Source organism: bacterium, assembly GCA_013360195.1.
Classification (GTDB): Bacteria; Electryoneota; RPQS01; order RPQS01; family RPQS01; genus JABWCQ01.
This window is the reverse complement of the sequence record JABWCQ010000009.1, coordinates 1-57,671: the sequence shown is the minus strand read 5'-3', so window position 1 is coordinate 57,671 and position 57,671 is coordinate 1. Positions and strand designations below refer to the sequence as shown.

Sequence of the window (57,671 nt, the reverse complement as noted above, 5' to 3'; positions counted from 1 at the left end):
GAAGAAACTCTAATTCGTTTTTTATTTAATGTTCTATGAAAGCCATCACCTTCTCTCAATACGGCTCCCCCGACGTTCTGAAATATGAAGACGTCCCCACGCCGACGCCGAAGGACGACGAAGTCTTAATCAAGGTTCACGCGTCTTCGGTGAATGCCGCCGATTGGCATCTCTTGCGCGCCGACCCGTTCTTGGTGCGGTTCATGATGGGCTTCACAAAACCTAAAATCAATATTCTCGGCGGCGACGTCGCAGGCACTGTTGAAGCGATCGGCAGGAACGTGCGGGAGTTCAAAGTCGGCGATGAAGTCTTCGGCGACGTGTTCGATGAAAACTTGGGCGGATTTGCCGAGTACAAGTGCGCGCGCGAAAAATATCTTGTCGCCAAGCCGAAGAATCTCAGCTTTGAAGAGGCCGCCGCTGTTCCCTTGGCGTCCGTGACTGCCTATTATGGTTTGCGCGATGTTGCCAAAGTTCAGCCGGGACAAAAAGTCTTGGTCAACGGCGCCGCCGGCGGAGTCGGAACGTTCGCCGTGCAAATCGCCAAAGCGTTGGGAGCTGAAGTCACCGCCGTCTGCAGCACGCGCAACCTCGAACAGTCGCGCTCGCTCGGTGCAGATTACGTCATTGACTACACCAAAGAGAATTTCACCAAGAGCGGCAAACAATACGACGCCATCTTCTGCGTCAACGGCTACTATCCCATCAGCGACTTCAAACGGTCGCTTGCACCAAACGGAATTTATGCCATGGCCGGCGGTGGCAACAGACTGCTTCTCGATGCGATGTTTCTGGCGCCGCTCCATTCCATGTTCAGCGGCAGGAAGATGACGATGGTGGCCTCGAAACCTGATAAGGGCAGACTCAGTGCCGTCAAAGAGCTCATCGAATCTGGCAAAGTCCGCCCGGTCGTTGAAAAGACGTATCCGCTCTCCGAAGTCCCCGACGCCATTCGCTATCTCGAAACCGGACACGCAAGAGGCAAAGTTGTAATCAAAGTCGCATAGTATTTCCATTTTCCATTTTGCTCCTCACCATCGTCCTATCCAGCGCGCTGCTCCTTGTGATTGCCTACAAAACCTACGGCAATCTGCTCGCGCGTCTGTTGAGGTTGGATGGAAACAAGAAAACACCGGCAGTCGAGTTGAATGACGGCGTGGACTACGATCCGATTGACTGGCGCTTCCTGATGAGCCAGCACTTCTCGGCCATCGCCGCCGCAGGTCCAATCGTTGGTCCGATTGTCGCGGGCATGATGTTCGGCTGGCTGCCCACATTATTATGGATTTTGCTCGGCGCGATTTTTATCGGCGGCATTCATGATTTCGGTTCGCTCGTCGCCTCGATTCGGCACAAAGCCCGCTCCATCGCCGAGGTTGTCCGCGAGCACATGACGCGCCGCAGCTATCTGCTCTTTCTTTCGTTCGTTTGGATTGCGCTCATCTATATCATTGTCGCGTTCACCGACATCGTGGCCGCGAGTTTTGTTGGCAACATCACCCTCGAAAACGGTCAGACCGTGCGGGGTGCGGGCATCGCCACGTCAAGCGTGCTCTATCTCGCGCTGCCGATTGCCATGGCGTTCATCTTGCGTTGGACGAAACTCTCGCTGCTTGCGACGACGCTCATCTTTCTGCCGATGGTCGGCGCGGCCATCTGGTTCGGCCAATATCTTCCCCTTGACATCGCCGGCTGGTTCGGAATCTCCGACCTAGCTGCGCAAAAAGTCTGGGTCGTCGCTCTCCTTATATATTGTTTCATCGCCGCGATTGTGCCGATGTGGATTTTGCTTCAGCCGCGGGGACACTTGGGCGGGTTCTTTCTCTTCGCGGCGTTGATTGCCGGAGCCGCCGGCGTGCTCTTCAGCGGAAGCGATATTGAATATCCAGCCTTCATCGGCTGGAGTATTCCGCAGGGCGCAGGTGTCGCCACGTTGTTTCCGGTTCTGTTCATAACGGTCGCGTGCGGCGCGTGTTCGGGGTTTCACTCGATTATTGCCTCGGGCACCAGCTCGAAACAGTTGCAGAACGAACTGGATGCGAAGAAGGTCGGCTACGGCTCGATGCTGCTCGAAGCGATGGTGGCCGTGGTCTCCCTTGCGTGTGTAATGATTCTCTCGAAAGAAGCCGTCAGCGGACTCGGCGGCAAGCCCAATTTTATCTATGCGCTCGGACTCGGCCGTTTCATGGAAGTCTTCGGCATTCCGGCGAGCTTCGGAGTCCTGTTCGGATTGATGGCCTTCACGACCTTCGTCTATGACACGCTCGATGTGTGCACGCGGCTCGGTCGTTACATTCTGCAGGAGCTGTTCGGCTGGCAAAACACCTTCGGGAGATATGCAGCGACCGCGTTAACGGCCTTCATTCCGCTCTTCTTCGTCATGCAGACCGCCGTGGATGCGAACGGCAATGTGATTCCGAGTTGGCGCGTCTTCTGGCCGTTGTTTGGAGCCAGCAATCAATTGCTCGCCGCGATTGGTTTGTTGGGGATAACGGTTTGGCTCCATCGCACCTACAAAGCAAAATGGGTTTGGCCCATTGCGGGAATCCCCACCCTCATCATGTACATCATGAGCGGCTGGGCCCTGTTACAATATGTTTCTCGAGGATTTGTCAGCGCAGCGGGCTTCGCGCTGCCGAGCAATTTCGTGCCGTGGGTCGCGCTCTTGTTAATTGTGCTCGCAGTAATGCTGCTATGGGAAGCGGTCAAGGTGCTAACCAATCGGGAAGATTCAGGTGTAGGGGCGGAAGGCGTTCCGCCCGCGATAGCAGGATGAGTGCGGCGTCGCAAGGGCACAGCATGCTGTGCCCGCGATTAATAATCCATTTCTACAGGGAGAAGCAAATTGGATCACGAACATCATCAGCATCATCACGGCCACGCGCACGCTGCGGAGGCAAAAGAACAGACGAGCGAAAATGTCTGGCCATTCGCAATTAGCGCTACGCTTCATTGTCTGCTTGGCTGCGGTCTCGGTGAAGTATTGGGCATGATTATCTCAACCGCGCTGCATTTGGGAAATATCCCATCCTTTGTGCTTGCGGTGATTATGGGATTCATCGGCGGCTTTGCCTTGGGCATTGTGCCGTGGATGAAGCAAGGGATGAGCTTGGGGGAAGCGGCGAAGAAAGTCTTGATTGTCGAGGGTTTGAGTATTCTGGTGATGGAAGCCGCGATGGTATTGACGGAATTCTACACACCGGGCGTGATGGAAGCGCACTTGACCGATGGCATCTTCTGGATCGGCATGCTGCTCGCGCTTGTCGCGGGTTTCATTGCTGCGCTGCCGATCAACTACTGGTTTGCGAAGCGCGGCGTTCGGCACGTGCATTGATCCGATACTTTATTGCGTTCGCGCCAGCGTCGCAGGGTCCAGCGTCCACGCCGGTGTTTCACGTGGAGCAATTCGATTTCGCCGAGCGGGGATTAAGCGAAGCGATTCCCCGCCGGAATCATTTCTGATTTCTGACTTCATACTTCTGACTTTCCGCTCATGTCCCTCAACCAAGACATCCTCGACTACTACACCGATCGCCTCTCGTTACTTGGCAAAATCAATGTAAAGAGGATGTTCGGCGGCGCGGGCTTCTATTTGAATGGCCGCATGTTCGCACTCACAGATGGAGAGACGGTCTATCTGAAGGGGGATGAACAGAACCGCGCCCGCTTTGAGTCGCGGAAGATGGAACAATTCGCACCGTTCGACGACAAACCCGAGATGCGTATGCATTATTACTCCTTGTCTTCTGAGGATTTGGAAGATGACGACGCGCTTCGCGAATTAGGCATGCTCGCCGTCGAAGCAGCCAACCGCGCCGCCGCAAAAAAGAAAAGCTCTCCGACAAAGAGAGCAAATACAAGAAAATGAGTTTTTGATTTCCCCCCATTCCTATGGGGGGACTAAGGGGGGTCAAGCACCCAAGCGAAATACAATCGCCCAAACGTGTTGTCATCCTGAACGAAGGCTCGGCGAAGTAAAGGATCTCGTCAAACAAATAGGGAATTGCGAACTCATTTCATATGAGCAAATACCGGATGTATATAGATGAGGTCGGTGACCCAGGACTGCATTCGCTTGATGATGAGCGCCATCGATATCTTAGCTTGACCGGTGTGATCATTGACCTTGATCACGTGAGCGAGTTTGTTCATCCACAGCTCGAATCTCTGAAACAACAATTCTTTGGGAATCACCACCATCCCGATTCTCCAATTGTTTTGCATCGAAAAGAGCTTGTGAACGGAGTTCGACCTTTTGAGTCATTACGCAATGACGAATTGCGCGAAAAGTTTAATGCGACATTGTTAGACTTCTTGTTGACAGCGGATTATCAAGTCGCAACAGTAGTTATAGATAAGGTAGAACACGTTGAAAGATACCGGACGTGGCGTTTTGATCCATATCACTACTGTCTTGCTGTGTTAGCAGAGAGATATGTCTTATGGCTTGATCGCCGCGGCCAACAAGGAGATGTGATGGCTGAGTCGCGAGGTGGGAAAGAGGATATGCGGTTGAAGAAGTCTTTCAACTTGCTGTTCAATACAGGGACAGACTACGTGGGAGCTGACAAGATTCAGCGTACTTTGAGTAGCTCACAACTGAAGGTGAAGAAAAAGGACAATAATATCGCTGGACTTCAACTCGCAGATCTCCTTGCTCACCCTTCATTCAAGAACACATTGACCAAAAGTAGTAAAAGCAATACCACTGTAAGTAATGCCTTCGGAGCCAAGATAGCAGATATTCTTGAATCCAAGAAATATCTTCGAAACGCTTCTGGCAAAACATTAGGTTGGGGCGCGAAAATACTTCCATAAAAAAAGCCCCTTTCGGGGCTCCAAAGGCTCTCGCCTTCCACCTCCAGATGAACTGGATTGGTTGAATATACGAACAGGTCAAGAGAAAAGCAAATTGCTGATAAAGATTGCCGAGATCGTCAACACCCTGTTAAATCACTCTCTGCACTCAACTTAGCAAAACACTGCAAAGCAAAGAAAATCCGCCAAACAAGTGGCAAATTCAACTCAAACAACTCATTGTACTCGACTTAGCAAGAGAAACGGATGGCTATTACACATATTTATGATGTCGTCGTGATCGGCGGCGGACATGCCGGGATTGAGGCCGCTCTGGCCACTTCCCGGATGGGCTTTCGCACTTGTCTCGTGACGCAGAATCTCCAGACGATTGGCCAAATGTCCTGCAATCCGGCCATCGGCGGACTTGCTAAAGGCCAATTAGTCAAGGAGATAGATGCGCTCGGTGGCGAAATGGGCAGGCTCGCCGATCTGGCAACGGTGCAGTTTCGGATGCTCAATCGCTCGAAGGGCCCGGCCGTTTGGTCGCCGCGTGCGCAGTGCGATAGAGTTCTCTATGCTCGCGAAGCCCGCAAAACGCTTGAATCACAGCGAAATCTTGATCTCAAACAAAATACAATCATAGACTTCGAGACAACAGGCGGGCGACTTTCGGCCTGCATCGCCCACAGTGGACAGCGTATAGAATGCCGCGCCGCCGTGCTTTGCGCCGGGACCTTTCTGAATGGGTTACTGCACATGGGGGATTGGCAGCTCCCGGGCGGGCGGATAGGCGAAGCCCCTTCGCTCGGACTCTCGGAAATGCTGATGAAACAGGGCTTTGAGGTAGGCCGGCTGAAGACAGGCACCCCCCCGCGCCTCGACGGCCGCACGATTGACTACGCCCGTTGCGAGCACCAGCCCGGCGACGGTCGCATCGTCCCGTTCTCCGTGCGCTCGCCCAAAGCCGTCTTTAATCAACTTGCCTGCCACTTAACTTACACAAATACAAAAACTCACGACATCCTGCGCGATGGTCTGCATCGCTCCCCGCTATTCTCTGGCCGAATTACAGGCCGTGGCCCACGCTACTGCCCTTCCATTGAAGACAAGATCGTGCGCTTCTCTGATAAGGATCGCCATCAGATCTTCCTAGAGCCAGAGGGCTGGGACACCTTTGAAGTCTACATGAATGGCTTCAGTTCGAGTTTGCCGGAAGATATTCAATTTGAAGCACTTAGAACCGTGCCCGGGCTGGAGCAGACCGAGATGATGCGCCCCGGTTACGCGGTCGAATATGACTTCTTCCCCGCTCATCAACTCCATTACTCCTTGGAAACCAAGGTGATAGACGGACTTTTCTTCGCCGGGCAAATCAACGGCACGACCGGCTATGAAGAAGCGGCCGCACAGGGACTGATAGCTGGAATAAACGCTGCTCAGAAACTAAACGGCGGTAATTGTTTGACGCTTGGTCGCGATCAGGCCTACATCGGTGTCCTAATAGATGACCTCATCACCAAGACACCGGATGAGCCGTACCGCATGTTCACTTCCCGCGCCGAGCACCGCCTGATCTTGCGCCAGGACAATGCCGACCTGCGTTTGACTGAAATCGGCCGCGAACTTGGGTTGGTAAACGACGAGCAGTATGACTCATATTTAGCAAAAAAACAAAAGCTTAATCAGATAACGTCCCTCCTGCACGATACCCGGCTTGAGGAGCTGGCAGAATCCGGGCTGCTCTCGGATCCTAAGCTCAAAGGCAGTCGCTTCGCCGCCATCCTGAAGCGTCCGGAAGCCGACCTGTCTGCGATGCTGAAAGACAGCCCTCAGCTATCGGGGAAAGTAGATGAACTCGACGAGGATCTGCTAGCTGCCGTGGAAATGGATGTAAAATATGAAGGTTACATCCAAAGAGAGCGGCTCCGGGCTGATCAGGTGCGACGATGGGAAGAGGTCCGGCTGCCTGAGAATATGGACCTCTGGGCCGTACATTCCATGTCTCACGAAGCTCGCGAGAAGATAAGCTACTTCAAACCCAAGACCTTAGGGCAAGCGGGACGCATCTCCGGGGTGCGCCCGTCGGATACATCTGCATTGCTCATACACATGAAAAAGCTGGGGCATGTGTAAGCTCTTGTTTTGGAGTGTTTCACGTGAAACATCCACATTTGGCGGTGGATAACTTTGTGAAAATGCTCAGGATAGGTCGCAATAGTCCAGATTAAATCGTATATTTTCATACTCCAAGAAACAGGGAGTCTGAACTCCAGCCGCTGCCGGAAATGTGAACAAGCTGTGAATAGCGGTTTCCTTTGACCACCGAACAGGAACAGCAACTCGAACATTATCTGAAGCGCATCGCCGAAGCCGGCATCCCTCTAGTATCGCATGCCGACCGGTCCCGTCTTCGGGAAAGACACTTAGCTCCGTCCTTGGCGGGGCTTGAGCTGCTCCCGGAAAGCGGAGCTGTACTCGACATTGGGAGCGGCGGTGGGTTTCCAGCTATTCCGCTGGCACTACTAACTCCTCATTTGACATATACTTTAGTGGAGTCAAATTCAAGAAAAGCAGCATTTTTGAGCCGTGTTTCACGTGAAACAGAGCTCTCTCAACGGGTTACGGTGATTTGTTCGCGGGTCGAAGAACTTGTCCACTCTCCCGGCGGAGAATTCGACTGTGTGACGGCCCGGGCAGTAACGGAGCTGCCGCAATTGGTGAAATGGTCCCGGCCGCTTCTGAAGCACAGTGGATTTATGTTGTTCTGGAAGCAGCGCGAATGGAGACAGGAAGCCTGGCCGGAGGAATTGGGCTGTAAATTACTCTCGGAACTCAACTTAGCTGACGGCGGTCGGCTGATTAAACTTCAACTTGAATCGTGAAAGAAACCGTATTCAAAGAGCTGGCCGGACTCTCGACCGAAGCACGCAACCCGGACACGATGAATCTCGACTCCATGACAACGCGTGAGATTCTGGAAGCGATGAATCGCGAAGATCGCAAGGTGCCAGAGATTGTGGCGGCGGCCATTCCGCAGATCGAGATTTTGGTGGAGCGTGTGGTGCAGGCGTTTCAAGCTGGCGGCCGTCTCCTCTATATAGGTGCGGGGACATCGGGGAGGTTAGGGGTGCTCGATGCATCGGAGTGCCCCCCGACCTTTGGAACGGATCCGACATTGGTGCAGGGGTTCATTGCCGGGGGGTATGAGTCACTCAGGAAGGCTGCCGAGGGGGCAGAGGATAATCCGGATGGCGCGATTCAAGATTTCGAGCTCTGTTGTCTGGGGCATGAGGACGTGGTGGTGGGGATTACGGCTTCGAGAAGGACGCCCTATGTGTTGGGTGGTTTATCATACGCCAAGAAACACGGCTGCTACACCGCGCTCCTCATATGTAACCATTTTGATGCCGAGAGTATGGGATACAAGGAGGCAGAGACCCCCCCTACCCCCCCCGCTGAAGCGAGGGGGAATCAGAGACCGGATGTCATTATCGAGCTGCCTGTCGGGCCGGAAGTCTTGACGGGCTCGACGCGGCTGAAGGCGGGGACGGCGACGAAGCTCGCGCTGAACATGATTACGACGGCGGCGTGGGTGCGGATGGGGAAGTGTTACGGGAATCTGATGGTGGATTTGCGGATGGGGAGTCAGAAGCTGCAGGCGCGCGCGCGGCGGATTCTGATGGAAATCACCGGTTGTGATTACGAGTGGGCCGACGAACTTTTGACCGAAGCTCACGGTGAACTCAAGACCGCGTTGGTGATGCACTTCCGTGGCGTGACTGCGGAGCATGCGCGAGAGTTGTTGGAGGAGAATGGGGGGAAGTTGGGAAAATTGGAAATAGAAAATAGCAAATAGAAAAGCAGAACATGCCGACACTTGATTGGATTGGAAAGAAGGCTGTTGAGAAGCATCACGAAGAGGTGCCGTTTCATCTCTTGAAGTGCGACAACTCGTTGTCAGTCGGAGATCCGGGGAGCGGGAATCTGATTGTGCAGGGGGACAATCTTGTTGCACTCAAAGCACTGCTGCCGTACTATGCGGGGAAAGTTGATTGTATCTACATTGATCCCCCATACAATACAGGCGCGGAGGGTTGGATATACAATGACAATGTGAATAGTCCTGAAATCAAGGAATGGCTCGGGAAAGTGGTGGGGGCGGAGGCAGAGGACCTATCAAGACATGACAAGTGGCTCTGCATGATGCTGCCAAGAATAAGCACTTTATACAAGATGTTGAGCGAGGACGGGCAAATCTTCGTATCTATTGATGATCACGAATTGGATAACTTGATTCAGATTCTGGACATCGTTTTTGGTCGTTCAAGGCAGGTCGGCATACTTTCGTGGTACAAGAAAAGAAAAGGAAGTTTTCTGTCAAAAGAACTCGTAAGTGTTACAGAGTACGTTGTAGTGTATCGAAAAGGCAAGAAAGCGGCGCTATATGGAGGAGCACCAAACGAAGAAGAATCACAGCCAATACTTAAAAGAGGAAATCGAACAAAAGTCATAAAGTTCCCCGCCAAAACAGTTCAAACCAAACTTGAAAACGGAGCCCATAAAGTTGGCGTTAAAGGAACGGGTACTACGGCAATGAAGCTGCTGGACGAGATCCTAGTCCAAGACGGCGTAATAGTTGATGAATTTAGACTTGAAGGACCATTTGTTTGGGGGCAAGAAATGTTAGACGAAGAACTCTCTCGAGGCGGCGTGTGCGTCATTAACACAGAGAATTTTCAACCTCGAGTTTTTAGAAAATTTGCCGAAGGGCATCATAAAGGCCTTAGTTCGTTTATTGATGGACGTACTATGTCTGCAACAAATGATGACGCTTTTGAAGAGCTGCGGGAGATTTTTCATACTGATCGGCTTTTTGCCTACTCGAAACCAAAGAATCTAGTAAAACACCTCATCAGAGCTGCAACAAACTACTCAAAGGACAGCATCGTTCTTGATTCTTTTGCGGGCTCAGGCACAACGGCGCATGCAGTGATGCAATTGAACAAAGAGGACGGTGGAAACCGGAAGTTCATACTTGTGGAGATGGATCAGAATATCTGCGAGAACATTACGGCGGAACGAGTCAAGCGTGTGGCGCTTGGATACAAGAATCAGAAGGGTCAGCAGGTGGAGGGGTTGGGCGGTGGTTTTCGGTATTGCACATTGGGCGAGACGTTATTTGACGCGGATGGTGAGATTCGGAAAGAGGTGAAGTTCAGTGATTTGGCGCGGCACATCTATTTGACTGAAACGGGTGAGCCGCTTCCGAAGCAGAACAACGGGCGGTCGCCGCTGTTGGGGGTTCATCACGGGACGGCGTACTACCTATTATATAACGGGATTCTGGGAGACAAGACTGCGCAAGGGGGAAACGTTTTGACCCGCGCCGTGTTGGCGGAATTGCCGGAGCATGAGGGGCCGAAGGTGATTTACGGGACGGGGTGCAGGTTGGGCAAAAAGAGGTTAGACGAAATGCAGACGCAGTTTCGACAAATTCCGGGCAAGGTGGTGGTTAGATGAGGTTTGAACTCCGCAATTATCAGCAAGAAGTGTTGGACGTCATCCGCGACTACATGCGGGAATGCTCCAAGCTTGACGACGCCAAGGCGGCCTATGAAGTTGTACGGACGCGCCGAAATATCCGAACATCGTCCTACCTCGACCTTGAGGAATACGAAGATTTGCGGCACATTCCCTATTTTTGTGTGCGCATCCCGACTGGTGGCGGAAAGACGATAGTGGGTTGCCACGCCGCCGGGGTCATTGCGCATGAGTACCTGCATACCGCTCGTCCGCTCGTCTTGTGGCTGACACCGAACAAGACGATACGGGATCAGACGATATTGGCGCTCCAGAACAGGAATCATCCGTATTATGCGGCGCTAAGCGAGCAGTTTGAGACATTTTATGTCCTTAGCGGTAAAGAGGGCATGACGGTTTCGCGGGGGACGATCGAAGCGGGGGCAACGATCGTTGTGACGACGATTCAATCCTCGCGCGTCGCGGACGACGAATTGCGCAAAGTCTATGAAGACAACGGTTCACTATTGGAGCATTTTCCAGAGAGCGAGTTTGGGAGTTTTACGCCGATACACATAAGGGAAGACGGGAGCTTTCCAAAGAGTTTCGCCAATCTTCTGCGCAAGAAACGGCCCATTGTCATCGTGGACGAGGCACACAATGTCAGGACTGAGCTTTCGTTTGAGACGCTAAACAAGTTTGCGCCGTCTTGCATTCTTGAGCTGACGGCCACGCCGCATCAAGGCGACGCGCAAGGGCGGGGGCGGAGCAATGTGCTCTATTCTGTGAACGCGCATGCGCTGCGGGCGGAAGAGATGATCAAGATGCCGATCATCGTGCGGACATTGCAGGATTGGCGGATAGCCCTCAGTCACGCCTTGGACGAAAGACAAAGGCTTGAGAAGTTGTGCGCGGCGCATGCAGAAGCAAGCGGTGAGTTTATACGTCCGATTTTGTTGATTCAAGCGGAGTCGGCAAGCCAAACTGAGAGTAGGCTTACGCCAAGCGTCCTTCAGCAATGGCTAATCGAAAACGAGAAGTTTGAATCAAAAGAGGAATGCCCAATCGCAACGGGTAAAGACGATGAGCTAGCGAACCGGGACATACTGAGCCGCCAGTCCTCGATCAAATGCGTGATTACGCAACAGAAGTTGAGGGAGGGATGGGATTGTCCGTGGGCGTACGTCATGTGCACCGTGGCTCCGGCCCGTACGGCGACGGCGGTAGAGCAGATATTAGGGCGAATCATGCGGATGCCAGGGGCGAAGCGGAAGCCGATAGAAGATTTGAACCATGCTTATGCGTATTCGGTGGGAGGGAGTTTTGAAGAGGTCGCGCAGCGAATCGTGGATGGGCTTGTTCAGATAGGGTATGATAAATGGCAAGCCAAGGACTTTATCAAAGACGGAGGCTCCCAAGAAGACTTGCCTTTATTTGACGAACGCAAGGAGACAGAGCGGAAGACAACATACGCGCCCTTGCGAATTCCCCAACTTTGCGAAGAGACAACAAGCGGTTTGTTCGAACTGATTGACGAGACGCAGATGTTGGACACAGATTGGAGTCTTGAAGATTTTGATTTCAAGTTAAGCGAGTCAGAGTACCGCCACAAGCGTCCGACGATGGACGAGGGCAAGATAGATTTCAGCGGGACAGGCAAGCTGAAATACCAGCGAGTCAGCGGAATTCAATTGCAGCTAGACCGGCTTGGCGAAACACGCATGAGCGAGGCAGACTTATTGACTTGGCTTGTCAAACAAACCCGAAATGATCGATTCCCGCCGAGCGAGTTGCGCAGATGGGTTCTTCGGGTGATGAATCATCTCAAAGGCGAGAGAGGTCTCACGGAACAGGAATTGATTTTGGACAGGCACCAGTTGCGCGAGGCGCTGATTGAGAAATTGAACAAGGAACTAAAGAGCCTGAAACTCCGGAACCTGCAAGGCCTGCTCAGTTTAGGAGAAGGTTCGCGGGTGGTAACTTCAGACGAGATACCATGCGTATTTGATCCAGACGAGCCGTATCGCAGTTGGGACAAGTACGATGGCCCCATGCATTTCAACAAACACTTCTACTCTTGGGTTGGAAACCTAAATTGGGAAGAAGCGCAGTGCGCGTCAATATTGGATAGGCTTCCGGAAGTGGAAGTATGGTTGCGGAACCCCGTCAAGGAGGGATTCAGGCTGCCGACGTCCACGGACTACTTCTATCCAGATTTTGTCGCGCGGCTCATCGATGGGAGATACCTCGTAGTCGAGTACAAGGGAGAAGTTGACTGGACGAACGATGATTCAAAAGAAAAGCGACTAATGGGAGAAGCGTGGGCGAATCACTCAAACGGGAAATGTGTTTTTGTGATGCCTGGTGGCCCCACGAGCCTTGAAAACACAATTGTGCACGCCATCAAGCAAGGACTGACAAGCACGGATAGCAGCGGACAAACGCGCATCAATTAATCAACATGTTGTGCCCGCTTCTGGAACGACACCTGATTCCGGAATACAACGACCCAAAGCGGGGTCGCTGGCAGCGATTATACGATCATTCAAAATCGCCGTAACAAAAATTACGCGCGAACAGGGGTTAATGACAAATGAAGAGAAATTGTGGCAGCGCAGTTTCTTCGATCGTATCATTCGCAATGATCACGAATTGGGATTGGCCCGAAAGTACATCGTTGAGAATCCGATAAACTGGGGAAAAGACAAAGAGAATCCGGATCGGACTGATTAGTCAGAACACAGAGATTCACGATCCTGCCTGGCGCGGGCGGATTGCCATCCGCCCCTACACGAACCAACCTAAAACACAATAAGGCCCACCCCCATGCCAACTAAACACAAACTCCCGCTCCCGGTATCCAAAGGTAAATTGGGATACACGACATCGCACATAATCAAGCAGCCGCTTAAGAAAGTATGGGAAGCGGTGACGGAAGAAAAGCACGTCAAGAAGTATTTCATAGACAAGCAAATCGGCAAGTGGGGCCCGGACCTCGAGGTGGTGAAGTGGTGCTGGAAAGAGTACGGTGACGAAACCATGGACATGTATCCGACATTATATAAGGAATACGAGCGGATTGAGTTCATTGGTGAGGCCTACGGTCCGAAATATATGACGCGGCTGGCCTTCGAGTTCGTCAAGAAGGGGCCGAAGGAAACCATCTTCCGCATCCATGATTACGGTTACAAACAGAAGGACCTGAAAGCGGCGTTCACGATGTGTGAAGGCTGGACGGAATTTCATACCTATCTGAAGGCGTATCTGAAATTCGGGGTGGATGTGATGAGGGAGCGGAAAAATAGCAAATAGCAAATTGAAAATAGCAAAGTCAGAATCTTCGCTTTTCTATTTTCTATTTTGAATTTTCAATTTTGAAAGGTACCCCATGATTCCGATACCTGTAAATGCCGCGCATTGGCACATTGTGCTGGCACATTTTCCAGCCATCCTGTTTATGGTGGCGGCCCTTTTGATGTTTCTGGCAACGCTATGGAAGGACGGCCGTTGGCAGCGAGTCGCGCTGGGGTTTATTGTCGCGGCGGCCTTCTCGACCGTGGTGGTGTTTCAGTTCGGCGAGGAGGCGGAAGATATTGTCGAGCAGCTGCCGGACACGGAGCAGTACATTCATCCGCATGAAGAGATTGCCGAGACCGCGCGGAATATTATTCTTCCGTTTGGAATCTTGATTCTCGCGCTGTGGTGGTTCACACGAAAGCACACGCTGCTGCCGGTGTGGGCATCATGGGGGGCGGTGGCAGTGTCGGCCATCATTGTGCTGGTGCTCATGAATGTAGGCGAAGCGGGCGGAAAAATTAATCATCCGGAAGTGCGCGGCGGCGCGGTGATACAGAGCTATGATGACAAGGGCGGCGACCGGGATAAAGACGAAGATTAGTTAAAGAAGGTGATTCCGGCCGGGTTGCGGCGGCCCTTAACCCGGCTCGGCGTAAAACAACAACAGGGAGAAGAAATATGGCCAAGAAGGCGGTCAAGAAAGACATCAACTACACGCTGGCAAATGGGAAGATTTCCTTTACGGTGTCGCAAACCTATCGCGCGCCGCTGAAGAAGGTCTGGGAAGCGGCGACACATGCGCGACATCTGCAGGCGCACTTTGTGGACCGGGTGCGCGGCAGCTTCAACGAGAAATTCGAGCCGTGCTTCTGGTATTGGAAGGGACATGGGGAAATGCCGCTTTATCCGGTGGCGTATGCGAAGGAGAAGTTTGTGGAGTTTCACTGGCCGCTGTGGGGGTCAAAGGGAAAACTCTCGCATGTGCGGTTTGAGTTTACGGAGAAGAACAGAATTGTGACGGTGAAAATCACCGAGACAGGTTGGAACCAGAGCGGGCTGGCGTATGCCTTTGACAACTGTCAGGGCTGGACGGAATTTCTGATGACGCTGAAGGCGTTTGTGTTGTGGAAGAAGAAGCTCAGAACCAAGAAGTAACCAGAGTGAACGCTGGACCCGGTGCCGCTGATGCAATAGCATCATCTATCGGTGGGTTCGATAACAAACAGAGCGGAAACAGCAACTAAGGACGGCAACTCATGCACCGCTTCATATTCATACTTATATTGACTCCGGTCTTGTCCGCTCACGCATATTCGTTCATGACCATAGGTGGCGGGCCGAATCTGTTTTACACGAAATACTCCATGACCGTTCACGACGGAGTATTCACGGACAACGACATTGCGATGATCGGGAATCGTTGGCAGATAACTTTCGGCGGCACTGGTAAGAAATCAGAATGGTACGGCCAATTTCGCATGTTTGATTCCCGCCGTGTTCACATGTTGCACGTCACAAAGAACGAGGCGGGCTATCAAACCGTCTCGATGATGCGGTGGCAATGGGACCGCGCGCTCGTGTGCGGCTATCGCCGTTTCATATCGCAGTCGCAGACTGTTACAATTTTGCTCGGCGGCGGAGTTCTGCTCGGCGCGGGTAATGGCCACCAGCGAGAACGGCAGACTTCGACCATCGTCCACGAAGACCACAGCCGCGAGACCACGACTGACTACAATGATGAATATGAGTTAGGTGGACTCAAAGCAAGTGTGTTCGCTGAATTTGGTCCGCGCATCAGTTTGTCAAAGTACCTGTTTCTTGAGGCTTTGTTCGAGTCGGGTTCATGCGGATTCAGCGGCCTCCCGTTTCTCGCAACGTCTTCGCGATCAAACGATTTCAAGTACCTCGCTAGCGGGCCGGAAGTGAGTTTTAATATGAACTTGCGCTGGGAAATGGGGAGAGCCATTGACAGGTAATGGACGAGAGGACGACAGAATTTCGGAACAGATGACGACACAGCTATTCTTGGTAGACCTCGGCAACGTCCTCTTGAAACTTGATTTTGAGAGGTTTGTGGCGCGTGCGGCGGAGCGGGGGTCACTGCGTGACGACGCACCTTCGCGAGACGATATTCGCGAGCACTGCATACATGGGGAGTTCAAATCGCGGTTTGAGCGGGGGCGGTGTACGCCTGCCGAGTTTATCGAGGAGCTGCGTGATTTCTTGAAGTGGCCGAAGACCGAAGCGAGCTCGGCGAAGCTGCGCGACATTTGGTGCGACATCTTTGACGAATTTCCCGGCGCACGCGACGCGCTCGAGCAGCTGAAACTGATGGGCCGTGTGTGGGTGCTGTCCGATACCGATCCGCTGCACATTCAGTGGGTGTCGCGCAATTTTTCCTGGGCACTCGACGTGGATCAAGTCCTGACCTCGTATGAGCGCGGGAAGTTGAAATCCGATCCCGGTGTTTTTGAGGCAATTGTCAAAGAAACCGCGCTGCCCGCCGAGCAAATTCTATTCATAGACGATTTGCAAAAAAATATCACCGCCGCTCACAAAGCGAGGATATCCACGCATTTGTTTACGACTTGGGAGAATGCTTGGCCAGCGTTGACGCTGGACCCATTGCGCTAGCGCTTAAATTCAAAATAGCCAGCGTAGTCCAAAAAAAATGCTTAACAAACATCCACACAAATCTCCGAATGTGAATAACCGTTGTGGATTTGTGGAAAGTGTTCACGAACGGCGAAACAGGTCTTGCTGAGAGAAAAACAGGTCGAATTTGAGTTCAATGTATGTTCATTGAGCCGAAATTTAGAGCCACAAGAGGAAACGCGAGCGAAACGATGAAAACACGGACGATATTTCTGTGGATAATGTGTGTATGGCTGTGGACAAACCCGGCGCAGGCACAGCGGCTTGTTGTCACGGAATGGGGCGGAGATTTCGCGACTATTGCCGCCGGAGACACGGTTGACTTTCGCAAGGAGTTTGGACTTGCCATGGATAGTCTCATGCGTACGGACGGGATAATTTTGGATTTGCGATTTTTGCCGCCGGAGCAAGTCTGGAGCATGGCAATCTGGCAGACCTTGCAACAGGAGATGACGGACTACACAAAGCCCTTTGTGCTTCTCATCGCATTTGAGCCGCAAAAAGAACAGCCGCTCACCTATTGGATGAAGGAGCGCTATTGGTCGCGGTTTGAACCAAGTGGAATCATGGGCAAAGCGGAAGCGAAATTGCGCACGCTCTATGGCCGTCATCTGAAGGAAGGACAGGAGCGTATGGACTGGCTGATGCAGCAGCAGGGGAAAGGAAAATGAACTTCTTCACGGACTTGGTGGATTGGATAACGCGCGTCGGACAGGGGCAGGTGTGGCTGCTCGCGCTGGGGATTTTCTTCGCGCGCATCGTGGATCAAAGCCTCGGGACGCTGCGGACGATTTCCATCTTTCGCGGCTTCAAAGTCTTGGCGACAATTTTCGGTTTTCTCGAAGTTCTGATTTGGATTAACGTCGTCGCGCAGGTGATTCGCAATCTTGATGATTGGTATTTGGGTGTTGTGTATTCGGCAGGCTTTGCGGCCGGCAGCTTTGTCGGCATGTGGATTGAATCGCGGCTGGCCTTCGGACATCAGGTTGTGCGAATCATTTCGCGGCGCGAGAAGAATCTGGCCGACCAGTTGTGGGAGATGAATTATCCCGTTGTGGAGATGGACGGACGGACAAAATCGGGGGAGATGGATATTCTGTTTGTGGCGGAGAAGCGAAAGAATGTTCCGAAGCTGCTGCGGAGGATACATGAGATTGACAAGGAAGCTTTCTTCACAGTGGAAGATGTGAAGCAGGTCGGGCTGAAACAGCGAGATCCGAGTGTCGTGTGGGGAGAAAAGATGCTCGAAGACGTCAGCAGTTGGGTCAAACACCCGCTCCGAAAGAAATAGATGCTGCACCATGTCGAGATCAATGTCTCTGACCTCGCCCGCTCGCGCGGGTTTTGGCAGTGGCTGTTGTGCGACGAACTGGGTTACGAGGTCTATCAAGAGTGGCCCAAGGGGGTGAGTTTTCGCTTCGGTCAGACATACATTGTCTTTGTACAAACAGAAGAAAAACATTTAGTTGCGGGCTATAATCGCTGCCGGACGGGGCTGAACCACCTGGCCTTTCATGCACGCTCAAAATCACACGTTGATGACCTGACGGCCAAGCTCCGTGAGCGCGGCATCATTATATTATATGCAGACCGCCACCCCCACGCCGGGGGCCTGGAATCCTACGCCGTGTTTTTCGAGGACCCGGATAGGATTAAGGTGGAGGTGGTGGGAATAGACAAATGACAGACTTTCGATGGACCCCTTAAAGAAACGAATATACTCTTATAACGGATTTGCAGAGACATTGGCCGCGCTTTCGGATGCGCGGCATGGCGTGCTCGTGAAAAATGTTCCGGGCGCGCTGCCGGTGCTGATTGCAAGTTATCTGTTTGAACATTCCAAACGGCCGCTGCTGCTGGTTGCTGAAACATTGGAAGACGCCGAAGAGTTTGCGGATGATCTGACGATTCTGCTCGGTGAAAATGTCACAAGTCTCTTTCCGGGATTGCCGGATTATCACCGCGAACTGAATCCGATTGAGCTTTCCGAACGTGCCGAAGCAATGATGACGTTGACGCGCAAACAGCAACCGTTGGTCGTCGCGCCCGCGTCCGCCTTGCTCGATCCGCTTCCGGACTTGAATGAAGTTTCGCGCAACACCTACACGCTCGCGAAGGGTGAAGTGCTGCCGCGCGATTCGCTGATTCAGTTTCTACATGAGTCCGGCTATACGCGCGAAGTGATGGTGGAAGGCGTCGGTCAATATGCCGTGCGCGGCGCGGTGCTCGATATCTATCCGTTCGGCGGTTCACATGCCGTGCGTGTCGAATACTTCGGGGACGATATTGACGATTTGCGCAGCTTCGATCCGCAAACGCAGCGCTCGACGGGCAAGATTGATGAAGTGACAGTGATGGCTGCCGAAACTCCGGGTGTGGGGAACTCGCATCTGCTGCAGTATCTTCCCGAAAGCACGATCATCGTTTGGAGTGAGGGCAGGCCGGCCTATCATGCGGTCAAGGAACGCTTCGAAGAGCGCACCGCCAAACCCGTGCTGCGTCTGCGCGATTTGAAGTCGCAGAATTCCGATGATGACGACGATGAGGACGAAGAGCATCTGCGCGAAGAGTTGCACGACATCGTTTACGAGGAAGACGAAGAGATTCCCGTGTCCATTTCCGAGCAGGTGCGAGCACTGCGCGAGCCGGGGAAATGGATGGAGCCCGAGCTGATTTACAGTGCGGCACAAAAACTCTCGCAGGTTTTCTTGCACAGCGCGCCGCATCCGACGTCGCATGCTCTCGATTTCGGGGGTGCTCCGCAAGAGCGCTTCGCGTCAAACCTGCCGTTGCTTGCCGAGCGCGTGAAGGAATACTCGGGACGCGGACTCGAAACGATTTTGCTCTGTGACAACCAGCTTGCGGCGGACAGACTCGGTCAGGTGTTGACGGAGCGCGGCGTACCGGAGCATGCTTTCAGCGCGCGCGAAGGCGGATTGCGCCACGGCTTCATGCTGGAAGCGGCGAGCCTTGTGGTGCTCGTGGACCACGACATTTTCGGGCGCAAGCGGCGCACGCGGCAGTTCATGAAATTCAAGAATGCCGTTCCGTTGCATGATATTGACGCGCTGCGTGTCGGCGATTTTGTAGTGCATGTCGAGCACGGTATTGGCCGCTACAGCGGTTTGACCAAAATTGCAGTCGGCGGAGTGCAGCGCGAAGTATTGAAGATTGAATATCGCGACGGCATCAATCTGTTCGTGAAGCTTGAAAATCTCGCGCAGGTACAAAAATATTCGGCAAAGGACGGCTTCCAGCCACCGCTCTCAAAAATCGGAGGAAAAGAGTGGCGCGAGATCAAACGCAAGACAAAAGAGTCACTGGTTTCGATTGCGGAAGACTTAATCAAGCTTTATGCGAAACGCCGCGCGGAACGGGGAATCATATTTTCCAGCGACACGCCATGGCAGCGCGAGATGGAAGCGAGTTTTCCTTATGAAGATACTCCCGACCAGTTGACGGCGAGCGAAGCGGTGAAGCGCGACATGGAAAGTCCGCAGCCGATGGATAGATTGATTTGCGGAGATGTGGGTTACGGCAAAACGGAAGTTGCGATGCGCGCCGCGTTCAAAGCGGTGACCGACGGAAAACAGGTGGCCGTGCTTGTGCCGACAACGATTCTCGCGCAACAGCATTTCCGCACATTTCGCGAGCGCTTCAAGAATTGGCCGGTGGACGTAAAGGTGATTTCGCGTTTTCAATCCCCACGCGAACAAAAGGAAACGCTCAAGAAACTCGCGGCCGGTGAAGTGGACGTGATTATCGGCACGCACAGGCTACTCTCGAAGGACGTGCAGTTCGATGAGCTCGGCTTATTGATTATAGATGAAGAGCACCGTTTCGGTGTTGTGCAGAAGGAGAAGATACGCACGCTGCGCGCGAACGTGGACGTTCTGGCTATGAGCGCCACACCGATTCCGCGCACGCTGCACATGGCCTTGATGGGCGCGCGCGATTTGTCCCAGATTACAACACCTCCGCCGGGACGGCAGCCGATTGAGACGGACGTCGTTCCGTTCTCGGAAAAAATCATCAAGGAGGCCGTGCAGCACGAACTAGCTCGCGGCGGTCAGGTGTTTCTGGTGCACAACCGCATACAAAGCATTAAGCAGGTGGCGGAAATGCTGCATCGCCTGCTGCCGAAGATTCGCATCGGAGTCGCGCACGGCCAGATGAACGAACACGAACTCGAACAGGTGATGCTCGATTTCTCAGAGCAGAATCTCGATGTGCTGATTTCGACGATGATAATCGAATCGGGACTCGACATGCCGAATGTCAACACGATGATTATCAACCGTGCAGACAGGCTGGGCGTGGCGCAACTGCATCAGCTTCGCGGAAGAATTGGCCGCAGCTCGCGCAAAGCGTATGCGTATTTACTCGTGCCGCCGCACTTTGAAATGTCGAAGATAGCGCGCAGTCGTTTGTCGGCCTTAACGAATTTCTCCTCACTTGGCGCGGGCTTTCAAGTGGCGATGCGCGACCTGGAGATTCGCGGCGCCGGAAATCTCTTGGGACGCGAGCAGTCGGGATATATCAACTCCATCGGCTTTGAGATGTATCAGCAGTTGATAGAGGAGGCTGTGCGCGAGGTGCAGATTGACAGGCCGCAGGAGATTGAGGAAAAGCGCGAAGTGAAACTCAAGATTGACGCGGACGCGTTCCTGCCCGAATCATATTTGTCCGAGAGCGGCCTGCGGCTGAACATCTACCGCGAACTTTCGCGTGCGAAGGAACTTGGTAAAGTGGAAGAGCTGATGCACGAGGTCGAAGACCGCTTTGGCAAGCTGCCGGACGCGGCGCGCAATCTGTTTGATATGGTTCGGATTAGAATCCTCGCGGAAAAACTTGGCGCCGACGAAGTGAACGTGCTGGAGCATCAGCTCGAACTTGGTTATTCGAGCGACCACGCAGGGCGCGACAAGATGCTTTCGCTGGTATCGCGGAGCGGTGATTTTCCGATTGAGTTTGACGTGACGAAGAATGTCGTCGTGAAATTGAGTTTGAAGAGGTTCGGGAACTGGGAAGACAAATTAGCTTACGCCGAAGAATACTTAGCCGCCGTCGCCGGTGAATTGACGGCCTCTTATTTATGACCGGAGAATATAGTAATGCATCGTTGGGTACTTTTGCTTTTATACATGCCCTTGACATCGCAAGCGATAGTTCAGGAGAGCGGAACGCTCACGGGATTTCTGATGGACACGTGCCTGACGTGCGCGTACGACAATTGGCAATCGCACGTCGCCGAGCGTGTGGTGCGTCCCGGATTCAACGATTACGGCCCGCCGCACCTTGATCCGCAGACGAACCGTTTTGGCGGATTCGAATACATTCCGGCGAACGCCGGCGGAGACTCGACGTTAGCGCGCTGGCGGCAGGTTTTCACGAGCGCTATTCGCGGCGAATGGAACGTCGCCGATTCTCTGGTATCGCGTTATGACAGTTTGTGGAACTACGAGCTGGTCGAGTTTTATGATGAGCCGTCGGCGCGAATCTACTATATCATGCGCGAGCGGCTGGACTTGAGTTATGTGGACGCCAACGGAGACACGTTGCCGGAGAATGACGTCATCGGCGGATTTCGCAAGGGCTGGGGTGTGTTTGTATTTAATGACAACGCGCGCCACCAGAAGGTCGTGATGCAGATGCCGCATCCGGAAGATGACTTCGTGTCCATACCGGTCGGCATTCAGATGTTTCAACAGCTTGAGATGGGAATACTGATGATTGCGGGAGCCGGCCGCGAGGTCATGTGGGACAGCACGCAGTCGTCATACAATAACGCGCGTTCAATCTCCGACCCGTCACGCAACGGCAGAACTCCGTTTGCAGAGCTTTCACGAGTCGCGACGGACGAGTGGAGCGAGCCGCCCATCAATCCCTTTGTCATTATTCAGCTCCACTCTTACGACCATGCCACGCATCTTTCGCTGCCGGATATTCAAGTGTCGTGCTATCTCGATGACTTGACACCGAATGTCCCTTTGCGCGACCTGCAGCGGCGCAAAGATTTGTATCACGCTTTTGAGACCTTTCCCATAACGGGAATAACCGCGGATTCGAGCATTCGCGTGGCAATCAATAACTATATCGGTTTGGCGTGTTCGCCGCAATACACGTATCAGAAGGATGATACGGTGCTGACGATTCGTTCCGTCGGCGACTTGTGGGGCGCTCCGGATAATGTCGAAGCCGTTTATGCGCACGTCGGCCATCATGTGCAAAGGCACACGGAGAATTTCATTCACATCGAGTTGGACGAATACCCTGACGGATTGTGGATGCCGCTGGATTGGCAGCGCTGGATACCGGGCACTCCGCCGACGAATTGGGGGCGATACGCCAACGTGCTTGAATTTTATCAACCGTTCATCGAAGCAATGGATTCGGCCTTGACATGGAAAACGGAAGAGGACACACTTGCCCCGGATTCGTGCGCTCCGATTCAAGCGACCGACGTCGGCGGAAGCTGCGTGTATCTGCGTTGGGACAGGCCGGCATATGACACACACTTTGACACGTATCAGATTTTCTTTGATACGGTTGAAGTGACGCTTTCCTCGCCGCACATCTCACGCACAACGACGGGTTACAGCGCGCTCGGTGACCAATTGACTCGCGGCATACAGATTGAGGACTTTCCCGCACCGGTTTGGCGCTATCAGTTTGCGCTGCGTGCCAAGGATTTGCTTGGCTGGGAGTCACCATTGTCTTCAGCCATCGGAATTACGGACGGTCAGATTGACGACCTGACGATTCTGGTTGAGGGAGACTCGCTTAGATTGAACTGGAGTCTGCAAACCAATGACTCGCTGTTCCAAGTTTGGGAGTATCTGATTGACAATGTCGACTACACTATCATCGGCACAACGAGTGACAACACTTATCTGGTGGAATTATCCGACAATCCCGTCATTCATCGCTACACGGTGAAGCGTCTCATCAGGCGCTGAACTCAGAGAAACTATCGGTGAAACAGTGCTGAAAGGGCTCGCCATACTGCTCCTTGCGCCGTTGGCGGCGTGCGCGATGGTTGTGGAACACGGCTCGCTGCACGGGTTCTTGTTCGACACATGCTCGACCTGTGCGTACGATAACTGGCTGTCGCACGTCTCGGAGCGAGTGGTGAGGCCGGATTACAACGACTATGGTCCGCCGAATCTGGACCCGGTGACCAACGGATTCGGCGGGTTCACCTATATTCCCGCGAACGCAGACGGCGACAGCACACTCGCGCGCTGGCGGCGGATGTTTGACTACGCGGTTGCGCGGGAGTGGAGCAGCGCTGACTCAATGCTCGCACTCTATGATACCGAGTGGAATTATGAACTCGTGCGGCTCTATGAATGGGACAGACGGCAGGAGTATTACATTATTCGCGAGCGGCTCGATTCGAGCTATGTGGACGCCAACGGCGACACGCTGCCGGAAAATGACGTCATCGGCGGATTTGGCAAGGCATGGGGCGTTTTCATTTTCAATCCGACGCCGCGTCATCCGTTCGCGGTCGTGGAAGTGCCGCACCCTGAAGATGACTATATGGCTCCGCCGGTGGCCGCGGACCTCTTCGTGCGCGGAGAGTTCGCCGTGATGATGATTGCCGGAGCAGGTCGCGAGGTAATGTGGGATACGACCTTTTCAACCTACACGAACGAGCGTTCGGTCTCCGATCCATCGCGCAACGGCCGCCAGCCGTTTCAGATGCTGCACGAAGCCTTGGTGGACGCGTGGGATGCGCCGCCGGTGAGTTCGTTCATAGTCTTTCAAATTCACTCCTACGACCATAACGAGCACGCCGCGTTGGGTGACTTGCAGATGTCGTGCTTTTTTGACGACCACTACCCCAACTTGCCGATTCGTGACGTGGGACGGCACCGTGACTTCATTCATGCATTGCCGCGCTTTCCTGTAACGCAAATAGACGGCGACACGACAATTGCCACGCGTGTGGACGAGTATGTTTCGCTGTGGAGCCTGCCTCCGTACAACTATTTCAGCGTTGATACGCTGCCGATTCGCAATATCACGGACTATCTCGGAGCGCCTTCGAATCAGCAGGGCAACTACTGCCACGAAGAGCACGACCCGTTCCGCCACACGGAGAATTTTGTGCACATCGAGCTCGATGAATATCCCGACGCATTGTGGACGCCGACGGATTTTCTGCGCTGGCTGCCCGGCTCGCCACCCGCCAGGCTTTCGAATTTTCGCGTCCTGCGCGAGTATTACGCACCGCTCGTTGCGGCGATTGATACAGCGCTGACGTGGCACGAGCTTCCTGACACGACTGCTCCCGCGACGGTACGCATTACGGCGGTGCTGCGCATTAATCCGACGACAGCGGAGGTTCGCTGGAATCAGCCGGCCTATGACCAGCACTTCGACACTTACGAGCTGTTCTTCGACACGACAACGATTACCGAAACAAGTCCCGTTCGGACGCGCACGAATCCATCTTATACATCGCTGGGAGATCAAACGACACGATTTCAGCGCGTGTTCAGCCTGACGGAGCCGCTCGAGCGTTACCGGTTTGCGATTCGCTCGCGTGATATTTTAGGGCACATCTCGGCCATGTCACCGGAGTGGGGCATTATTGACAGCACGATAGACAATTTGACGATGTTCTACGACGGTGACTCGTTACGCTTGAGCTGGAGCGGCGCCTATTACGATTCGCTGTACGAGGTGCGGGAGTATCTGCCGGATTATCAGAACTATTACTACATTGGCACAACTGACATGACATCATACACATTTGTACCGACAGAGCGCGGCACGGGACGTGTATCAGTGGTTATGATAAAGAGGGTGTTAAAAGACTGATGTCAAGAAAGAAACGAAAAGGGGAAGCAAGTCTGCACGAATTTCCAACTCGGGAGGGGCTCTTTGAACCGGAGTCCTTGCCGCCTGTTGATGGCGTGAAACGAATGAAGAAGTTGAAACGCAAGCGCACATTCAGTTTGCGTCAAATTATCAGACGGCTTCCCGATGAACACGACCTCTTCCCTGAGTATTTTGAGAAGAAGGAGATTCTGCAGGCCGTTGACCGCGTATTGAAAAATGACAGCGACGGACGCTTCAGCTTCTGGTTTCTTTATAAGTGTGCCGAGGAAGTCGCCGTTCACTATCCAGATATTTCGGCGATGATTCTTGAACGCGTATCGGCAATGGTGGCGCGTGCGCCGGGAAATAACTCGTCGGTCTGGCAGAAAGGCTACATTGACGCCGCTGACTACTGGTTGATGGCGGGGGACAGCGAACAGCGACAGGATGTTCTGTTGAAGGCAGTCGCATTGACGATTCGATCAAGCAACCAGTTGAATCTTTGGACAGGCGTGGCGGACATCAGTTTGGAGCCGCTTTGGGAGCTTGTCAAGGAATACATTGACGGCAAGAGATCCGAAGAAGCCATTGGAGTCTGCCAGGCGATAATTGAGCACTATGAAAGAGAAAACTTCATAGAAGGTGTGTTGCGCGCCAAGTTAGTCTGTTCCCGGGAATATTCGCACATGGGGAATTGGATTAAAGTCAAGAAGCTTGCGGAAGAAATCCTTGCAGTTGTTCCCGATCTTCGCCCGAATTCCATTATTGAGTTTGACGCGCGCATCTTACTGTGCCTGTCGTTGCTTAACATTAGGCTGGCACGAAGTATTCCGGTCGTTCTCGGCGAATTAGATGAAGCCAAGCGAATCCTTCAAGAGGGAACCGAATGCGATGAAGAGGATTCCGAGCGTTTATATAGATTTCTTGGCCGCGTTTGGGGGATTCAATGCGAGTTCAAGCTTGAAGATTATGTTAATGGGGGCGAAGAGTCAGAGTTGATGGAGGCTGAGCAGGCAGGACAGCTCTGCTTAACTTATCTCCAACAATTGTCACGTGTGGCGATAAGCGACCTAGGGAATGCGTATGCCTTACTGAGCACAATCTACACTCTTTCCGGAGAGACAGAACGAGCGGCACAGTATCGCGAAAAAGCCATGCTTCTCGGCTTTGACCTTTCAGAGGAATAACTCCATGACCATCCATACCGCGAAAACTCCCGACCAATTTCGCCACGTCTATCCAGTTATCAGGGAACTTCGCCCCCATCTCACGGAGCAGCGGTTCATCGAGCAGGTCGAACGGCAAGCGCGCGAGCACGGCTACATCCTTATATATATAGAGGAGAGCGGCCGTGCCGTGGCGGCGGCAGGCTACCGTCCTACCGAGATGTTACATTGGTCAAAAGTTTTGTATATTGATGACTTGGTCACGGCGGAATCGGCGCGGGGGCGTGGTTATGCTGACCATTTGTTCAAATATATCGAGCAGCAAGCCCGCGAACGAGGCTTGGCGGCAGTTCATCTCGATAGCGGAACCCATTCGGGCCGTTGGGATGCCCACCGGTTCTACTTGAAACACGGGATGAACATTACCAGTTACCACTTTGTCAAAGATCTTAAATCAAAATAGACGGACCGAAAGAATGCAACGAATCGTAATACTGTGGAGCCTGCTGATGCTGACTATCATCGCCGGCTGCACAAAGGATGGCCCCTATGTCGCCAAAATCGGCAAGGAGACCATCACGGAAGAAGAGTATCGCAACGCCATGATGCTGCAGTTCCGCTCGGAGGAGAACATCAAGCAGCGCAGTTTGGACGAGCGCAAGAAAATCGCGCATGACTTGGCGATAGAAGAAGCCAAGTATCTTGAAGGATTGGCGCGCAAGTATGACGAGAATCCCGAAATCGCGCAGAACGTCGAAGCCTCGGCGAAACGCAAGGCTTTGGACCTGCTTTATGAAGACAAAATCATCAACTCGGTGATAACCGAATCGATGATGCGCGACTTCTATGATAAAGGCAGCAAGGAAATCATGGCGCGCCACATTCTCGTCAAGAAGAATTCAAGTGACACGACGGCCGCCGACAAGGCGCGCTTGAAAAGCCGCATTGACTCCATCAAGACGGCAATTGACAAAGGACTGGATTTCAAAACCGCCGCGAAACTTCTGAGCGAAGACGCGACAACCGCGGCCGATTCTGGCGATCTCGGCTGGTTCCCGTGGGGTAGAATGGTGGATGAGTTTCAGCGCGCGGCATGGGACGCAAAACCGAAGACCGTCGCCGGTCCGGTGGAATCTCCCTTCGGTTGGCACCTGATATGGGTGGATTCAACCCGCGCCATCGAAGGCCGCAAGCCTTACGAAGAATCCAAGAATGACATCGCCACGCGCATGCGCGAAGTTGAGGGACAGAAGCTTGGCGAAAAAGCGCGCGAGTATGTGACAGCGCTGCATGACGAATACGGTTTGAAACTCGACCAGGCCGTGCTCGACAAATTCGTGGCCAAAATGCTCGATCCGCAGATGACGCTCAACAAAGAACTCGGCCCGATGTTCACCGCCGAAGAGAAAGCGCAAATTGCGGGGACGCATAAGCTTGGCAACATCACGATCGACGATATGATTCAGAAAGTGGGCGCGAATGCGTATCGCGTAGACTGGAAGAATCCGCAGTCCGTGAAAGATCTCGCGCACGCCATTTGTGAACCGCAATTCCTCGAAGACAAGGCGGTCAAGGAGGGCTATCTGAAGAAGGCGATGGAAGACCCGAGCATTGTACAGCAGAAGAAGACGGCCATCATGCGACTGGTTGAGAAAGTGGAAATAACGGAGAAGCTCGACGGCAATGAAGACGCCGACCGGGCCTACTACGAGCAGCACCTGCAGGAGTTTATCCAGCCGGAAACGCGTACGATTCGCGAAATTTTCATCAAGGAAGACAGCGCGAAAGCGGCCAAAGTGCGCGAACGCGCGCTGAAGGGTGAGGATTTCCAGAAGCTTGCGTGGCAATTCAACGAAAAGGAATCCACCAAGCGCGACAGCGGCCGCATCGGTCCATTTGAAGAGAAGCGCTTCGGCATGATTGGCAAGAGCGCGTTCCAGCTTCAAAAGAAAGGCGACATCTCGGAAGTTGTGAAGGTCGGCAAGAACTACTCCGTCTTGCAGCTTCTGGAGACTTATCCGTCACGCACGAAGACGTGGGAAGAAGCCAAGGGCGACGCGCGCCGGGAAAACCGTGTTGTGCGCACGAAGCAGCTGACCGAAGAGCTTGAGAAGATGCTGTTGTCCCGTTATCCGCTAAAGATAAACGAAGAGAAGCTTTCAACACTTTGGCCGCTTCCGCCTGAACGACAGGACCGCGCAGCACGTGATCAATAGGATACTTCTGATTGTCTCGCTTGCACCTCTGTTCTGCGGATGCGGCAAGAGCGGCGAGGCGGACGTGATCGCGAAGGCAGGCAATCGGACACTGACTCGCGAAGAGTTTCGCACGATGACCGGCGTAGCCTTTGACAGCATGGCGGCGGACGAGCGCACCTATCTTCTTAACGAGTGGCTTGAGCTTGCCATGCTCGAGCAGGAGATTGAGAAGTCGAACTTGCGCAAGGACCCTGTACTTGCCCGCAAGGAGCGCGAGTTGATCGCCCAATACTATCGTGCCGTATTGCTTGCGCGTCAGCCGGTCCCGGAGATTACCGATTCGCTGATATCCCAATACTACAGTGAGTATCAATCCGAATTCAAGCGTCCCTCTGACAGCTACCTGATAGAGAGTTTCTATTGCGAAGCGGAAGACTCGCTAAAGGCCTTCCGGCGCGCGCTTGAACGAGCCGATACGTCGCGTTTGAAATCGGGATTTGTGATTTGGGAAGGCAAGTGGCTCGCGGACGGAACGGATTTGGAGCCTCCGCAGCTTGCCGCCGTCCGTGCGATTCAAGCGGGCGGTTTGACTCCGGTGCTGCCATTTGGTGAAGGCTACAGGCTGATACGACTGCATGAAGTCTATCCGCAGGGCGCGCAGTTAAGTCTCGAAGCCGTGCGCGGAGAAATCCGGGAACGCCTGCTTACCGAACAGAGTCAAAGAAGACAGGAACGGTGGGAAAGCGAATTGCGCAGCCGTTACCAGCCAATGAATATGGGTGAAGCGAAATGATGAAATGGATCGCAGCGGGACTGCTCATGTTGGCGGCGCTCGCAGCCGGAGAAGAGACCATAGACCGGGTTGTGGCGGTGGTGGATGACGAGATAATCCTCGAGTCCGAGATATTGCAGTACATGCAATACTCAATGGGCGCAAGCGGGTCACTCGATTCGCTATCCGCGGAACAGTTGAATGTGCTCAGCGGGCAGGTGCTCGACGATTTGATTGCCCAGAAACTATTGCTGACGCGCGCGCGGTATGATTCCATTTCCGTTTCACAAAAGGAAGTTGACCGCGAGTTGGATAACCGGATGGCCAATCTGATAGAACAGGTCGGAGGTCAGGACAAACTCGAATCCTATTACGGCATGCCGCTGCCCAAAATCAAGCGGCAGTTCCGTCCGCTGGTTGAAGAGACGCTGTTGATAGAGCGCATTCGCCGCCAGCATCTTGCTTCGGTGAGAGTCTCGCGCAGCGAGGTTATCGAGTTTTGGGAATCAATCAAAGACAGCGTGCCGCCGCTTCGGGATGCGATACGTCTTGCGCACATATTGCTGCAGGACCGCGTTTCGGAAGCGTCGGTCGAGGCGGCGATTGCGCGCGCGGACTCGGCCAAGCAAATTATTGAATCCGGCCAGATGACTTTTGAGGAATATGCGTCACGCTTTTCCGATGACGCGGGCTCCGCGGCGCGCGGCGGCAAACTTGGCACGACCAATCGCGGTGACTTGGTTCCTGAATATGAAGCGGCAGCTTACGAGTTGGAGCCGGGCGAGTTAAGCGCACCGACGGTGTCACAATTCGGCGTGCATCTGATTCGACTGAACGAGCGAACGGGAGAAAAAATTAACAGCGACCACATCTTGTTCAAGGTCACGCCAGCAGCCGCGGACGAAGCGCAGACGATGGCGGACGCGGAATCGCTGGTGGTGAGATTACGCGGAGGTGATGACTTCGCCGAGCTTGCGCTTAATCTTTCGACGGACACAAAGACGTCCGCCAATGGCGGCGACCTGGGCTGGTTCAGTCCGGCGGAGTTGCCCGACGAATTCAAAGCTCCGATAGAAGGCAAGCAAAAGGGTGAGTATTCCGATCCGTTCCGCACGATTTTCGGCGTGCACATTGTGAAAGTGACAGACCGCGTATTCTCGCGTGCCATCACATTGAATGAAGATTACAGCCGCATTGAGCAGATGGCGCTGGCGAAGAAGCAGGACGAAGAATTCAAGAAGTGGATTGACAAGCTCGCCAAGGAAACTTACGTCGAGCGCAAAAGCTGAGCGCACCTGAGCCGATGAAGTCTGATATAAGGAGCCCCTCAATCGAGGGGCTTTCGTTTGCCCAATCTCCCACGAACCCTCGCAAAAGCTATCACGAACAACTTAAATAACAGCGATTTAAAACTCGTTTTCCGCGCTGACCAAAACACTTGACAATCTAAACTCTCCGCTATATATTCTATATATCAGCAACTCGGTGCATCAGCAACTTGGTGCATCAGCAACTTGGTGCATCCTTGAAAACGGCTTAGGGAGCCGGAAAAATTTTTCACAGTTCAGGAGGCACGCATGAGTAAAGCACCTTCCACCTCATCCGCAATGGTTATCCTTGCGGTTTTTTTGTTTCTTGGAGTTTCTGTAATGCCGTCTTTCGCTTGCCAGGATTGCCAGTGCTTCAGTGACAATACATGCTCGGATGTAGAATGCGCCTCAAACCTTACGGCGAATTGCACACGAAGCGAATTCACACCAGCATGTACAGGAACGTATATTATTCGAACGGAGACTCGTTGTTCAGGAAGTGGATCGAATTGCACACTATGTTATTCTTGTGCAAACATCTTCAAGTTGACAGGAGGCACAGAGATTTTCCTCGCAAACGGGCATACAAATGCGTGCGGCTTTGGAGGGTGCGTTGCCACAGTGTATCCGACGGTTAATTTGATAGCGGGAAGTACATATGTTATCTATACATGCAAGCTGCCCTGTAGCCAGATAGGCACGACATGTGAATCATGCTCTGCAAATTGTACCGCCTACGCTTGCATTTCGTACAACACCGTTCTCTGCACGCCATGACTCTCATAACAATATGCATTAGCTGTGTGATTGCACTACTGCCCCTAAACATTGCGGTTGGAACAGTCTTGCATGTACCAGCAGACTATCCCACGATACAAGCCGCGCTTGACAGCACAAATCGTTGGGACACTGTCTCTGTTGCTCCCGGAACGTATCACGAGCTGCTTCAAAGCCCTCTACATTCTTTTGTCTTGATGGGCTGGCACCGGGCCGATACTACTGCCGAGGCACGGACTACATTTGATCCCAATGTGTTCGGAGTTGATACGCCTTCCGTGTTTCGCGTTTTCGGCGACACAGCAGTAGTAAAGAACATTGCTTTCTATAATCGCCCGGCAATTAGACAGTACGAGATTCCGACAAGGTCAGGCGCGATTCAGAGTGCAGCGCGACTTTTAATCGTCGAGCAATGCAGGTTTGATTCAGTATCCTCTCCTCTTTGGCGAGGATCAAGAATTGAAATTCAAAATTGCCGCTTCGTTGGTTGCTTTGGAAGTTGCGTGCTAACATCTCTTAGCGGAAGGCTTAAAGCGGAAAATTGTTACTTTGAAAGTGAAGGGTACTCTGTCGTAACATGCTACGGAGGATCAGAAATTGACAGTTGTGTGTTTGCGAATAACCCGCAAGGCGGATACCTGCTCAACATCAGAGGGCCCGGCGCAATTGTCTCAAATTGCCGCTTCGGTCCTTACGTCGGCGCATTCTCTGTTGTTGATATTTATCCGAATGGCGATGTGTTAATTGAGAATTGCGTTTTTGAAGGCATTGATCAGGCTTACAGTCTGATTCAAGCTGGTTTCGATCATCCTATAAGTATGGATTATCCACTTGTAATTAGAGGAAACACTTTTCGAGATTATCATACCTTTGGCCCTTCTTCCGGAACCATCGCAATTAATCTCCAATGCTCGCAATGTTCGTTCGGGCGTCTTGCAATCATTGAAGGCAACACTTTCATTGATGGAGATGGTGCGACAGTGCTGACTCCGGGCGTCCAGGCGCTTAGCGCAACGGTTTTACTTCGGGACAATGAATTTGAGAATCTTGATCCTGCAACGCTGCCGGATTTTCGGGCAGAGGGTCCATCACAAGACACAATTCGTTCTCACAACAACTCCTTCTTGCCCCCAGGCCTTGCCGCGAGCACGGTGGGGAGCTATTTCGACGCCCGCGAGAATTGGTGGGGAGACTCGACGGGACCGTACAATGCAAGTGTGAATCCGGAAGGGCAGGGCTCAGAGGTTGGGAATGGTGTGTTGTTCGTACCATGGCTGACTCAACATCCCGACAGTATTGACTCCACGGAAGTGGCGATTGAGACTCCAAGCGTTCAATTGCCTTCAGCTTACTCGCTTGCGGCCTTTCCCAATCCATTTAATGCCACAACAATATTGAGTGTCGAAGTTGCGCGTGCAGGAAACTACGATATCGTTCTCTATGATGTAACAGGGCGAGAAGTGACGACGCTATATTCAGGCCGAATAGAATCAAGCCAAAATGTTCACGTAAACGCCGAACGAATTGCCAGCGGAGTCTATTTTGCAGAGCTGCGCTCAATGGATAATGTATTCACGGCAACCAAGCTTTTGCTTTTGAAGTAAGCAGTTTACATATACCAAATGCAAAAGCCGAGACAAATCGTCTCGGCTTTTAAATTTTCGAATTTTGCAGTTCAATTCTATTTGTGTTCATGCATCGGAATCGTCAGCACCGCACAGGGAGATCGTCTAACGACCGCTTCGGCGACGCTGCCGAATAGAAATCGTTTGAGTCCGGTTCTGCCGTGAGTGGCGATGACAATCACGTCCGCATGAATTTTTTCGGCCAGCACAACGATTTCGTGAGCGGGATCTCCGAGTTCAAGATGCCGCGTGAGCGTGATTCCCGGCTTGACGTATTCACCCAGCGCATTGTCGAGAGTTTTGCGATAGCTGTCGAGCAATTCGGTTTCGTAGCGTTTCACATCAAACGCCGCCGAACCGCTGCCCGGCGGGAGTTCAACCAATGGTACAGGCGGAACGACATGCAGCACATGCAGCTCCGCATTGTAACGGCGAGCGAGTTCGTCGGCGGTTGCCAAAGCCCGGTAGGACGGGTCGGAAAAGTCAATCGGGCAAAGGATCTTTTGGAAGCTAAGCATGGCGGACCTCCGTAAAAATTCCCGTTGAAAAATTGCGAGCGATTGCGTATTTTGGAGTGGTTGTTGCAACCCCTATATTGGTTACAATCCTAATCAAGCTAATAAGTTCCCGTGGTGGTAAGCTGACTCGGTTTGTCAGTTTCCTGCGGCGACAAAACACTAAGGATAAGTAGGAATGAGTTCGCAAATTATAAGCCAGCCACCTGCACCACCTGAAGTACTGGCTGAAGCTGTAGATGCATTGCGCTGTGTGGCCTCGAACGACCGGGTATTCGTCGGTTCAGGTCTGGCGGTACCGGAGTTGTTGGTGGAAGCCTTGGCCGCAAGAGCACCTGAACTTGAAGGCGTGGAAGTCACGCATTTGATGACGTTTGGTGCGGCACCATATGCCGCGCCGGGGATGGAGAAGAGTTTCCGCACCAACGCGCTGTTTACGGGCGGCAATGTGCGTCAGGCCGTTAATGAAGGCCGCGGAGATTATACACCGATATTTTTGTCCGAAATTCCCGCGTTGATTCGAAGCGGCAATTTCAAAATTGACACATGTCTGGTGCAGGTCACTCCTCCCGGAACACACGGTCATTGCAGTTTGGGAATTGACTGCGCCTGCACGCTGGAAGCGGCGCGGCACGCCAAGAACGTCATCGGCCTGGTAAATGAGCAGATGCCGTGGGTATATGGCGAGAACTTCTTGCACAAGAACGAGTTTCGCGCGTTGATTCGCTACGACCACCCTCTGCCGGAGCTGCCGCGCAAGACTCCCAGCGATGCTGAGAAACTGATCGGATTGTTCTGCGCGGAGTTGGTGCCAAACGGAGCCTGTTTGCAATTGGGAATCGGCGCGATTCCGGATGCGGTGCTGGCGAGTTTGGGCGACAAGCGCGACCTGGGTATGCACACGGAAATGTTCAGTGACGGCGCGGTTGAGTTGGTTCACAAAGGAGTCATCAACTGCAAGGCCAAGACGCTGCACAAGGACAAGATGATAGCAAGCTTCGTGCTCGGATCGAAGGTTCTTTATGACTTCGTGCGCAGCAATCCGCTGGTCGAATTCCGTCCGGTGGACCACACGAACGATCCGTTCGTGATTGCGCGTAACGACAAGATGATCTCAATTAACAGCGCGCTGCAAGTTGATTTGACCGGCCAGGTGTGCTCCGATTCCATCGGACACTCCATATTCTCCGGCTTCGGCGGACAGGTTGACTTTGTGCGCGGCGCATCGAGAAGCAACGGCGGCAAGCCGATTATCGCGCTGGAGTCCACGGCGAAGAACGGAACGATTTCGCGCATCACTCCGGTGTTGTCACCGGGCGCGGGTGTTGTCACCAATCGCGCGGACGTGCATTATGTCTGCACCGAGTTTGGTGTGGCATATTTGCACGGCAAGACGATTCGGGAACGCGCACACGCGTTGATTCGCATCGCACATCCGCAGTTCCGCGAAGAACTGAAGTACGCCGCGACGCAAAGAAAACTCATTTAGGTTAGACGGCCAGAGGCCGACGGTAGTTTATGAGAGCGGGCTGGAGTAATCCAGCCCGCTTTAGTGTTGTCGAAAATTGCTTCCTCGCTAAAGGACGGCCGGAGGCCGTCGGTAGTGCTATCAGTCCTTGCGGACGTGCATGAAGAAGCCGTTTTTACTGACGCGGGCGATGGTGCCGGAGGGGGATTTGTAGAATTTTTCGAGGTGGACGATGCGCATGCCGGCTCTGTGAAAGAGGTCGCGCAGGTCGCGCTCGGTGAATTGGTGGAAGTGCGGGCGGTATTTGCGCGAGAGAATGTGCTCGACTTTGTAGATCAAGCTGTAGTCATTCGGAGTGACTAAGAACAAATTTCCGTCGGGGGCCATAACTCTCTTCATTTCCAGCACGTGATAGAGCGGATTGAAGAGATGTTCGAGCACTTCGAAGTGCGTGAGCGTGTGAAACGTGTTGTCGGGAAACTCGTAGCGTTCGATATCGAGGTCCACTTCCGAGACTTCGATGTTCAGTTTGGTTTCATCGCGGAGCACGTCGCGCATGTAGCTTTCGCCGCTTCCGACATCGAGCCAGCGTTCGCGGAGCGGATAGTTCTTGGCGTAGTTCATGAACAGCTTGAGCAGCCGCTGCGTGCGTTGTTTGAGCGCGGGGTCGTAGAGATTTTCGTCGGCGCCGATGCGGCTGTCGAGAACGTGCTTATCGTCGTAATTGCTCATGTGCTCTTGGGGTTTTGGAAGCTGTTGAAGTTACCCAAGATAGGGAAATGGAAAGACGGGAGCAAGCGGTGCGGGGCACGAGGCTCAACTAATTGACAATTCGGGAGTTCGGGCGTTGCGAATTTGGGGCATGAGCCGTATATTCTGGGATTAAATTGGGGAGTTCCGTCTACATGTTTGATGCACAATTCTGGACATTCGCGGGTTTGGCCGCGCTTTTGATCGTGACGCCTGGGCCGGACACGCTGCTGGTGCTGAAGAACTCCATCAGCGGTGGCCGGGCAACGGGATTGCATACCGTCTGGGGAATTGCGGTCGGGACGTACGTCCACGCGCTGGCTTCGGCACTTGGCCTGTCATTGATATTGATGCAGTCTTCGCGCGCCTTCACGGTGGTGAAGTGGGCGGGCGCGGTGTATCTTATCTGGCTGGGAATACAGAGTTTGTGGTCTGGATTTCGGGGCGAGACAGAGGCGGACCTTGGCGAAAGTGCGGAGGCTGGGAAACGCAAGTTCGCACGGAGCGGGTTTATTCAGGGGTTCATGAACAATATTCTGAATCCGAAGGTGGCGGTTTTTTATCTCGCGGTTTTGCCGCAGTTCGTGTCACCCGGGCAGTCGGTGCTGGGGCGGTCGCTGTTTCTGGCGACATTGTATGTCGTCATGGGAATCATCTGGCTATCGGCGGTCTCGGCGGCGGCGGCACAGGCGAAGACCGTGTTTTCGCGGCGGGGGTTGAGGCGCGCGGTATCGGGTCTTGCGGGGCTGGCCTTAGTCGGTTTCGGGGTCAAGCTGGCAACCGAACGGAATCCGTGACCGCTGTAAGTTTCGAGCCTAATATACGACACCAGTGGCGTTTTGTCAAGCATTTTTAGCAAAAAAGCTAAAAATTTATAAACACATGTTCAATATGTGATTGCGGGGTTTTGGCATTGAAGTTACGAGGGGGAGGGGAAATTTGGAGAGGCGTAAATTAACCTAAGGAAGAACAATGGCGGAATTGTTAACTACTAGTGAAATCAATGCCCGAATCGAACACATTATTAATGACGCAAAAGAACGGGTTGTCCTTGTCAGTCCATACTTGAAACTTGGTCCTCGACTTCAAACTCTAATCGAAGATAAAGACCGAATGAAGGTCGAGATGGTTGTGATTTATGGAAAAAATGAACTGTCACCGACAGAGATCGAATGGCTAAGCAAATTATCTCGGGTAAGAACGTCTTTTTGTCCAAATCTCCACGCGAAGTGCTATTACAATGAGTTTCAGGCGATAGTAACGTCAATGAACTTGTATGACTACTCCCAAATCAATAACGAAGAGTTGGGTGTGGCCTTTAACAAGGAGGACGACAGACAACTTTACGAGAAGATGCGTGAGGCCGTTGACCGAATTTATAGATCAAGCCAAGACATTGCCCTTTCTGTACAGAAAGTCGCAAAGGAAGAGAAAAAAACCGAGCCGCCGAAGGCGACCACAAAGCCAGCAGCTACATCAAAAGCAGATCGCGGTTTCTGTATTCGATGCAGCAGGCCATTGGCAATGAACATTGAGCGCCCTTACTGTAACGATTGCTTCAATATTTGGAAAGAGTTTAACAATCCTGATTACAAAGAACGAGTGTGCCACATTTGTGGAGCACCAAATCAAAGTACTCTAAACAAACCAAGTTGTATTTCATGCTTCAAGAAGCACCCACATCTGTTCCCCAGAAGATCGTCATTCTGAACGTCGGCTTGGCGACGTGAAGAAGCGTTCGGGCTGGAAGGCGCCAAATTCCACCGCCCACTAGGTCCAGCCTCCAGGCTGGACTTCTGGAGAGATGGAATGTTGCAGCGGAAGGTTCGCAGAGTGTCGTGCCTGGAGGCACGACCTAGTAAATTTAAATAAGATTGAAAAGCATTTCAAAGAAATGGACAAGCCGGAGAATCGTCATCAGACCGATCAAACGTTCTTTGTAACTTCAGTAATTGAAGAGCGCGAACCGATATTTCGAAATGACGAGCATGCGCAGAGGTTTATTGATGCCTTACAACATTTTCGAAAAACAGAAGAGATCAAATTGTATGGTTTTGTTGTGATGCCTGATCATGTGCATTTTGTTTGTCGAGTAGTTAATGGGATGACGATATCGAGCTTGGTGCGGCGAATCAAGACCTTTACATCACGGGATCAATTGTTCCACTGGCAAAAGGGATATTGGACTGTCGTGATTTCTCGCAAAGAGATGCTGATTGAGAAGCTCAACTACATGCACGCGAATCCAATCAGAGCAAAGCTTGTTGAAGACCTTAAAGATTACAAATGGTCAAGTTGGCAGGAATTCTATCAGAAACCGGAACCAGAAATGGTTGACCGAGTCACCTGAAAGATGTCGAGCCTGGAGGCTCGACCTAGTAGACGTTGTAATAGGTTTGCCCTCTAACCCCCCGCAACCATAGTTGATTTATCTGAGTTTAAGACGTAGCCAGAAAGAATTTAGAGTATTTTTAAGATATTGAAAACACAACGTTTGACAAAGACCCTGCGGAGGATTTGCGGGGGAAAGGTGACGTACGCGCTGTTGGCGGGGGTGTTGGTGTCCTCTCCAATGTTCGCGCAAGGGACAAATACGGCCCAGAAAGTGGGGCTGATGAAATATAACGGAGGCGGGGATTGGTACTCCGGCGGAAGGGCGCTCAGTAATCTGTTGCGTTATGCCGAAGCGGGTGCGAATGTGGATTTTGACCCCGAACCGCGGGCCGTGGAGCCGTCGTCGGTCGAGCTGTTCAGCTACCCGATTACCTTCATCAACGGTCACGGCAATATCTCGTTTTCGGAAAACGAGGTGAATAACCTGCGCGCCTATTTTAATGCAGGCGGATTTTTGTTTGCCAACGACGATTACGGCATGGACGCGAGCTTCCGCCGCGAAATGAAAAGAGTCTTGCCGGACGCGGAGTGGTACGAACTGCCGTTCAGCCATCCGATCTATACAGCAACAACCCGCTTTCCCAATGGCCTGCCGAAGATTCACGAGCACGATAAAAAATCCGCGCAAGGGTTCGGGCTGTTCGTGAACGGTGTGATGGTGTGCTTTTACAATTACGAGAGCGATTTATGCGACGGGTGGGAAGCTGAAGAGATTCACAACGATCCTCCGGAAAAACGTAAAGCGGCACTGGATATGGGGACGAATGTTTTGGTGTACGCCCTTACAAGGGGAGTGGAGTAGAAATAGGAAACTGGAAAGAGGAAAAAGGAAAGGCGGAGGCAGATCGTGGATTGTCCGAGTTGCAAAGTGGATTTGGTGATGAGCGAGCGGCAGGGGATTGAGATTGACTATTGCCCGAAGTGCCGCGGCGTCTGGCTGGACAGAGGGGAACTGGATAAAATTATCGAGCGTGCAGCCGACGACCGCGATGACGATCGCGCGCGCGCGCCGCAACAGCAGCAGTATCAACAGCCGCAAGTGGTGGTGCAGCAACAGCCGTACTATCAGAAGCCGTATAAACGCAAGAGTTTCCTTTCGGAGCTTTTCGATTAATGGATACACTGATTGTCATTTTGATGGTGTTGACGAATACGGCACAGTTTGATTCGCATGCGACGGGCGTGTGGCTGGAAGAGTTTGCCGTCCCGCATCAAATTTTCGCGGACGCAGGTGCACAGACGATTGTGGCAAGTCCGCAGGGCGGCGTGGTGCCGGTGGATCCGCGCAGTCTAAACGATGAGACAAAGCGGAATTTTGCCCGTGAAATCGAACTTTTGCAGTCCACGAAGAAGCTTGCAGAGGTTCAGTTGGACAATGTGGATGCCATCTTTTTCCCCGGCGGTCATGGCACGATGTTTGATTTACCGGGGAATGCGGACGTTCAGAAAGCCATTGTAGAGCTGTACGAACGCGGCGAGGTGGTCTCGGCGGTGTGCCACGGTCCGGCGGCCTTTGTGGATGTGAAACTTTCGGACGGAAGAGCGCTCGTAGAAGGTAAGAAGCTGGCCGCATTTACGGACAGCGAAGAGCGGGCGGTGCAGCTGGACGGATATATGCCGTTCATGCTGGAGAGCAAGCTGCGCGAGCAGGGCGCGACGGTGGAGACGGCCGAGAACTTTCAGGAGAAGGTGGTGGTGGACGGAAAGCTCATCACCGGACAGAATCCGCCATCGAGCGCGGGAGTGGCGCGGGAGATTTTGAAAGCACTGGCGCGCTGACGAAGGACTCAATGACCATCCGGAAAGCCGGGTGGAAATTATGAAGTAACTAGGGAGATCGACGATGTATCTCTTTTTGTCGGGACTGTTCCTGACGTTGGCGGCGGCGATCGGATTTCAGCCGCTGTGGCAACTGATACGCAAACTGCCTGCGCGCATGAAGTGGGTGTGGGTGCACGGCGGACTGGCCACACTAGGCATGCTGTTCATGATATTGCAGGCGACGCAATCGGCGAAGCCCACGCCGATGCTGGCCTTTTTGATTTTGCTGATTACGTTTTTAGGCGGAGTAGGATTGTTTGCGCTGCGGCGGATGAAGGCTCCCGTGCCTGCGGGAATCGCTTTGATACATCCGCTGGCGGCGGTGGTGGGATTGGTATTACTGTGGCAGGCAATTTTGGCGAGATAAGGAAACACAAGCATTGGCACTACTACGAGCACGAGCAACACGGACGCGCAGGCCTGTGCGTCACGCGGTGGAGAAATTCGCGGGCTGGTATTTCACCCGCTCGATACAAAGTTATCAGTATTTGCAGACGGGCGAATTGCCGCCGTCTGTGGTCAGAGACAGATTGAAAATGGCTGTGATTCGGCTGAGTATTCAGAGACAGAGAATCATTAATAAAATGCGGTTGCGCGGATTCTAAATACTCGCGCATGGAGCAGGTGAAGACATCCTTACGAGGACATGCCCTGCTGCCGCGAACTATGGAACGACCGTGATATTCGCGGTAAACGACTGAAGGAACAGACGACTATGGGTGCACGAGAAGTACTCTCGACGATACGCAACTGGATGGCGGGCTTACGGCGCGCTGTTCTTGTCAATACATTGAAGAGTCATGCGCTGTTCGCGTTGGCCGCATTGGTCAGCGTGACGCTGCTCGTGCTGGTGTTGGAATCGCTGGGACATTTCAGCGGCGGCGCGCGCGCGGTGCTGCTGGGGTTGTGGACGGTGTCGGCGGTTGCGGCGCTGGGGCTCGGAGTGGTATGGCCGATTCTGAAATACACCGCATTCGCGCCGACGGATCAGAAGCTTGCGGGACAATACGCGGAGAGAATTCCGGGAATCCGGGATCGCGTGCTGAACGCCTTGCAGCTTCTGGACAAAGTTGAGACTGCAGAGCGCGACGGAGTCTCTCCGGAGTTGATCTTAGCGGCGGGGCGCGGTGTGGCCGAAGAGCTGATTCCGATTCAACCGGCAACGCTGCCGGACAAAACGTATGTGAAAAAGAACGCGCGCTATGCAGTGTTCACTTCAGTTGCGGCGGTGGCGCTTCTGATTGTGTTTGGCGGTCCGCTGATGTCGGCGGCCGAGCGCGTGATGAATCCGAACAAGGATTTTTCTCTTCCGGCGGCATTTCAGTTGACGATTGAACCGGGTGACGTGGAACTTGTGCGCGGAGATTCACTGAAGGTGGTTGTCAAAGCCACAGGAGAAATTCCGCAAGAAGTCACTATCACGCGTCAAGAAAAAGGGCGCTCGGCGGACACACCGCTGACCGTTGCAGGAGAGAACGGTGAGTTTACGGTCACGTGGTCGGGTTTGGCGACGACGTTTGACTATTGGGCTTACTCAGGCAATGTCAAGTCTGAAAAGCACACAGTGACGATTCAGGAATTACCGGCGGTGCGGTATTTGACGGTCACGCTAACTCCGCCCGCTTACACTGAATTGCAGCCGCTGACATTGGAAGAGAATATCGGGGATATTTCAGCGGTTGTGGGCACCACAGCACGACTTTCGATTTCTTCGACGAAGCAATTGGCGAGCGCAACGATAGAGTTTTTTGATATCAGCGGCGACAACCTGACGACACCGCGCGAGAGGCTTCCACTGAATTTGGACGGCAGCAAGGCGAACGGCGAATTTACCGTGTCGAAGAGCGGAACCTATCAAATAAAGCTCACGGACAACGAGGGACGCGAGAGCCGCGACGCGATTTCGTATCGCATCAACGCCCGTCCGGATGAAGCTCCGGTGATTTCGCTGGTCGAGCCCGCAAACGACATGGAGATAGCCGCGGACATTAAGATACCGCTTGTGGCCGACGCGGCGGATGATTATGGATTCTCGAAGATGACGCTGCGCTATTTCCGTCCGTCGCCGTGGGAGCAAATGACGGATATTCCCGAGGAGAATTTTGAGCGCATGGCTCTCGACTATCGTGTGACTGAGCCGGGGCGTTGTGTGGTGGAGACGATGTTCGACTTGACGCCGCTGCAATTGCTGCCCGAGGATCAAGTGCTTCTTTTCGTGGAGGTTTGGGACAACGACCGCATCAGCGGGCCGAAGCGTGCCAAGAGCGAAATGCGGGTGCTGCGCTTCCCGTCGATGGCGGAAATTTTCGAACAGCAGGAGCAGATGGAAGAAAAGCGAACCATCACGCTTGAAGAACTGCTCGAGCATTCGCAGGATTTGCGCGAGGAAGTGGAGAAGGCCGTCGAGGAGTTCAAGTCGAATCCCGAGATGACGTACGAGCGCAAGCAGGAAATCAATCAATTGATGGAACAGCAGGAGCAGATGAATCAGGTTCTTGAGCAGGTTGCTCAAGCGATTGAGATGCAGCAGATGCAGAATCAGATTCGTTCGCTCTATTCTCCCGAAGTGATGGAGAAGATGGCGCAGATACAGGAACTCGTGGAAGAGGTCATCACGCCGGAAATGCGGGAAGCTATGCGCAAGCTGGCCGAGGCGATGCAGCAGCCGACACCTGAGGAGATGCGCGAAGCGCTTCAGAACATGCAGAAGATGCAGGAGCAGTTTCAGCTTGCTTTGGATCAGACGCTGAACATGCTGAAGCAGATGCAGGCCGAGAAGAAGTTGGACGAACTTGCGCGCCGTCTGGACGAACTTTCGAAGCAGCAGGAGCAGCTCAATGAGAAGATGGACCAGAACACTCCTCAGAACGCGCAGGAAAACGCGAAGCAGCAGGAGAAGCTGGCCGAAGAAATGAAGAAGATTGAGCAGGAGATGAAGCAGCTTGCCGAGCAGATGAAGCAGGATCAGGTTCAGGGTCAACAGCAGGCTCAGGAGCTTCAGAAGGAGATGGAGGAGGAGCAGCTTTCCGAGCAGATGGAGCAGAACTCGCAGTCGATGCAGATGTGTCAGAACCAGTCGGCGAAGAAGCAGGGGAAGAAGCAGCAGAAGAAGATGTCCGAGATGGCGCAAAAGATGCAGGACATGCGTCAGCAGATGCAGCAGAATCAGGACCTCGAAACGATGATGGAGATGGAGAAGCAGCGCGACAAGATGCTCGATCTCTCCATGCGTCAGGAACAGCTATGGCAGCAGTCGCAGAATATGGATCCGAACAGTCCGCAGATGCGCGAGCTTGCCGAAGAGCAGGAGAATCTGAAGCAGGCGATGAAGCGTGTTCAGGAGGACATGACGGAGCTTGCGAAGAAAACGATGAGCGTAACTCCGAAGCTGATGGCGGCGATGGAGGAGACGATCAATCAGATGCAATCGGCCTGCAACGCGACGGCAGAGCGGGATTCACGTTCGGCGACACACTATAGGAAGCAAGCTCTCGCTTCGCTGAATGAAACGCTGAAGCAGCAAAACAACGCATGCAAGCAGTGCCAGAGTCAGTGCAACAAACCGAACAGCAACTCGACGTGCAACAAGGCCGGCGGCATGTGCCAGAAGCAGGGACAGATCAACCAGCAGACGATGTCCATGATGCAGAATCCGGGCACGTTGTCGCAAGGTCAGGCGGCGGCGATGCAGCGGCTTGCCGCCGAGCAGGAGGCGCTGGCGAAGTCCATGGGCGAACTCGCTCAGGAGGCCGCGGCTTCACGTGAAACGACGGGCCGTCTCGACGGATTGAAGGAAGAGATGGAAGAAGTCGCGAAGGATTTGCGTGCGCAGAAGATTACGCCGGAGACGATTGAGCGGCAGAACAAGATCGAATCGAAGCTGCTTGATTTCCAGCGCGCGAACCGCGAACGCGAGTTTTCTCCGCAACGAAAGTCAAACACGGGTATTGACATGGTGCGTTCATCGCCACGCGAGTTGCCGAAAAAGCCGGGACAGGATGAACTGCGTGAAGATTTGCTGCGGGCGCTTGACGCGAAGTACACTCCCGATTACGAAGAGCTAATCCGCAAATACTTTGATGCTCTTTCAAAGTGGCAATAACCGGCATGAATGCTGGACCCAATGCGTTGACGCATGCGCTTTGCATTCTCATTGTTGCGCTGTTAGCGGGCTGCACGGCGGGTCCGCAAACCGCTCGGCTTGACGGCGGACTTTCGGAGCAGATTTTCTCACCGAAGTTCGTTGTCAACGATGACAGAACGCTGAATTGTCAGTGGATAGAGTTTCATCGTGACAGCGTCGGCGGCGCGGGAGTGAATTGGAATCCGGCGCGCGGACGATTTGACACCGTTTTGTCTTATGACTTCATTCAGCGCAGGTATGTGCAATGCATACCGGAGTTGATGCGATGGACGGACAGACGTCACAGCACGGCCACCTTCGTTGCTCACAGTTGTATTCAAGAGAGCTTCATGGTTTTCCGTGACAGCACGGGCAAGCGCGAAGCGGCGTGGCTTGCCGCTCCCGCCATTCAAACCTATCCCCTCAAAGTTGATTCCGTTTACCTGATAGTGCACGGCAGCTCTACCGAGTACGGCCTGATAACGATCTGGCTGGACAATTCAGGCCGCGAACTGAGCCGTGACACGCTTGATTTACCGGTGCCGGATTTCGCCGCTGCCGCGGGTGACGGCGCAACGCTGGTGAAACGGGAGGACGACGCGTTCCATATTTACCATTTGGGACGCGCATGCAGCTGGATTGACAGCGGAACGGTGAATCGCGGATTTTCCGGTAAGCAGAGTTTCGGCACGGACTATTTCGTTCAAGACGGTGAAATTTACATCGTGAGCGGCTACAATCTGGGCAAGGACGACGCGATGTTTGAAACGCACGTTGTGAATGGAACCAGGCTGCTTTCCACCCATCAGGCGAAACTCCGGCCCTTCAGCGGACTGAATGTCGTCGCCTGCCGCGCCATCGACGCGGGAGAGGAGTTTCCCTGTCTTGTGGCGCTGTCGGAAAGTGTTGAGGGCATGAGTGTCGTCGTGCTTGCGCAGGACAGCGAGGGTTATTGGTCAAAGCGCGGTAATGCCGAGTCTCCCGTCAGCGAAACGATTCAGGAGTTCTGCGCCGTCAAGTGGGGGAACACGGTGCATGTCGCCTGCACCGTCGCGGCCGACACGAGTGCGGTTGCCAACTCGGTCGAGTGGATTGGATTTAAACTGTGAAAGGACGAATGATGGTCAAACAACTTGGAGTGTTAATTCTGGTTTGCGTGCTGAGTCTGAGTGCAGGCGCGCAGCTTCAGTTTGATCCGGTGCGCATGGATCCGGAAACGGACGAGCGGTTCTTCTTTCCGACGATTCAATTGACGAACGATAACCGGTTCTATTGCACATGGGCGAGTGCAAATGTGGATTGGATTGGCGCCTACGGTCAGCATATCGAATTGAACGGAACACTTACAGGTCCTCGCGACACACTTGACATTCAGGACACAGGCTTGGTAAGCTGTCCGCCGCGCGTTGAGTATCAAACGCTGTCCAGCGGCGCGTGGGCGAAAATGATCTATCACGAATGACTTGCCGAGACGAAGCTCCAGTTCTACTCCCCGGAGGGGACGCTGCTGGAGGAAACGGCTTTGATGCCCGCGTTCTTTCCCAGGTTCTTAAAACTTGCGAACGGATATTTTGTTTCGTCACGCGATTTCTCCATTGGCCAGCAGGTGTTTCGTTACAGCGCAGCGGGTGAGTTGACGGGTTCCGACACGCTTGCCCTTGGCGAAACGTACTTCTCATACGAGGTGAACGGCGCGCCGCATTTGGTGTCGCAGAGCAGTGTCTTCAGCGGCGGACGGTGGACGATGCGGTCGCTGCTATATCTGTTTGACACACAAGGCTTCTTCGCCGACAGCATCGTGCTGCGCGAAAGCGAACTGCAGCAAGGTGAGAGTCCATCCGGCTTCGCATTTCACTATGAGAACGGCATCCTGACATTTGTTGCGGGCTCCGTGTCTCCGACTCCTCCGATCATTGACTTTCGCGTGTGGTTGTCCACATATGATGGAATCTCCGTGACCCACACTCCGCCGTGGGACCCCGGTCCGCTTGCTCCGCAAAGCTACGTTACAAGCTGGGGAATACTGCGCACACAAGACGAACGGTTTGTGCTTTCGGCCTTCATTCGTAGTGACGAGTTCATGCAGTTCTGGTTTATGGGACTTGAGGGAGACGGCACATTCAACTCGAATTTGCATATTCAAGACGTTGCCGACAACCATCTGTTGAACGGTCTTGTTATGAAAGAGATTGGCGGTTCGCTTGTGTATGCGTTTACCGAAGTGACGACAGACGGCTCATACGGCGGCGGTGCGCAGATTGCAGCTTTTCCGTTAGGTGAATTGCTCGACGCGGACGACCAAAGACCTGAACTTCCGAACCAGCTTGCCTTGACAGCTTATCCGAATCCTTTCAATTCAAGTTCGACCATTGAATATCGGGTTTCTGTGCCGGGCAACGCGCTGTTGACGATATTTGATTTACTTGGCCGTGAAGTCGAAACTCTCTCTGATGGGGTTCATCAGGCAGGAAGCTATCGCACGAGCTGGGCGGCCGGTGACGTGGGAAGCGGCAGATACTTTTTGAAACTCACATCATCCGGACAATCACGCGTGATACCCTTAACCTTGACCAAATGACCTCTCTCCTATATATAGTACTGGTGTCGCTGTTCGCGCTCGGTTCGGTTCAGGCACAGCAGATAATCATCCAACCGGGTGGTTCGGGTCAGTCTCCGCAGCCGCGCAAGCCCAATGTCCAGCGAACCGCAGAGCAGGTGCATATGGATCGCGCGCGCCGCGAAGAGCAGCGCGGGAACTACGAAGGTGCGCTGGTCGCCTGGCAAGAGGTCTTGAAGGTTTCTCCGTTGGAAGCGCAGGCGATTGCGGCGATTCCGAACTGTTTTATTCAATTGCGCAGGTTTGACGAAGCCGAGGCATTTCTGGCAGAGCAGATTGAAAAAGGCAGGCTGCGCGGACTTGCCTCTCAATGGATGGATCCGTCGAGTCCGTTTCAGTTGACGATTGCCTTGGGCGAGGTGAAGCTTGCACGCGATGAAGAAGAAGCGGCTTGGGACTTGTGGAGGGAAGCTCTTGCCACACAGCCTCACAATCCGGACGCGCTGCGCGTGCTGATAAATGCGCTTCACCGCAACCGCCGCTGGGAGGAGAGTGAGAAGCTGATTCGCGAGTACCGCAAAAATGAAAAAGTGCCGACCTATATGGCGCTGGAACTCGCGTCAAGCCTTCAAGCGCAGATGAACTACGCAGGTGCGACGGAGGAGCTGCTTCTTTACACCAAGACGTCGCCGACCGCGTGGCAGATAGCGCAGAGCTATTTGAGCCGTTTCCCGGATGATTCGACAGTCGAACAGACGGTGATGCACACGCTTGACCAGGCTATCAAACGTGACCGCAAGGACCCGACGATATGGAGAATGTACGCGGGCTACACGATGAAGTCGGGGCATCTGGAGAAAGCGCTTGAAGCCACGATTACCGCGGATTCTCTATCTGATGCCGGAGGGGTCAGCGTATTGTCCACGGCGCAGCAGCTGATTGCCGAGGGCGAAATTGAACTTGCGCAGCGCGGATTTGAGAAAGTTTTGGCGTGGAAGCCTGCGGACCAGTTTGTCGAGCGGGCTGAACTGGGGCTTGCGCAATGTCTTGAGGCGAAAGGCAACTTCAGCGAGGCAAAGATTGCTTATGAACGGTTCATTGCCGGACGCTCGAAATCACCGGAGATAGAAGAGGCTCGATTCCGGATTGCGGAAATATTACTTGAGCACGAGAACAGGCCGCAGGAAGCTTTGGCGGAATACACGGGAATTTTCCAGCGCACCAAACCGCCGCTAAAACAGAAGGCGGGCATGCGAATTGGCGATGCACACGCGTACATGGGTGAATACGGTGCGGCGATTGACGCATGGAGCCGTTCGGTTTTCACTCAACGCGGTGAAATTACCGATGAGTCCGCACAGGTTCTTATGCGCATTGCCCGCGCAAATATTTGGCGTGACTCGACTGCCCTTGCCGAAGCGGCACTGGATTCAATACTAAAGGGCAGCACGCAGAACACAACATTTAACGATGCGATTCTGTATCAAGCGCTGCTGTCAGGCGGCGGTTTCCATGGCGCATTGCGCGCATTTGCCGACGCGGATTATGCGGAGTTCCGGCAGAATTACGAACTCTCCGCGCAAAAATACGGTGAGGCGGCCTCCGGTTTGAAATACGGACGCTTGGCGGAATGGAGTCGGTTGAAGGAAGCTGAATCTCTGCGCGAAGCAGGCAAGCCGAATGAGGCCATCGCAGCTTTGAATACATTCGTCGAAAGCCATTCCGAATCCGTTGATCTCCCGCGCGCAAAGTATCTGATTGCGGTCATCACGCTGGAGGACCTGCAGCAGGAAGACTTAGCCCTGAAATTGCTGCAGGAGTATCTTGTCGAATATCCCCGTTCACTCTACCTTGAGCAGGCCCGCCGCAAAGCGCGAGTGCTTGCCAACAAGGTATCCTAAAGCACCTTTAGCATAGAAAGAACCTTATCTGGCCGAAATACTTGAATGGATTTACCACCATCCGCAATGGGTGTTTTGGGCTGCGCTGCCGGCGCTGATGCTCCATCAGTTTGAGGAGTATGTCTTTCCCGGCGGATTTCTGCCGTGGTTCAACAAGGAAGTATTCAGAAGCGGGAGCGAAACCTCTCCGATATCGCCGAAATTCGCGCTGATACTGAATATCTTCGTCGGCTGGCCGGTGTTCGCTCTGGTTGGCTTTCTTGGGCTGGATCATACGTGGTACACGATGCCCGCGATGGGCATTCTGTTTGTGAATGCGTGGTTTCATATCGCGCTCTCCATTTCCTCCGCCCGCTATTCGCCGGGCACGTTTACAAGCATCATGGTGCTTCTGCCGCTCTCGCTTTACACGTTTTACTACTATGTTATGACGTGGGAAATCGGGTTCAGGCAGCTCTTCATAGCCGTCACCACCGGTCTCGTTTTGCATGTCTTGATGCTCACCATCCCGCGCGAGCTGATTCATGCGCGCGAAAAGCGTCAGGAACGGCAGCAGACTTCAGACAACAATTCTTAGAGTTACCGCGGCGGCATCCGCAGCGCTTGCCTCCTTCACATGACTTCTCGATGAAAAGACTCTCATTCCTACTCACGCTCATTCTCATTGCACTTCCCGCGTTTGCGCAGAAACTCCTGATTCCGATGGATCTTTCACAGACCGACCACTTGAAAGCCTATGGTGTCGCATATGACGCGCTTGAGAAGGGAATCAAGGTCGAGTGGCTTTTGAATTATCGCGGCGGCAGTTTCATGCTGGACACGTATGATGAAATCGCCAATGAATGCAGACTGCGCGGTGTCCGGGCGGAGGATGCCGGCAGCGCGGGCGACATCTATCTCGAAATCGAGAACAATAACATGGAAGTCGTGCTGCTGGAAAAGGCCACCAAAGTCGCCATTTACGCTCCGGATGAAGTGCGCGAAGGCCCGTGGGACGACGCGGTGAACCTCGCGCTTACCTATGCCGAGATTCCCTACGAGATTATTTATGACGCGGATGTCCTCGAAGGCAAGCTCTCGAAATACGAGTGGGTTCACTTGCATCATGAAGATTTCACGGGGCAATATGGCAAATTCTACTCGATGTACCGCAACGCCGATTGGTATCAGCGGCAGGTGCAACAGGAGGAGGCCTCGGCCAAGGCACTCGGCTTCACCAAAGTATCGGAAATGAAACTCGCCGTTGCGCGTACGCTGAAGGCCTACATGGGCCGCGGCGGATTTTTGTTCGCGATGTGCAGCGCGACGGACAGCTACGATATCGCTCTGGCTGCGCAGTCGACCGACATCTGTGCCAACGTGTTCGATGGCGACGGCATTGACCCGAATTTTGCCAGTAAGATGGAATACGGCAACGCGCTCGCGTTTCAGAATTATAATCTCATCACCGATCCGATGGTGTATGAATTCTCGTCAATTGATGTGAGTCCGACTTCGGGCATGCTCGCGCAGGGCGGCGAGGGAGATTATTTCACGTTATTTGATTTCTCGGCGAAGTTTGATCCAATTCCGACGATGCTCACGCAGTGCCACACGAATGTCGTGAAGGGTTTTCTGGGTCAAACCACGGCATTTCACAAGGAATATCTCAAGCCAAGCGTAACCATCTTGGCTCAGCGCGAAGGCACGGACGAAATCAAATATATTCACGGCAAATTCGGCGAAGGGTTCTGGACTTTCTATGGCGGCCATGACCCCGAAGACTACCGCCATCAGGTCGGCGACCCGCCCACTCAACTGGCATTACACAAGAATTCTCCCGGCTATCGCTTGATTCTGAATAACGTTCTCTTCCCGGCCGCGCGAAAAAAAGATTTGAAGACGTGAGAAGGATGTTGGTTTAGACTGGGCACAGTACGAACTCACTATAGTTGGAGCAAAATGTTCATCCTGCAAATCGAACACCCAGTTCACAGTTTCGAAGGATGGAAACGAGTTTTTGACAGCGACCCTGTCGGACGCAAGAAAATGGGTGTCCGCAGATACAGAATTCTGCGCGATGCATCAGTCCCCAATTTCGTAGTCATTGAATTGGAATTCGCCGAAAAACATGAAGCGGAGGCCCTGCTCGCGGCGCTTGGCGATGTTTGGCGCAAAGTGGAAGGTAAGTTAATAGAAGGCGCACGGCATCGCATCACCGAAGTAGTTGAAACCGTGGAATTAGGTGATTTACGATGAGACTTCTCTTCATATTCGCACCGTCGGCGATAGTCCTTGCGCAGTTAGGCGCCGTCGAAGTGCAAGTTCTGGATAAAAAGGAGAACACACCTGTACCCGGTGCTAATATTGAATTAGTTGGAAATGCGATTGGAAGAACTACTATGTGGGATAGCGAAGGTACCTGTCGCTTCGACAGTCTAACCCCCGGAGCTGACTCGCTCCGCATTTCTTCGATTGGTTATCACGGCCTCTCGATACCGATTCAAATCAAGCCAGACACGCTGACACATATTGAAGTGAAGCTGGCTGTTGGAGAACTGGAATTCCCCTCTTATCGGGCAAAGAAGTTACCGCGCAATTACCCAAAAAAGAATACGAAAATCTCTTATACACCTATCGGCGCCTCCAAATAGCCCAAAAGGATGTTCTCACTATGGCAACAAACGGTCAAAACAAGATCTTCTCTGCCATAGTCGAGTACGACGCCGAAAGCAAAATGTTCGTTGGCTCTGTGATTGGTACGTCAGGCGCACATACACAAGCTACCACACTTGACAAGCTTCGCGAAAATATATGAGAAGTGATTGAACTTTGTCTGGAAGACTCAGGTCAAGAAGTTGCCGATCCCGTTTGTTTATTGGTCTAATGCAAATTCATCTTGAATAATGTCATGCGATTCTTTAAATCGTTTGCTGTAACTCTTACGCTTATATACACCACCCTCGCCCTTGCCCAAACGGAGTTCAAAACCGTCTCACAATCGGACTTTTCACCCTTGATTGGCAAATGGTCGGGAACGTTGACCTATTTGGATTACGCTGATGATTCATCACGAGTACAGCTTGAAGTGCGAATGGACGTGACGGACTCAGACAGCGGATTCGTCACCAGAACGACCTTTGTCGAGCCGAATGGCGAGGAGATTGAAGACACCGGATTACTCGGGCCTTCACATGGCGGCAAGCGTGTGATGATGGACGGCAGAGCGTGGATGCTGTATGACAAAAAGTCAACTGCCAATGGAATGACGATTGTCTTTCAAGGGCCGGGACAGGATGACAACAAGAATGCTCAGCTCACGCACGTGCTGTTCATGTCCACACCCGGATTGCTGTCACAGGACTCGGTCGTGCTGACAAAGAAGGTGTTGTATGAGAATGCAGGTCTGGAGATTCAGCGCAATCAATTTCGCTTAGGGCGGGTGAAGGAATAGTATGCAGCATCTGTGGGATTCAGTTGATACCTATCTCAATAATCTCTTCATCGAGCACGACCCTGTGCTTGACTGGGTGATAAGAGAGCAGGAGACTCGCGGTCTGCCCGCAATTCAAATCTCGTCGCTCGAAGGCAAGCTGCTGCAAATTATCGCCAGCGCCATGAAGGCCAAAAAAGTGCTGGAAATCGGCACGCTCGGCGGTTACAGTGCGATTCTGCTTGCGCGCGCGCTTCCGCACGACGGCAAGCTGATTACATTGGAAATCGACGAGGTCCACGCAAACGTCGCCACCAAGGCCTTCACGCAGTCCGGGTTGGCAGACAAAATTGAATTGCGTCTGGGTGCGGCGCTGGAAACTCTTCCGGTACTAAAAAGCGAAGGCCATGTCTTTGATTTCATCTTCATTGATGCAGACAAGGAAAACAACGCGCATTATGTGAAACACGCGCTGGAAATGTCGCATCCGGGCACGCTGATTATCGTGGACAATGTGATTCGCGATGGTGACGTCATCAATCATGACAGCAACTCTCCGATGACACAGGGAGTGCGGCGGATGAACGACTATGTCAAGAACGAGCCGCGGCTCTCAGTAACCGCAATTCAGACCGTCGGTTCAAAAGGCTACGACGGTATGTCGTTTATGTTAGTGAAGGGATAGCGCGTGGAGTTCCGGCGCATCATGGCGATGCAGATAACTGATTCGGAAGGCTATACGACTTATCGCAAGCACATGATGCCGCTTTTGGAGGAGTACGGCGGGAGATTCGACTATGATTTCAAAGTTAGTGAAGTGCTGAAAAAATGCTGCGATGTGGAAATCAATCGCGTGTTCATGATTGTGTTTCCATCGAAGCAACATTCCATAGAGTTTTTTGCCGACCCGCGCTACCAACAAGTTCGGAAACAATATTTTGAAAGCTCCGTGGGAAGTGTAACACAAATCGCGGAATACGAAGGTGAATAGAATGACCTATCATCGGTGAACCGGTAACAGGTTCGGCGGAGCCGGACCACAACCGCACAGCGCACCGGTGTAGGAGCAGGCTTACTTGTTCGTGCGCTGGAGCGTTGCGCACAACAAGGAGGCAAGTTTGAGTACGAATTGGAAGGAAGCGCTCGAACGAATTGCGAGCGAGGTGGTTGCCGCACATGCGGCGGAAGTGGACAGCTATGGCAAGTTCCCGCATGAGGCAGTCAACGCATTGGCCGACGCGGGATTGCTCGGTGCGGTGAGCGCAAAAGAAGTCGGTGGCCTCGCGTTGGGGCCGCGGGGGGCAAGCACAATCGTACGCCGTGTTTCGCGGGAATGCGGCTCAACCGGCATGGTGGTGTGCATGCACTTCTGCGGAGCCGCCGTTCTCGAAGCGCACGGCGACACAGAAACTCGCAGGGCAGCTGCATCGGGAAAACATCTCTCGACGCTCGCCTTTAGCGAAGCCGGCTCGCGCAGCCATTTCTGGGCGCCCGTCAGCACGGCGGAGCCCAATTCCAGCGGCGTCGTCTTAAATGCCAAGAAGAGTTGGATAACCTCGGCCTCGAAAGCCACTGCCTATGTGTGGTCTTCGAGGCCGCTTGCTGCAGAGGGGTTAAGCACGATTTGGCTTGTACCCGCCAACGCAAACGGACTCAAAGTGCAGGGCCCATTCAACGGTCTCGGTCTGCGCGGCAACGACTCCTCGCCGGCCATTGCCGAAGGCGTGCATGTTCCGCATAGCGCCATGCTCGGTGAAGATGGCAAAGGCTTCGACATCATGATGGGCGTTGTGCTGCCCTTGTTCAATGTGCTGAATGCAAGCTGCTCGATAGGTCTGATGGAAGGAGCCATTGCGCGTGTTTCGAAACATGCCGGAACGAAATATGAGTATTCAGGAATTGCGCTGGCCGAGTTGCCGACCATTCGCAGTTACGTTGCCCGCATGCAAATCAAGGCGGACATGGCCGCCGCTTTGCTTGACGACACGCTGAACGCAATTGAGTCCAATCGTCCGGACACGATGCTGCGAGTGCTTGAATGCAAAGCGGCAGCCGGAGAAACCGCGACGGAAGTGCTCGATATCGCCATGCGTGTCTGCGGCGGCATTGCGTTTCGCAAGGACGTTGGAGTGGAACGCTATTTTCGCGACACCCGCGCGGCAGGTGTCATGGCGCCGACCACGGATGTCCTGTATGACTTTATCGGCAAGGCCGTCACAGGTCTGCCGCTATTCTAAGGAGAGAGAATTGAGCACTTTGTTGATGGGCGCGGTGGCCTATGACCCGAAAGTCGTGACGATTTGGAACGGCTTCAAAGAATATTTTATCCGCAATGGCCTGGACTTCGACTACGTATTGTTCAGCAACTATGAACGGCAGGTGCAGGCGCACTTTGACGGTCTGATTCATATCGCGTGGAACTCCCCGTTGGCGTGGATTCAGACTGAACAGATTGCCAAGGCAACCGGCCGCCATGCTGTCGCGGTAATGATGCGCGATACGGACTGTGATTTGACATCCGTGATTGTTGTCAAGAAGGACGCCGAGATACACACTGTCACCGATTTACGCGGCCATCGAATTGCAGTCGGTGCAAAAGACTCTCCGCAAGCCACGCTGATACCTTTGAATGTACTGGCAGAATCAGGTTTGGAACCGGAGATAGACTTTGCCGTTCTGCAATTTGACGTTTTGGTAGGATTGCATGGAGACCACATCGGCGGCGAGCGTGACGCAGCCCGTGCATTGGAAAGCGGCATGGCGGACGCGGCGTGTGTCCTCGAGGCCAACTACCGGCTATTCGAAGAGGATGGCACATTTGGCAAGGGAGACACGCGTGTCCTCGTCCGAACTCCGCAGTTTGATCACTGTAATTTCACGGTTCTCGATGGTGCCCCGACCAAAGAGGTTGGAAAATTCTGCGAGTTGCTTCAGGACATGCGCTACGACGATCCTGAACTTAAGCCTCTGCTTGACATGGAAGGCCTGAAACAATGGAAAGTCGGCCGAATCAAGGGCTACAGAGCGCTTGAGAATGCCATTGACCGCTTCGGCACGATTGAAGAATTTGTGCAAAGCGCGGGAGCGCGATGTCGCTGACGCACGTGGAACGATAGTCCGAAATAGCCCGTTGCCCTTGTGCGACGGGCTATTTCATGCCTGAGCTCAATCTCCGAAAAGTCAACATTTTAGCGAATTCAGTTGAATAGACCCGCCAATGGTGTGTTCGTCACGGAAAACGCTCATTTTTCACCGTCATGCGAGGCATTCATCCTCTCGACCGTGTGCACTTTATTGCCTCCTTGCAAGCATTGCGCAACGCTCAAAAAAGACCTTTTCATCCGAAACAAATGATTCATTTGACAACTCTCAACTTATGAAACCGCTGGAGAGGCGAGGTATGCACGATTTGCTCCTCGACACATACGTAAGTCGAGTATTGTGGGGAAGAACTATTTGAAGTGGGTCAAAACTTTACTTGCCTCACCGCGAAAAAATGCTTATACTTTGACCCACACGTTTAACTAACATCTGAGCGCACTAAAGCAAATGCAACACAACGGCCTGGGGAATGGCAAACCGCAACTTAATGGTAATGGTCATGGACACAGCAACGGCAAGTTCTCGAAAAACAATATCGAGGGATTGACGCCGACGCGCGAAAATTATTTGCGCACACTTTACCAATTGTCACGCGGAACGGATGGTGTCAGGTTAACGGATCTTGCTCGCACAGAAGGCGTCAGACTCCCCACTGCACGCCACGCTGTGAACTGTCTACGTGATCTGGGGTTAGCCATGCAGGAAAATTACGGGAAGATCCAATTGACGCCTGACGGGGAACGAATTGGACGACAGATTTGTGATCGGTTTGATTTGACACGCAAGTTCCTCATTGAAGTGTTGGGTGTGAATGCCGAGGCTGCCGAACGCGAAGCCTCAGTCATGGAGCATCACCTCGAAGAAAACACTCTGGAACGCCTTGCCGCCTTCGTGAAGCATGTGACCAACTGCTCCGGCGGACAGTATGCCTCGCCCGATTGCCTTGTGAATCTGCGCGCCACCATGGAAGAAGCGGCGCAAGTTCCGGCGTAATCAATCAAATTCGGTTGTCGAGAATGAACGGAGAGGATGGCCTCTCCGTTTTCTCATTTAGTTTCACTCGGAGCACGCGATGAAACGACTCTCTATCATTCTATCACTGCTGATTATCGGTGCGGGCTTTCGGTTGTTCGTACTGGAATTGCGCCCCGAAGGTGCGCTCCTGCGCGCACCCGACGAACCCGAGTATCTCGAAATCGGGCAGAATATCTGGTTGGGTAACGGGTTTTCATTTGATGGAGAACCAACCGCTTATCGAGACATGTTGTTGCCGTACACCGTCGCGGGAGTAATGACGGTCAGCGGAGGTGATTTCAAGCCGATATTTTACCTTCAGTTGTTGCTGAGTTTGATTACGGGAGTCTTTCTCTATCTTGTTGCTGCCAAACGATTCACGGAAACCACAGCGTATGGTGTATTAACGGTTTGGATGCTTTACCCGGCGGCAGCGGTCTTCAGCTCGCTGCTGTTGACAGAAACGTTGTTTGTGTTTTTCTGGGTTTTGGCAATCTGGTTGCACGACAGGCTTGATGACAATGGTTATGCTGTGCGCGATGCGTTGATTCTTGGCATAGTCCTGGGATTGTTGTGTTTGACTCGCGCCGCCGGTGCAATTCTGCTCGCAACTGTCTTCATCTATGTCTTTCTGGTTCGATATGAAACGTCTTTCGCCGTTCGAGCCAAAGCCGTCTCATTCGTTTTAATCGGTGCGCTTGTCGTCATGCTGCCGTGGATGATTCGCAACCAAATAGTGATGGAACGATTCTCGCTGAACACTAACGGCGGAATCAATCTCCTGATTGGCAACAATCCCTACATGAACGGCGGTTATCTCTTTGACGAACGAGTTGAAGGAATCATTCCCCGGGAAGCACGCACCGAAGCTCAGCGCGACGTTGCCGCCGCACACGCCGCCAAGGAGTTCGTGCAGGGACACTGGCGCGACACCTTTGGCATGTGGGCAACTAAGTTTGCTTACCTTTGGTCAACAGACATGGCGATGCTCGCGCACTTCGCTCCCGTACGCGGCTCCGAATCATTGGCGGAGACTCTGCGCGAGCAGCCGCTCGGTGCGCTAATCTTGATGGCCATACCGTTTGCGATTCTCGTCCTCCTCGGCCTGTGCGGATTCTATCTCGTGCAAAAGTTCCCTGCCAGAGGATTCTTTATTCTCCAACTCTCATTTGCCGCGCTTGCCGCATTTATCAGTTACGGTCTGCCGCGTTATCACTTCCCGCTTATGCCCGCAGTCATTCTTGGCGCCGCCGCCTACTATGAGAATCAGCCGTGGGACAAGGCTCCTCAATGGCGCAGGCTCATGCTCCTGCTCGCTATCGGATTGTTCATGGGGGTATGGGCCTACGAGACCGTGAAAATCATCGGATTGATGTAGAACTTCCCAGTTTCACCGACTGTCACTGCGAAAATATTTTCGTACCAAGAGCAGCGCACAAAATTGTTTATAAAGAAGTTAAATGCTGTGCAAAGCTATCTTTGTGACTTTGTAACATAGGTCTTGACAAACGGACGAGGGGGCATATATTATATTGTTGTTACCCTTCGCGCACGACGCCGGAAGTAACAATTTGAGGAGCAAGAGCATGAAGAACACATTTTGGGTCTTGATGTTGACGGGGATTCTTGCCGCGCAAGTCTCGGCGCAAACGGAAGCGAGTA

57 protein-coding genes (1 of these 57 running past the window's edge) are annotated in these 57,671 nt (G+C 53.1%); 55 read left to right on the top strand and 2 right to left on the bottom strand.

The window, feature by feature from the left end:
• The 29 genes from HUU59_08060 to HUU59_07920 all read left to right on the top strand — a co-directional run.
• A protein-coding gene (locus HUU59_08060) for a GNAT family N-acetyltransferase (protein NUO19383.1) crosses the window boundary here: on the top strand, window positions 1-13 show its 3' portion. It extends 440 nt beyond the left edge of the window; 13 of the gene's 453 nt are visible here — the last part of the coding sequence; its start codon lies beyond the left edge, outside the window; its stop codon occupies window positions 11-13.
• 22 nt (window positions 14-35) lie between these two features.
• Window positions 36-1,007, top strand: coding sequence for an NAD(P)-dependent alcohol dehydrogenase (locus HUU59_08055; GenBank protein ID NUO19382.1), 972 nt, complete (start codon window positions 36-38; stop codon window positions 1,005-1,007).
• A gap of 14 nt (window positions 1,008-1,021) precedes the next feature.
• A complete protein-coding gene (locus tag HUU59_08050) occupies window positions 1,022-2,776 on the top strand; it encodes a carbon starvation protein A (GenBank protein NUO19381.1) in 1,755 nt (584 codons plus the stop codon).
• Between the two features lie 69 nt (window positions 2,777-2,845).
• On the top strand, window positions 2,846-3,334 hold the full coding sequence (locus HUU59_08045; protein NUO19380.1) for a DUF4396 domain-containing protein: 489 nt from the start codon (window positions 2,846-2,848) through the stop codon (window positions 3,332-3,334).
• 159 nt (window positions 3,335-3,493) lie between these two features.
• Window positions 3,494-3,868: a TfoX/Sxy family protein gene (locus HUU59_08040; protein NUO19379.1), complete on the top strand. Its 375-nt coding sequence runs from the start codon at window positions 3,494-3,496 to the stop codon at window positions 3,866-3,868.
• Between the two features lie 152 nt (window positions 3,869-4,020).
• Complete coding sequence (locus HUU59_08035) at window positions 4,021-4,818, top strand: DUF3800 domain-containing protein (protein NUO19378.1); 798 nt, start codon at window positions 4,021-4,023, stop codon at window positions 4,816-4,818.
• Between the two features lie 246 nt (window positions 4,819-5,064).
• Window positions 5,065-6,933 carry a tRNA uridine-5-carboxymethylaminomethyl(34) synthesis enzyme MnmG gene (gene mnmG / locus HUU59_08030; protein NUO19377.1) on the top strand — a complete coding sequence of 623 codons (1,869 nt, stop codon included), beginning with the start codon at window positions 5,065-5,067 and terminating at the stop codon, window positions 6,931-6,933.
• 182 nt (window positions 6,934-7,115) lie between these two features.
• Window positions 7,116-7,682, top strand: a complete 567-nt coding sequence (gene rsmG, locus HUU59_08025) for a 16S rRNA (guanine(527)-N(7))-methyltransferase RsmG (protein ID NUO19376.1) — start codon at window positions 7,116-7,118, stop codon at window positions 7,680-7,682.
• On the top strand, window positions 7,676-8,656 hold the full coding sequence (gene murQ / locus HUU59_08020; GenBank protein NUO19375.1) for an N-acetylmuramic acid 6-phosphate etherase: 981 nt from the start codon (window positions 7,676-7,678) through the stop codon (window positions 8,654-8,656). Before rsmG ends, murQ begins: the two co-directional genes overlap by 7 nt.
• A gap of 11 nt (window positions 8,657-8,667) precedes the next feature.
• The gene (locus HUU59_08015) at window positions 8,668-10,320 is read left to right on the top strand and encodes a site-specific DNA-methyltransferase (GenBank protein NUO19374.1); all 1,653 of its coding nucleotides are present in this window, start codon (window positions 8,668-8,670) and stop codon (window positions 10,318-10,320) included.
• The gene (locus tag HUU59_08010) at window positions 10,317-12,776 is read left to right on the top strand and encodes a DEAD/DEAH box helicase family protein (GenBank protein NUO19373.1); all 2,460 of its coding nucleotides are present in this window, start codon (window positions 10,317-10,319) and stop codon (window positions 12,774-12,776) included. The genes HUU59_08015 and HUU59_08010 overlap by 4 nt, the downstream gene beginning before the upstream one ends.
• Before the next feature lie 10 nt (window positions 12,777-12,786).
• Window positions 12,787-13,053 (top strand): hypothetical protein, encoded by a 267-nt coding sequence (locus HUU59_08005; protein NUO19372.1) that lies wholly within the window; start codon window positions 12,787-12,789, stop codon window positions 13,051-13,053.
• 93 nt (window positions 13,054-13,146) lie between these two features.
• Window positions 13,147-13,632: an SRPBCC domain-containing protein gene (locus HUU59_08000; GenBank protein ID NUO19371.1), complete on the top strand. Its 486-nt coding sequence runs from the start codon at window positions 13,147-13,149 to the stop codon at window positions 13,630-13,632.
• A gap of 76 nt (window positions 13,633-13,708) precedes the next feature.
• On the top strand, window positions 13,709-14,218 hold the full coding sequence (locus HUU59_07995; protein NUO19370.1) for a hypothetical protein: 510 nt from the start codon (window positions 13,709-13,711) through the stop codon (window positions 14,216-14,218).
• Between the two features lie 77 nt (window positions 14,219-14,295).
• Window positions 14,296-14,772, top strand: coding sequence for an SRPBCC domain-containing protein (locus HUU59_07990; GenBank protein ID NUO19369.1), 477 nt, complete (start codon window positions 14,296-14,298; stop codon window positions 14,770-14,772).
• A 101-nt stretch (window positions 14,773-14,873) separates the two neighbouring features.
• Window positions 14,874-15,593, top strand: a complete 720-nt coding sequence (locus tag HUU59_07985; protein NUO19368.1) for a hypothetical protein — start codon at window positions 14,874-14,876, stop codon at window positions 15,591-15,593.
• Window positions 15,583-16,251 carry an HAD hydrolase-like protein gene (locus HUU59_07980; protein NUO19367.1) on the top strand — a complete coding sequence of 223 codons (669 nt, stop codon included), beginning with the start codon at window positions 15,583-15,585 and terminating at the stop codon, window positions 16,249-16,251. Before HUU59_07985 ends, HUU59_07980 begins: the two co-directional genes overlap by 11 nt.
• 212 nt (window positions 16,252-16,463) lie before the next feature.
• Entirely contained in the window at window positions 16,464-16,943 is a 480-nt protein-coding gene (locus HUU59_07975) for a hypothetical protein (protein NUO19366.1), read from the top strand.
• A complete protein-coding gene (locus HUU59_07970; protein ID NUO19365.1) occupies window positions 16,940-17,563 on the top strand; it encodes a DUF2179 domain-containing protein in 624 nt (207 codons plus the stop codon). Before HUU59_07975 ends, HUU59_07970 begins: the two co-directional genes overlap by 4 nt.
• Window positions 17,564-17,956 (top strand): VOC family protein, encoded by a 393-nt coding sequence (locus tag HUU59_07965; GenBank protein ID NUO19364.1) that lies wholly within the window; start codon window positions 17,564-17,566, stop codon window positions 17,954-17,956. It begins immediately after the preceding gene.
• A 10-nt stretch (window positions 17,957-17,966) separates the two neighbouring features.
• Window positions 17,967-21,371 carry a transcription-repair coupling factor gene (gene mfd, locus HUU59_07960; GenBank protein ID NUO19363.1) on the top strand — a complete coding sequence of 1,135 codons (3,405 nt, stop codon included), beginning with the start codon at window positions 17,967-17,969 and terminating at the stop codon, window positions 21,369-21,371.
• 15 nt (window positions 21,372-21,386) lie between these two features.
• Entirely contained in the window at window positions 21,387-23,231 is a 1,845-nt protein-coding gene (locus tag HUU59_07955) for a hypothetical protein (protein NUO19362.1), read from the top strand.
• 25 nt (window positions 23,232-23,256) lie between these two features.
• Window positions 23,257-25,104, top strand: a complete 1,848-nt coding sequence (locus HUU59_07950; GenBank protein NUO19361.1) for a hypothetical protein — start codon at window positions 23,257-23,259, stop codon at window positions 25,102-25,104.
• A gap of 104 nt (window positions 25,105-25,208) precedes the next feature.
• Complete coding sequence (locus HUU59_07945) at window positions 25,209-26,291, top strand: hypothetical protein (GenBank protein NUO19360.1); 1,083 nt, start codon at window positions 25,209-25,211, stop codon at window positions 26,289-26,291.
• 4 nt (window positions 26,292-26,295) lie between these two features.
• Complete coding sequence (locus tag HUU59_07940) at window positions 26,296-26,733, top strand: GNAT family N-acetyltransferase (protein NUO19359.1); 438 nt, start codon at window positions 26,296-26,298, stop codon at window positions 26,731-26,733.
• A gap of 13 nt (window positions 26,734-26,746) precedes the next feature.
• On the top strand, window positions 26,747-28,486 hold the full coding sequence (locus HUU59_07935) for a peptidylprolyl isomerase (GenBank protein NUO19358.1): 1,740 nt from the start codon (window positions 26,747-26,749) through the stop codon (window positions 28,484-28,486).
• Entirely contained in the window at window positions 28,476-29,261 is a 786-nt protein-coding gene (locus HUU59_07930; protein ID NUO19357.1) for a peptidyl-prolyl cis-trans isomerase, read from the top strand. The genes HUU59_07935 and HUU59_07930 overlap by 11 nt, the downstream gene beginning before the upstream one ends.
• Window positions 29,258-30,529 carry a peptidylprolyl isomerase gene (locus tag HUU59_07925; GenBank protein NUO19356.1) on the top strand — a complete coding sequence of 424 codons (1,272 nt, stop codon included), beginning with the start codon at window positions 29,258-29,260 and terminating at the stop codon, window positions 30,527-30,529. The genes HUU59_07930 and HUU59_07925 overlap by 4 nt, the downstream gene beginning before the upstream one ends.
• Window positions 30,530-31,395: 866 nt before the next feature.
• Complete coding sequence (locus HUU59_07920; GenBank protein NUO19355.1) at window positions 31,396-32,931, top strand: T9SS type A sorting domain-containing protein; 1,536 nt, start codon at window positions 31,396-31,398, stop codon at window positions 32,929-32,931.
• Between the two features lie 77 nt (window positions 32,932-33,008).
• Here the strand turns inward: HUU59_07920 and HUU59_07915 are convergent, their stop codons facing one another.
• Window positions 33,009-33,470 (bottom strand): universal stress protein, encoded by a 462-nt coding sequence (locus HUU59_07915; protein ID NUO19354.1) that lies wholly within the window; start codon window positions 33,468-33,470, stop codon window positions 33,009-33,011.
• 175 nt (window positions 33,471-33,645) lie between these two features.
• Here HUU59_07915 and HUU59_07910 point away from each other — a divergent pair, with 175 nt between their 5' ends.
• Window positions 33,646-34,956 (top strand): acetyl-CoA hydrolase/transferase family protein, encoded by a 1,311-nt coding sequence (locus HUU59_07910; protein NUO19353.1) that lies wholly within the window; start codon window positions 33,646-33,648, stop codon window positions 34,954-34,956.
• Window positions 34,957-35,076: 120 nt separating this feature from the next.
• Here HUU59_07910 and HUU59_07905 read toward each other — a convergent pair whose 3' ends face one another.
• Window positions 35,077-35,667: a methyltransferase domain-containing protein gene (locus tag HUU59_07905; GenBank protein ID NUO19352.1), complete on the bottom strand. Its 591-nt coding sequence runs from the start codon at window positions 35,665-35,667 to the stop codon at window positions 35,077-35,079.
• A gap of 173 nt (window positions 35,668-35,840) precedes the next feature.
• On the opposite strand from HUU59_07905, the gene HUU59_07900 reads away from it, so the two are divergent.
• The 25 genes from HUU59_07900 to HUU59_07780 all read left to right on the top strand — a co-directional run bounded on the left by HUU59_07900 (window position 35,841) and on the right by HUU59_07780 (window position 57,387).
• Entirely contained in the window at window positions 35,841-36,482 is a 642-nt protein-coding gene (locus tag HUU59_07900) for a LysE family translocator (protein ID NUO19351.1), read from the top strand.
• Between the two features lie 175 nt (window positions 36,483-36,657).
• Complete coding sequence (locus HUU59_07895) at window positions 36,658-37,395, top strand: hypothetical protein (protein NUO19350.1); 738 nt, start codon at window positions 36,658-36,660, stop codon at window positions 37,393-37,395.
• 184 nt (window positions 37,396-37,579) lie between these two features.
• Window positions 37,580-38,035, top strand: a complete 456-nt coding sequence (locus HUU59_07890) for a transposase (GenBank protein NUO19349.1) — start codon at window positions 37,580-37,582, stop codon at window positions 38,033-38,035.
• A 222-nt stretch (window positions 38,036-38,257) separates the two neighbouring features.
• Window positions 38,258-38,881, top strand: a complete 624-nt coding sequence (locus HUU59_07885; protein NUO19348.1) for a DUF4159 domain-containing protein — start codon at window positions 38,258-38,260, stop codon at window positions 38,879-38,881.
• Between the two features lie 45 nt (window positions 38,882-38,926).
• Entirely contained in the window at window positions 38,927-39,193 is a 267-nt protein-coding gene (locus HUU59_07880; protein NUO19347.1) for a zf-TFIIB domain-containing protein, read from the top strand.
• Window positions 39,193-39,858, top strand: a complete 666-nt coding sequence (locus tag HUU59_07875; GenBank protein NUO19346.1) for a type 1 glutamine amidotransferase domain-containing protein — start codon at window positions 39,193-39,195, stop codon at window positions 39,856-39,858. The genes HUU59_07880 and HUU59_07875 overlap by 1 nt, the downstream gene beginning before the upstream one ends.
• A gap of 64 nt (window positions 39,859-39,922) precedes the next feature.
• Window positions 39,923-40,267, top strand: a complete 345-nt coding sequence (locus HUU59_07870; protein ID NUO19345.1) for a hypothetical protein — start codon at window positions 39,923-39,925, stop codon at window positions 40,265-40,267.
• A gap of 13 nt (window positions 40,268-40,280) precedes the next feature.
• Complete coding sequence (locus tag HUU59_07865) at window positions 40,281-40,505, top strand: hypothetical protein (protein NUO19344.1); 225 nt, start codon at window positions 40,281-40,283, stop codon at window positions 40,503-40,505.
• A gap of 41 nt (window positions 40,506-40,546) precedes the next feature.
• Entirely contained in the window at window positions 40,547-44,002 is a 3,456-nt protein-coding gene (locus HUU59_07860) for a DUF4175 family protein (protein ID NUO19343.1), read from the top strand.
• A gap of 5 nt (window positions 44,003-44,007) precedes the next feature.
• On the top strand, window positions 44,008-45,132 hold the full coding sequence (locus HUU59_07855; GenBank protein NUO19342.1) for a hypothetical protein: 1,125 nt from the start codon (window positions 44,008-44,010) through the stop codon (window positions 45,130-45,132).
• 8 nt (window positions 45,133-45,140) lie between these two features.
• Window positions 45,141-45,485: a hypothetical protein gene (locus HUU59_07850; GenBank protein ID NUO19341.1), complete on the top strand. Its 345-nt coding sequence runs from the start codon at window positions 45,141-45,143 to the stop codon at window positions 45,483-45,485.
• Between the two features lie 63 nt (window positions 45,486-45,548).
• On the top strand, window positions 45,549-46,601 hold the full coding sequence (locus HUU59_07845) for a T9SS type A sorting domain-containing protein (protein NUO19340.1): 1,053 nt from the start codon (window positions 45,549-45,551) through the stop codon (window positions 46,599-46,601).
• The gene (locus HUU59_07840; GenBank protein NUO19339.1) at window positions 46,598-48,481 is read left to right on the top strand and encodes a tetratricopeptide repeat protein; all 1,884 of its coding nucleotides are present in this window, start codon (window positions 46,598-46,600) and stop codon (window positions 48,479-48,481) included. Before HUU59_07845 ends, HUU59_07840 begins: the two co-directional genes overlap by 4 nt.
• Before the next feature lie 70 nt (window positions 48,482-48,551).
• Window positions 48,552-49,058 carry an HXXEE domain-containing protein gene (locus HUU59_07835; protein ID NUO19338.1) on the top strand — a complete coding sequence of 169 codons (507 nt, stop codon included), beginning with the start codon at window positions 48,552-48,554 and terminating at the stop codon, window positions 49,056-49,058.
• Between the two features lie 50 nt (window positions 49,059-49,108).
• A complete protein-coding gene (locus tag HUU59_07830; protein NUO19337.1) occupies window positions 49,109-50,368 on the top strand; it encodes an asparagine synthetase B in 1,260 nt (419 codons plus the stop codon).
• A gap of 54 nt (window positions 50,369-50,422) precedes the next feature.
• The gene (locus HUU59_07825; protein NUO19336.1) at window positions 50,423-50,719 is read left to right on the top strand and encodes a hypothetical protein; all 297 of its coding nucleotides are present in this window, start codon (window positions 50,423-50,425) and stop codon (window positions 50,717-50,719) included.
• Window positions 50,716-51,114: a carboxypeptidase regulatory-like domain-containing protein gene (locus tag HUU59_07820; protein NUO19335.1), complete on the top strand. Its 399-nt coding sequence runs from the start codon at window positions 50,716-50,718 to the stop codon at window positions 51,112-51,114. Before HUU59_07825 ends, HUU59_07820 begins: the two co-directional genes overlap by 4 nt.
• A gap of 20 nt (window positions 51,115-51,134) precedes the next feature.
• Window positions 51,135-51,278: a hypothetical protein gene (locus HUU59_07815; GenBank protein ID NUO19334.1), complete on the top strand. Its 144-nt coding sequence runs from the start codon at window positions 51,135-51,137 to the stop codon at window positions 51,276-51,278.
• A 93-nt stretch (window positions 51,279-51,371) separates the two neighbouring features.
• Window positions 51,372-51,914, top strand: a complete 543-nt coding sequence (locus tag HUU59_07810; protein ID NUO19333.1) for a hypothetical protein — start codon at window positions 51,372-51,374, stop codon at window positions 51,912-51,914.
• 1 nt (window position 51,915) lies between these two features.
• Window positions 51,916-52,578, top strand: a complete 663-nt coding sequence (locus HUU59_07805) for an O-methyltransferase (protein NUO19332.1) — start codon at window positions 51,916-51,918, stop codon at window positions 52,576-52,578.
• A gap of 21 nt (window positions 52,579-52,599) precedes the next feature.
• A complete protein-coding gene (locus HUU59_07800) occupies window positions 52,600-52,884 on the top strand; it encodes a DUF1330 domain-containing protein (protein ID NUO19331.1) in 285 nt (94 codons plus the stop codon).
• A gap of 127 nt (window positions 52,885-53,011) precedes the next feature.
• The gene (locus HUU59_07795; protein ID NUO19330.1) at window positions 53,012-54,130 is read left to right on the top strand and encodes an acyl-CoA/acyl-ACP dehydrogenase; all 1,119 of its coding nucleotides are present in this window, start codon (window positions 53,012-53,014) and stop codon (window positions 54,128-54,130) included.
• A 25-nt stretch (window positions 54,131-54,155) separates the two neighbouring features.
• On the top strand, window positions 54,156-54,992 hold the full coding sequence (locus HUU59_07790; GenBank protein NUO19329.1) for a PhnD/SsuA/transferrin family substrate-binding protein: 837 nt from the start codon (window positions 54,156-54,158) through the stop codon (window positions 54,990-54,992).
• A gap of 450 nt (window positions 54,993-55,442) precedes the next feature.
• Complete coding sequence (locus HUU59_07785; GenBank protein ID NUO19328.1) at window positions 55,443-55,988, top strand: metal-dependent transcriptional regulator; 546 nt, start codon at window positions 55,443-55,445, stop codon at window positions 55,986-55,988.
• Between the two features lie 79 nt (window positions 55,989-56,067).
• Window positions 56,068-57,387, top strand: a complete 1,320-nt coding sequence (locus HUU59_07780; protein NUO19327.1) for a glycosyltransferase family 39 protein — start codon at window positions 56,068-56,070, stop codon at window positions 57,385-57,387.
• Window positions 57,388-57,671: the final 284 nt, after the last annotated feature.

Excerpts from the sequence above, each read along its gene's own strand:
- HUU59_08055 (NUO19382.1), top strand. The coding sequence starts at position 36 with ATGAAAGCCATCACCTTCTCTCAATACGGCTCCCCCGACGTTCTGAAA.
- HUU59_08040 (NUO19379.1), top strand. The coding sequence starts at position 3,494 with ATGTCCCTCAACCAAGACATCCTCGACTACTACACCGATCGCCTCTCG.
- HUU59_08035 (NUO19378.1), top strand. The coding sequence starts at position 4,021 with ATGAGCAAATACCGGATGTATATAGATGAGGTCGGTGACCCAGGACTG.
- mnmG (NUO19377.1), top strand. The coding sequence starts at position 5,065 with ATGGCTATTACACATATTTATGATGTCGTCGTGATCGGCGGCGGACAT.
- HUU59_08015 (NUO19374.1), top strand. The coding sequence starts at position 8,668 with ATGCCGACACTTGATTGGATTGGAAAGAAGGCTGTTGAGAAGCATCAC.
- HUU59_08010 (NUO19373.1), top strand. The coding sequence starts at position 10,317 with ATGAGGTTTGAACTCCGCAATTATCAGCAAGAAGTGTTGGACGTCATC.
- HUU59_08000 (NUO19371.1), top strand. The coding sequence starts at position 13,147 with ATGCCAACTAAACACAAACTCCCGCTCCCGGTATCCAAAGGTAAATTG.
- HUU59_07995 (NUO19370.1), top strand. The coding sequence starts at position 13,709 with ATGATTCCGATACCTGTAAATGCCGCGCATTGGCACATTGTGCTGGCA.
- HUU59_07990 (NUO19369.1), top strand. The coding sequence starts at position 14,296 with ATGGCCAAGAAGGCGGTCAAGAAAGACATCAACTACACGCTGGCAAAT.
- HUU59_07985 (NUO19368.1), top strand. The coding sequence starts at position 14,874 with ATGCACCGCTTCATATTCATACTTATATTGACTCCGGTCTTGTCCGCT.
- HUU59_07975 (NUO19366.1), top strand. The coding sequence starts at position 16,464 with ATGAAAACACGGACGATATTTCTGTGGATAATGTGTGTATGGCTGTGG.
- HUU59_07970 (NUO19365.1), top strand. The coding sequence starts at position 16,940 with ATGAACTTCTTCACGGACTTGGTGGATTGGATAACGCGCGTCGGACAG.
- HUU59_07965 (NUO19364.1), top strand. The coding sequence starts at position 17,564 with ATGCTGCACCATGTCGAGATCAATGTCTCTGACCTCGCCCGCTCGCGC.
- mfd (NUO19363.1), top strand. The coding sequence starts at position 17,967 with ATGGACCCCTTAAAGAAACGAATATACTCTTATAACGGATTTGCAGAG.
- HUU59_07955 (NUO19362.1), top strand. The coding sequence starts at position 21,387 with ATGCATCGTTGGGTACTTTTGCTTTTATACATGCCCTTGACATCGCAA.
- HUU59_07945 (NUO19360.1), top strand. The coding sequence starts at position 25,209 with ATGAAGAAGTTGAAACGCAAGCGCACATTCAGTTTGCGTCAAATTATC.
- HUU59_07940 (NUO19359.1), top strand. The coding sequence starts at position 26,296 with ATGACCATCCATACCGCGAAAACTCCCGACCAATTTCGCCACGTCTAT.
- HUU59_07935 (NUO19358.1), top strand. The coding sequence starts at position 26,747 with ATGCAACGAATCGTAATACTGTGGAGCCTGCTGATGCTGACTATCATC.
- HUU59_07925 (NUO19356.1), top strand. The coding sequence starts at position 29,258 with ATGATGAAATGGATCGCAGCGGGACTGCTCATGTTGGCGGCGCTCGCA.
- HUU59_07915 (NUO19354.1), bottom strand. The coding sequence starts at position 33,470 with ATGCTTAGCTTCCAAAAGATCCTTTGCCCGATTGACTTTTCCGACCCG.
- HUU59_07910 (NUO19353.1), top strand. The coding sequence starts at position 33,646 with ATGAGTTCGCAAATTATAAGCCAGCCACCTGCACCACCTGAAGTACTG.
- HUU59_07905 (NUO19352.1), bottom strand. The coding sequence starts at position 35,667 with ATGAGCAATTACGACGATAAGCACGTTCTCGACAGCCGCATCGGCGCC.
- HUU59_07900 (NUO19351.1), top strand. The coding sequence starts at position 35,841 with ATGTTTGATGCACAATTCTGGACATTCGCGGGTTTGGCCGCGCTTTTG.
- HUU59_07895 (NUO19350.1), top strand. The coding sequence starts at position 36,658 with ATGGCGGAATTGTTAACTACTAGTGAAATCAATGCCCGAATCGAACAC.
- HUU59_07890 (NUO19349.1), top strand. The coding sequence starts at position 37,580 with ATGGACAAGCCGGAGAATCGTCATCAGACCGATCAAACGTTCTTTGTA.
- HUU59_07885 (NUO19348.1), top strand. The coding sequence starts at position 38,258 with ATGTTCGCGCAAGGGACAAATACGGCCCAGAAAGTGGGGCTGATGAAA.
- HUU59_07875 (NUO19346.1), top strand. The coding sequence starts at position 39,193 with ATGGATACACTGATTGTCATTTTGATGGTGTTGACGAATACGGCACAG.
- HUU59_07870 (NUO19345.1), top strand. The coding sequence starts at position 39,923 with ATGTATCTCTTTTTGTCGGGACTGTTCCTGACGTTGGCGGCGGCGATC.
- HUU59_07860 (NUO19343.1), top strand. The coding sequence starts at position 40,547 with ATGCCCTGCTGCCGCGAACTATGGAACGACCGTGATATTCGCGGTAAA.
- HUU59_07855 (NUO19342.1), top strand. The coding sequence starts at position 44,008 with ATGAATGCTGGACCCAATGCGTTGACGCATGCGCTTTGCATTCTCATT.
- HUU59_07850 (NUO19341.1), top strand. The coding sequence starts at position 45,141 with ATGATGGTCAAACAACTTGGAGTGTTAATTCTGGTTTGCGTGCTGAGT.
- HUU59_07845 (NUO19340.1), top strand. The coding sequence starts at position 45,549 with ATGCCCGCGTTCTTTCCCAGGTTCTTAAAACTTGCGAACGGATATTTT.
- HUU59_07840 (NUO19339.1), top strand. The coding sequence starts at position 46,598 with ATGACCTCTCTCCTATATATAGTACTGGTGTCGCTGTTCGCGCTCGGT.
- HUU59_07830 (NUO19337.1), top strand. The coding sequence starts at position 49,109 with ATGAAAAGACTCTCATTCCTACTCACGCTCATTCTCATTGCACTTCCC.
- HUU59_07825 (NUO19336.1), top strand. The coding sequence starts at position 50,423 with ATGTTCATCCTGCAAATCGAACACCCAGTTCACAGTTTCGAAGGATGG.
- HUU59_07820 (NUO19335.1), top strand. The coding sequence starts at position 50,716 with ATGAGACTTCTCTTCATATTCGCACCGTCGGCGATAGTCCTTGCGCAG.
- HUU59_07815 (NUO19334.1), top strand. The coding sequence starts at position 51,135 with ATGGCAACAAACGGTCAAAACAAGATCTTCTCTGCCATAGTCGAGTAC.
- HUU59_07810 (NUO19333.1), top strand. The coding sequence starts at position 51,372 with ATGCGATTCTTTAAATCGTTTGCTGTAACTCTTACGCTTATATACACC.
- HUU59_07805 (NUO19332.1), top strand. The coding sequence starts at position 51,916 with ATGCAGCATCTGTGGGATTCAGTTGATACCTATCTCAATAATCTCTTC.
- HUU59_07800 (NUO19331.1), top strand. The coding sequence starts at position 52,600 with ATGGCGATGCAGATAACTGATTCGGAAGGCTATACGACTTATCGCAAG.
- HUU59_07790 (NUO19329.1), top strand. The coding sequence starts at position 54,156 with ATGGGCGCGGTGGCCTATGACCCGAAAGTCGTGACGATTTGGAACGGC.
- HUU59_07785 (NUO19328.1), top strand. The coding sequence starts at position 55,443 with ATGCAACACAACGGCCTGGGGAATGGCAAACCGCAACTTAATGGTAAT.
- HUU59_07780 (NUO19327.1), top strand. The coding sequence starts at position 56,068 with ATGAAACGACTCTCTATCATTCTATCACTGCTGATTATCGGTGCGGGC.